Origin of the sequence: Haloarcula marismortui ATCC 43049 (assembly GCF_000011085.1) — an archaeon.
GTDB lineage: Archaea > Halobacteriota > Halobacteria > Halobacteriales > Haloarculaceae > Haloarcula > Haloarcula marismortui.
Genome location: NC_006396.1, coordinates 2,805,407 through 2,861,299, shown reverse-complemented (window position 1 = coordinate 2,861,299; position 55,893 = coordinate 2,805,407). Strand labels below are relative to the sequence as shown.

The following is a 55,893-nucleotide window of genomic DNA, read 5'->3' as shown; positions in this document are numbered from 1 at the left end:
TAGGTAATCTCCTTCATTTTCAGTGCGCCTTCGAGTGCCACGGGCTCTTGGTAGCCACGGCCGATGAAGAAGTAGGCGTTGGCGTCCTGATACAACCCAGCGACTTCCCGGGCGGCAGACTCATCAAGAACCTCCTGAACGTGACCGGGGAGGTCGCGGAGCGCGCTAATTACCTGCCGGGCATCACCGGTCGTCGACGTCCCAAGGGCGAGCAGGTTCAGCGCGGCTAGCTGGGAGGCGAAGGTCTTGGTAGCGGCGACGCCGATTTCCGGCCCAGCGCGGATGTACAGCGCGTGATCGCATTCGCGGGCCGCGGTTGAGCCAACGACGTTGGTCACGGCCAGCGTGCGTGCGCCGCGGCGGCGGGCGGCCCGAAGTGCGGAAAGCGTGTCTGCGGTTTCGCCGCTCTGCGTGACGCCAACGACGAGCGCGTCGCCGATGGGTGGCGTACCTGTGGCGTATTCGCTGGCGAGGAACGCCTGGGCGGGGACGCCCGCTTCACGGAACAGTTGTGCGCCGTGCAGAGCTGCATGGTAGGAGGTCCCGCAGGCGACGAACTGGACGCCGGTCGGGGAAAGGTCGCCGAGGTCGCCGATGTCGACCGTTCCGGCAAGTTCGTCGACCCGGCCCCGCAGACACTGCCGGAGCGCACGCGGTTGCTCGTGGATCTCTTTGAGCATGAAGTGGTCGTAGCCGCTTTTGCCGGTCTCCTCGGGGTCCCACTGGACGGTGTCGATGTCCTTCTCGACGACATTGCCGTCGGTGTCAGTGACGGTCCATCCGGCACCGTTGAGGCGGGCGAACTCGCCGTCAGCGAGGTAGACGACCTTGTCGGTGAAATCCCGGAAGGCGGGCACGTCACTGGCCAGATACGTCGCGTCGTCGTCGATGCCTAACACGAGCGGCGAGTCGTTTCGCGCGGCAAATACCGAGTCACAGCCGGCAACGACAACGGCGACGGCATAGCTTCCCTCAAGTCGGTCGACCGTCTCTCTGACAGCGTCTTCGGGGTCAGCTCCCGCCTCTAGCGCGTCTTCGATGAGATGGGGGACGACCTCAGTATCGGTGTCGGACGTGAAAGTGTGGCCAGCGCTGACGAGTTCGTCCCGCAGGGACTGGTAGTTCTCGATGATGCCGTTGTGGACGACTGCGACATCACCGGTGCAGTCCTGATGCGGGTGAGCGTTCTCGTCGGTCGGCGGACCGTGCGTGCTCCAGCGGGTGTGGCCGATACCGACCGACCCCGAGAGCGTCCGGTCCGACAGTGCCTCGCGCAAGTCGGCAATTTTCCCGGAGTGTTTGCACAGGTCGAGATGGTTGTTCGCAAGCGCGACGCCAGCGGAGTCATACCCACGGTACTCCAGCTTCGAGAGGCCGTGAACGAGCGTGTCGAGCGTTTCGTCGCCGCGGCCGACACAGCCGATGATCCCACACATCAGCGGACCACCTCCGCGCCTTCGCGGACAGTTCCATTGACTGTCACGCCAGTGGCGAGCCGAGCATTAGGACCCACGAGCGACCCGGAGACGAAGCTCACGTCACCGAGTGCGACGGCACGGTCGGCGATGACGGCACCGAGCCGCTGGTCCTCGAACACTTCTGTGCCGACCTGAACATCGGCCGGGCCACCAGGAACGACAGTGTTGACGCCCAGATCCACGTCCTGCCCGGTGACAGTGTCAATAAGAGTCGAACTCGGGTCGACACGCGTGTCCGCGTCGAGGACAGTGTGCTGGATGACGCTGTTGGCCCCGATAGTGGTGTTACGGCCAAGCGCGACGTTCGGACCGATGACAGCGTCGGGTCCGATCTCACAGTCCGGGCCAATGACAACCGGCGACTGGAGGGTCGCCTCGTCGTGGACGCGTGCGGAGTTATCGACCCAGACCTGCTCGTCTCGGGCCGATTCGACGACCCGGCCCCGCGCCAGCACCTCTCGGGCGACGGTCAGCAGGTCCCACGGGTACGTCGCGTCGACCCACATCCCGTCGACCTCGACTGCCTGAACGCGGTCAGATTCAAGGAGGAGTTCGATAGTGTCAGTCAGTGCCAGCTCGCCGGCATGACGGGTCGTTTCGTCGATAGCCTCGAAGATGTCGCCGTCGAAAGCGTACACACCGCCGTTGATGAGCCTGAACTCGTCGTGTTGTGGCTTTTCGACGATATCAACAATATCGCGGTCCTGTACCTCGACAGCACCGTACCGGCTGGTGTCTTGCCGTTCAAGGACGGCGATGCTTGTGTTCCCGGTCTCCGCGTAGGAGGTGTCTACCTCCTCGATAGTGGCTGCGTCGACGAGACGGTCACCGTTCATCACCAGAACCGGGCCGTCAACGACGCTCCGTGCCTGAAGGAGTGCGTGTCCGCTGCCGAGCTGTTTCGTCTGGCTCACGTAGGAAATAGGAACGCCGCGATATGTCGGCCCGAAGTGGTCCTGAACGCGGTCGCGCTTGTAGCCGACGACGACGACCAGTTTTTCGATGCCTGCCTCGACCAGCGCGTCGAAGACGTGTTCGAGAATCGGACGGTTTGCGGCCGGCAACATAGGTTTTGGCCGGTTTCGCGTCAACGGCCGGAGACGAGTCCCTTCACCCGCAGCAAGGACTACAGCCGTATCGATGTGCATACCTGTTGCAGACGGAGGAGGGGCTTCAATATGGCGGCCTTACCGAGATTGGGTGGTTTTTACTCGACACGTATGTCCAGTTTATCACGGCAAAACCAGACGTTTCAAATATCCAAGGAAATTGGTCCTCGTGGCGCTTGCTGGTTCTGGACGACAGACTACTGCTCGCCCATCCGCTCGCCAGCGACCCGACGGCCCTTGGTCGTCAGGTTCACTTCGGTCCGTTCCCGGAGCACGCTTATCACGTCGAGTTCGATCAGTCGGTCGAAAATCTCCTCGGTTTTTTCGACATCGATGCCGACGAAGTTGGGGATGTCGAACGGCGACACACCGGAGTGTAGCGCCATGATGACCCGCTTCTCCGTCGAGCTCAGGTCCAGATCGGCCTGGTTCTGTTCGGCGCTCTCTTCGAGCATTGTCCGGAGGACAGTTGCATGAAACTCCTCGCCTGCGAGATGGGTTTCGACGCTGATATCTTCCTCGCTGTGTTCGACCTGAATGACCGTCCGCTCCTCGCCGCTGACCTGCTTCTCTTCGACAGCAAGGTCGCCGATGTCGGCGCGGTCAATGACGACAGCCTGGCCGTCGGCCATCGCGAGTTTCAGCGCCTCGTCAGTCACTTTGAGTCGGCCTTTCGTCCACTCAGCAGACTGGACGACGCCGCCCTTCAGTGCCGGGTGTTGAACCAGCACGATTGCGCCGTCGAGACTCGCCCGGTAAAAATCGGTCTCGAACGTTCCGTGGTCCGATGCCGACACGAGGATAACGTCTTCGCCGACGTAGAGTGCGACGTAGTCGGAGACCCCGGCACTCTGCTGGTTCACGTCGAACCGGTCAGCGATACGGTCGATATCGGTCAGTGAAATCTGTCGCTTGTCGTCGCCCAGCAGGGCGACCCGCTCGGTGGTGAGGACGATGCGACAGTTTCGCCACTCGGCGTCGGTCAGCCGCTGGCCCTGTGAGACCGCCTGGAGGAACTGCCCCTTCGTATCGGCGATCTTCTTTTCGGTGTCGCTCATACCCCGTACCGACCTCTCGTGCAGTTGTTGTCCGCAGGACTCAATATAAGTTCCGTCGCCAGTGTCGAAAGTGAGAACGGCCGACCGCAGTAGTCGGTCTCACAGCGGAATCGTACACAATTAGATAGGATATTTTTTGGGTGCGGCGATGTACTGTCAACTGATGACACGGGGTGACGAACCGGATCGGGGCCAGTCCCAGACGGGGCGAGAGACAGTCGAACCACCGGACTGGTTCGTCAAACAGGCGAACGTGACGGACTTGGCTGTCTACGACCGCTTCGAACGGGAGTGGCCCGATTGCTGGCGCGAGGCCGCCGAGTTGCTTGACTGGGAGAAGCCGTTTGAGACGGTACTCCGTGGAACGGACGGACCACCGTTCGAATGGTTCCCCGACGGCCGATTAAACGCCGCATACAACTGTCTTGACCGGCACCTCCCCGAGCGCAAGAACCAACTAGCACTGGTCTGGGAGGGACACCTCGGCGAGTCCCGCACCTACACGTACCTCGAACTGTACCGGGAGGTCAACGCCTTTGCAGCAGCGTTGCGCGACCGCGGCGTCGGCCCGGACGACGTGGTGACGCTGTACCTCCCGATGGTGCCCGAGCTCCCGGTCGCGATGCTGGCCTGTGCCCGTCTTGGCGTGCCACACAACGTCGTCTTCGCCGGGTTCTCTGCGGACGCGCTCGCGACGCGAATGGAGCGAGCCGAGTCAGAGTATCTCATTACCTGTGACGGCTACTACCGCCGCGGTAGCGCCGTCGCACAAAAGAACAAGGCCGATAACGCGCGAATCACTGTCGACCACGACGTGTCGGTCGTCGTGCTTGACCGACTGGGCCGTGATGTGCATTTAGGCGACGACTACGTCGACTATCACGACCTGCTGGCGGCCCACGAAGGAGCCGAAGTCGAGCCCGTTTCGCAGGCAGCGGACGACCCGCTTTTTCGCATCTACACCTCGGGCACGACCGGGCAGCCGAAGGCTGTCACCCACACGACCGGGGGGTATCTCGCACACGTCGCCTGGACCGCCCGGTCAGTTCTCGACATCAAGCCCGAAGACACCTACTGGTGTTCGGCCGACATCGGCTGGATTACCGGCCACTCCTACATCGTCTACGGCCCGCTCGCGCTTGGAACGACGACAGTACTGTACAACGGCACAGCGGACCACCCCGAGAAAGACCGCCTGTGGGAGCTCATCGAGAAGTACGCCGTTGACGTGTTCTATACTGCGCCGACGGCAGTCCGGGCGTTCATGAAGTGGGGTGAACAGTACCCCGAGCAACACGACCTCTCCAGCCTGCGCCTGCTGGGCACGGTTGGCGAGCCGATGGACGCTCACGCCTGGGAGTGGTATCGCGAACACATCGGCGGCGGCGAGTGCCCAGTCGTGGACACCTGGTGGCAGACCGAAACCGGTGCGATACTCGTATCGACGCTGCCCGGTGTCGACGAAATGAAACCCGGGGCCGCTGGAACCCCACTGCCGGGAATCGAGGCATCCGTCGTTACCCGCTCGGGCGCAACAGCCGAGCCGAACACGGCCGGGGAACTCGTTGTGACGCGCCCCTGGCCGGGGATGCCCCGCGCGTTACTTGACGGGACGGGCTGGGGCAGCGCCCCGGACAGCGCCGAGGAATGGCGGTACTACCCCGAAGACAGCGTCTCGGTCGACGCTGACGGTTACATCACGTTCCTCGGTCGGATCGACGACGCGATCAACGTCGCCGGCCGGCGGTTTAGCACCAAGGAACTGGAGTCGACGGTCGCCGGCGTCACCGGCGTCGCCGAAGCCGCCGTCGTCGGTGCCGACGACGAGACGACCGGAACGGCGGTGTACGTGTTTGCTTCTCCGGAGGACGGCTACGCCGAGAGTGAACTCCAGACAGCCATCGAGGACGCTATCGTCAACGCCATCGGTGGTATCGCCCGCCCGAAAGAGGTCGTGTTCACGCCCGACCTCCCGAAAACGCGCTCGGGCAAGGTTATGCGCCGCCTGCTGACGTCAGTGGCGAACGACGAGGATCTGGGCGATACCAGCGCGCTGCGAAACCCCGAAATTCTCGGCGAAATCCAGTCGACTACGAGACGGAAGTAAGCTGTTTCGGATTTGTCCATACTTCCGAAATATTTCTGTGGCAGTGGCGTCTTTAGCGGCTGTATTATTGTCAGTATCTCATCCGTAACCACGTTCTAGTCGCAACGCTTATTTCGGTATTATTTGAACTTCCGAAATATATGGACGGCGCAGCGGACCGCATCGGCGAACGAGGGTACGAACAGCTCCGGCGCGCGGCCGGGACACACCGGTCCGACCTCGTGCTCCGGCTCGGTGCGGAGGCCGGACTCCGTCCGGCGGAGATGACGGCCGTGCGGCTGACCGACATCACCGAGTTCGAGGGACACCGGCTGCTTGCCGTTCGGGAGGACGGCGAAGTAGTCCGCGAGACGTACCTCCCGGATTCAGTTGAGCACGATATGCGGAAGTACGCGAACGCGGCCGGGACGGACGACGACGAGCCGCTGTTTTCCGTCTCCCCGCGTCGACTCCAGATGCTCGTCAGCGAGGTAGCCGACCGAGCCGCCGATACGGCACCACACCTGCACGGAGTTTCCACACGCGACCTCCGGTGGCGGTTCGCGGCGAGCCTGCTGGACGACGGCGTCCCGCCGGACGTCGTCTGTGCACTCGGCGGCTGGGACCGACTCGACCGACTCGACCCTCTGCTTGACGAACCGGACCGCGAAACCATCATCACAGCCGTCGACGGGTCGGGCAGGCGGGCGGCGGCAAGCGGGTCCCAGCGACCCGTCAACTGGATTACGGCGGTCAGCGAGGCGCTTGCGGCCGCCGCGACTGGGGAAGCGATTGCAACAACAGTCTGTGACCACCTGACAGAGACAGCCGGCTTCGAATTCGCCTGGCTGGCCGAGCGGACTGGCGACGGACTGACACCGCGCGCGACGACAGAAATCTCGGAGGCGGCTGTCGAGCAGCAGATCGACGCCCATATCGAGTCAGCCTCCACGCCACTTGACGTGGGCGAGGTTCGTGTCGTCGACGATAGTGTTGGGTCGGTCGCTCTGGTCCCGCTCGTCAGGGAAAACGCCGTGTCCGGTGTCGTTGGGGTCGGGACAGGCGAGGGCCTCACTGACGCGGAACGCGCCGTGTTATCCGCGCTTGGCGTGCAGATCGGCCACGCACAGGTCGCCGCCGAACGCAAACGCCTCCTGCTTGCCGACACAGTGACCGAGCTGGAGTTCCACTGTGCGGACGAGCGAACGTTTACCGCCGGAGTATCCGAGGCGTTACACTGTACGGTCGAACTGTCCGGCGTCGTCCCTGTTGCGGGCCAGTCGCTGCTGTACTATCTGATGGTTGAAGATGCATCGGCCGACGCAATACTCTCGTATGCGGACGACGACGACGGCGTGACCGACGCCAGGCTACTCGAAGAGCACAGCGACGGCGTGTTACTGGAAGTTGTCGTCACTGACACGCCAGCACTCCAGTTGGTTGAGAGCGGCGGCCGCATCCGCGCTGTGACGGCTACCGATGGCGTGGCGACTATCGCAGTCGAACTCCCCAGTGAGGCCGAGATCAGACCGACGGTCAACGCCATCACCAATGCCTACAGAGAGACATCGCTAGCGGCGAAGCGAGAGACAGAGCGGCCGGCCGAGACGGACACCGGGTTCCGCGACCGACTGACTGACACGCTCTCAGACCGACAAGAGACGGTCCTGCAGGCGGCCTACCACAGCGGCTACTTCGAGTGGCCTCGCGGCTCAACCGCAGAGGAGCTAGCAGACTCGCTGGACGTCTCGTCGCCGACGTTGCACAATCACCTCAGGAAAGCACAGCAGAAGGTCCTGACCGCGTTTTTCGACGACCGGCCGGCGGAGCCGCGGCAGCCGGCCGACAACTGAAACCCTGTTTCATGTTATCGTAGTTAGACCCCCCGTTTATATGGCCGCTGTGAAATATCGATGATAGACCATGTCAGATGAAGATGTCCAACTCGAAGCACGGCTCGAAGAGCAGGAGGTTTTCGAGCCGCCGGAGTCGTTCGTCGAGCAGGCGAACGTCACGGATGAGGGTATCTACGACGAGTTCGAGGAGAACTGGCCGGAGTGCTGGGAGGGGGCCGCTGACCTTCTCGACTGGGAGGAGGAGTACGATCAGGTACTCGACGACTCGAACCCGCCGTTCTACGAGTGGTTCACAGACGGGACGCTAAACGCCTCAGCGAACTGTCTGGACCGCCACCTCGACGAGCGCGGCGACGAAGCCGCTATCGAGTGGGTCGGCGAGCCAGTCGAGGAAGACAATATCACCTACACGTACGAGGAACTCCATCAGAAGGTCAACGAGTTCGCGGCCGGCCTGCGTGAGATGGGTGTCGGCGAAGATGATGTCGTGACGATGTATATGCCGATGATTCCGCAGCTTCCCATCGCCATGCTGGCCTGTGCCCGCATCGGCGCGCCCCACTCCGTTGTGTTCGCCGGCTTCTCCGCGGACGCGCTCGCGACCCGAATGAACTCCGCCGACTCGGAGTATCTGGTTACCTGCGACGGCTACTACCGCCGCGGCGACCCGCTTGACCACCTCGACAAAGCCAACGAAGGGCTGAGCGGCGTTGACCACGAGGTGGAACGCGCCATCGTCGCCGAACGGCTGATGGACGGCGACGGCTTCGACCACGACTACGCGGACAATCAGGTCGCCTTCGAGGATGTCATCGACGACAACGAAGGCGAGACTGTCGAACCAGTCGACCGCGACGCCGAGGACATGCTGTTCCTCATGTACACCTCCGGGACCACCGGGAAACCAAAAGGCGTCAAACACTCCACCGGCGGCTACCTCGCCTGGGCGGCCTGGACATCGCAGGCGGTGCTCGACATCAAACCCGAGGACACGTACTTCTGCTCTGCCGATATCGGCTGGATTACCGGTCACTCCTACATCGTCTACGGCCCGCTCGCGCTCGGGACGACGACGATGATGTACGAGGGGACGCCGGACTACCCCGACAAGGACCGCCTCTGGGACATCGTCGAGGAGTACGAAGCCGACCAACTGTACACCGCGCCGACAGCTATCCGGGCGTTCATGAAGTGGGGCAAACAGTACCCCGAGCAACACGACCTCTCTAGCCTGCGCCTGCTTGGCACGGTCGGTGAGCCAATCAACCCCCGTGCCTGGAAATGGTACTACAAACATATCGGCAACGAGGAGTGTCCCGTCGTCGACACCTGGTGGCAGACCGAAACCGGCGGCATGATGATAACGACGTTACCCGGCGTCAAGGACATGAAACCGGGGTCGGCCGGGCCGCCGCTACCGGGCAACGACGTACGCATCGTCGACACCGAGGGTGAGGAAGTCGAACCCGGCCGCGCCGGCTACCTGACCGTCGACAAGCCGTGGCCCGGGATGCTCCGGACGCTGTACAAGAACGACGAACGGTTCATCGACGAATACTGGGCCGAGTACTCGGATACCGATAGCGACGACTCTGACGACTGGGTGTACTTCCCCGAGGACGGCGCAAAAATCGACGACGACGGCTACATCACCGTGCTGGGACGGGTCGACGACGTGATCAACGTCTCCGGCCACCGTCTCGGGACGATGGAAATCGAGAGCGCTATCGTCGGCGTGGAAGGCGTTGCCGAAGCCGCTGTCGTCGGTGGCGACCACGATATCAAGGGCGAGGCGGTGTACGCCTACGTCATCACCGAGGACGGCTACGACGAGGACGAGGAACTCCGCAGTGCGATTATCGACGGCGTCGAGGATGCTATCGGCCCGATCGCGCGGCCGGAAGCGGTCATCTTCACGCCCGAACTGCCGAAGACCCGCTCCGGGAAGATCATGCGCCGCCTGCTGGAAGACATCGCCAACGGCGAGGAACTGGGCGATACGAGTACGCTGCGAAACCCTGACGTTGTCAGTGATATCGAGACCAAGGTCCAGGGTGACTGAGCCCTAACAGCGAACAGCACCACGAATTTTCAAGCTTTCATACCCATGTCAAGAGACACGCCTGCGGACCGAGAAGAGTCAACTATCCAACCAGACGGCGGCACAGCAGCCGCCCACGACGACATCGATTACCTCGACAGGGAGGTGAACCTGTTACGGCCGAGTACGCCGTTTATGCGCGACCACCTGAAGATCATCTGGAGCAGTTTCGTGCTCTGGGCGCTGGTCGTGTTCGGCCCGGTGACGCTGACCGCACTTGCGCCGGAGATGATGACCGTGCAGACGCCCCTGTTTGGCTTCCCGCTGCACTACTTCCTCGTCTCGTTCGGTGCGCCGACGGGCGCGCTCATTCTGGCGGTCGTATACACGCGCTACCGGGACCGGCTTGACCAGAAGTACGGCATCGATTCCGTCGAGAGCACGGCTCCAGAGACGGGCGAGGCAGCGGCCACTGACGGGGGTGTCGAGCAGTGACGGTCCCGCTACAGGCAGAAGCGCTCGACATCTCGTTCAAGCTCGTCCCGGCGATTATCGTCTTCCTGATGATGGCGTCGTTCCTCGTCATCGGCTACGTGTTCAAGGTGGCCGACACAGAGGGGATGTGGGTCGCGGGCCGCGGCATCGGCAATATCGAGAACGGGATGGCCATCGGCGCGAACTGGATGTCCGCCGCCTCGTATCTGGGACTCGCCGGGCTGGTCGCGCTCTCTGGCTTCTACGGGCTGGCGTTCATCGTCGGCTGGACGACCGGCTACTTCGTCCTGCTCATCTTCCTGGCAGCACAGATGCGCCGGTTCGGGAAGTACACCGCGCCGGACTTCGTTGGCGACCGGTTCAACTCCCCAACTGCCCGCGCGCTGGCCGCATTCACCACGCTGCTCATCGCGTACGTCTACTCCGTCGGTCAGGCCCGCGGCATGGGACTGGTCGGACAGTACGTCTTCGGGCTCGATATCATCCCGATGATCGTCGTGATGATGACCATCACCGTCGGCTATCTCGCGCTCTCGGGGATGCTGGGCGCAACGAAGAACATGGCCGTCCAGTACACCATCCTCATTGTTGCGTTCCTCGCAGGCGTGTACGTCGTCGGCTTCTCGCAGGGGTACTCGACGGTGCTCCCGCAGATCGAGTACGGCGCACTGATCGCTGACCTCGGCCGCGAGTTCTCTGCGCCGTTCGTGAACCAGCCGTTCTACCTCTGGGTCGCGACGGCGTTCTCACTCATCGTCGGGACCTGTGGCCTCCCGCACGTCCTCGTCCGATTCTACACGGTCAGAAGCGAGCGCGTCGCTCGCTGGTCCTGCGTGTGGGGGCTGTTTTTTATCCTCCTGCTCTACTGGGCGTCGCCCGCAATGGCGGCCTTCGGCGTCGACCTCTTCCAGACGACGACGGGCGCGAGCGCCTACGCCGCAGAAGGCGGCATGTCCGGCGCTGAAGGTGACGTGATCGTCGTGCTCGCCGCACAGTTCGCCAACCTCCCGACGTGGTTCGTCGGCCTCGTGGCGGCCGGTGCGATGGCCGCGGCTATCGCGACGACGGCTGGCCTGTTCATCACGGCCTCCTCCGCGGTCGCACACGACATCTACACCGAGCTGGTTAATCCCGACGCGACCCAGCGACAGCAGGTGCTCATCGGTCGCGGGACGATCATTGGCATGGGCGCGCTGGTAACAGTGACCGCGTTCAACCCACCGGCGCTCATCGGCGAGCTGGTCGCCTACGCGTTCTCGCTGGCCGGCGTCGTCCTGTTCCCGATGTTCTTCCTCGGCCTCTGGTGGGAGAACACGAACCGTCAGGGCGCACTGGCCGGGATGGTGCTCGGCCTGCTCATCTGGATCACCTCGATTATCAACAGCGTCCTCCCGAGCTACATCGGCGCGCTCGGCGCAGCCGCTGGAGAAGGCGGCGCACTCGTCCCGATATACGCCCAGTACGTCCCACCGATCGGCGCTGCGCTGATCGGGACGCCGCTCGTGTTCATCGTCACTATCGCCGTCTCGCTGGCGACGCCCGAGCCACCGCTGGAGACGAAAAAGATGGTTCGACAGTGTCACAGCCCCGAACCGATGGGGCAACAGGAGACCGCCGCAGACGTCGTCGGCGACAGCACCAGTGGCAGTACCCCCGCGGACGATTAAACCCATGTACGACAATATCCTCGTTCCGACCGACGGCAGCGAAACCGCCGAAAACGCGGTCGATCAGGCGGTCGACATCGCCTCGAAATACGGCGCAACGGTCCACGCACTGTACGTCGTCGACGTCGACGCGACCAGCTACTCGCTGGGGACAGAACAGGTCGACCGCATCCGCCAAGGAAACCTGGCGGAGATGACCGATATAAAAGAAGACGCCGATGAGGCCACCGGCTACGTCCGCGACCGTGCCGCCGAACACGGCGTCGAGGTCGAAGAGCACATCACCGCCGGCGAACCGGCCCGCGCTATCCGAAAGTTCGTCGAGGACAACGACATCGACCTCGTCGTGATGGGGTCCCACGGCCGCTCGGGCCTCAAGCGCGTCATCCTTGGCAGCGTCACGGAGAAGGTGCTGCGCCGGACGCGGCTACCAGTACTCGTCGTCGACGTTCACGGCGAGACGGATATCGAGGCGTGACTAATGGGACAGCACCGACTCCGACCGTCATGGACGACACGAGGCCGCCGATGAGCGTCGTCGACACCCTCCGAAACCACGTGCGAGACCACAAACGAGGCATGTTCGTCGACCTCGTGTTCGCTATCGCCTGGGTGACTGCTGTGAGCGTCATCTTCGACCTACTGTCGGCTCCCCAGTGGGCTTACTACCTGACGCTCGCCGCCGGCGTCGTCGCGTACTACGGCTTCTTCTGGTCGCTCGAGCTGGCGATGGAACAGCAGTAGGCCGGACTCCGTTTTCCGCGGCGGCGGCTCCATAGCTGGTTCACGGCGCCCCTGTTAAACATACTCATTCGGTGGCCGAACCACCGCTTTACCCGTGCTATCCAAGCACCCCTCCATTCTCAAGCCAGGCGAATTTCTGCCCTGCCGGTAGTAATAATACCATGTAGGTGCATTGACTTTTTCGATGGCAGCAGACGCCGTGGAGTCAGCAATGATATACGAAAGTTCAACGGGAGAGTACTACAGTGGTCTCGACATCTGGATGCGCTTCGAGTCGGGGTTCTGGGAACCACACGATTGGAGTCAAGGGACGGGTGAGGAATGGGTCCAGACCGAGGCGGGTGAAGTTCTCACCCTGACGCCGGTCCCGGAGTCGGACCTCCCGGACGGGGTGTCGGTGACGGAAGCTGAGGACGTCGAGTACCTGCGTGAGTGAAAACGGCGAGACGGAAGCAGGGCACGAGTCCGGCTGTACTGACTGGGCTACATCGGAACCCGACCACCGCTAGAGGCAAGCCACGGGTCGCAGTGGCGGTACCGCTCCACTGCCCCGGATCAGAATCGGTCCTCGCCCGACTTTTGTTGGCTCGGCGTCAGGGAAAATCGTTCTGTGGCGCGTAGCGCCACACTACTGCTCACGGGTCGCGCTGCTCCCCGTTCGCTATCCGAGGGCCGCTCACTACGTTCGCGCCCCTCGCTACTCACGGCTTCGCCGTTCGTTCAGAGGCGCGTAGCGCCTCTCTATTTCTCACTCATCGCTTCACTCGCCATATTCCGTCCTTGCGCATTCAACGCAACCTCGGTCCGAACCCGGACCTCATCAACCGCACCAACATCGAGCAGTTTCTGATAGATTTCCTCGACCTCGTCGGGCGTTGTTCCGACGAAATCGGACATCTCGAACGGTGAAACACCGGAGTAGAGCGCCATCAACACCTGACTCTCCATCTCCGAGAGTTCGTAATCGTCCTCACGGTCCTCGATAACGCGGGTAAAGAGCGTCTTCAGCGCCCGCGTGTGGTGGTCCATCCCCGAGATGTGGGTTTCGACGCTACGGTCCTGATTGTCAGTGTGTTCGACCTCAATGACCTCCCGCTCCTGACCCATCACGGTACTGGTCCCCGTTTCGATAGTTCCGACGTCCTCAATTTCGAATGACATGCTCTTGCCGCCGGGGAACTGGAGGCGGATGATGTCGTCATCCAGTTGAAACCGTGCCTTGCTCCACTCGGCGTCCTCCTGAACGACGCCGCCGACGACCGCTTGCTGTCGTGCGAGGATAACCTCACCCTGTAGCGTCGCGCGGACGTACTCCGTCTGGAAGTCGTCCAAGTTCGGGGTGTCGACGAGGAGGACGTTGTTGCCCACCTCCAGCGCGGTTGCGCCGCCGGTCCCACCGTCGGGAATCAGATCGTCAGGGTTCGACGGGAGGGTAATACTGGAGTGTGGGATCGGCTGTTTCGAGCCGTTTGTCGCCAGAATGAGTCGCTTGTTGGTGACGATGAGTCGACAGGAGCGCCACTTCGGGTCGGTCACCGTGTCGCCGTCGCGGACGACGTACTGGAAGTCCCCCGACGTGTCGACTAGCTTGCGTTCGTCACCACTCATAGCCGCTGATATTAGAGATTTGACGCCGAAGGGTAAATAAGTTCCATCGTCGCCGACACGGGACTGGTCGGGACCACCGGTCTGTGTCGACACAGAGACCGTTTACATCCGGCAAATCGGGCGAAATGCGGCTGAACTCGGGCCGACTATCTCCCGGCTCCTTTACCCTGGGACGGCTCTCGACCAGTGTATGCGCGACCAACAGCAGTCAGGAACGGCATCTCGACGTGACTATCTGAAAGCCGCCGGCGGCCTCGCAGCAGCGAGTACAGTCGGCCTCGCTGGCTGTTCCGGGAGCGGCAGCGAAACAGGAACACTCGCGACGCAAGTGACTGACCAGCCAGGCGATATCGGTGATTTCGAATCGTGTGTCATCACCATGGCCGGTATCTGGGTAAGGCCAGTCTCGGAGGAAGACACAGCGACTGAGGAATCGACGACAGCGGACACGAGCGATGCCCGCGAGTACCACCAGTTCGACGAAGCCCAGAAGGCCGACCTAGTACAGCTTCAGGACGGCAACACCGCCCTCGTTGACGAGACTGAACTTGAGGTTGACACCTACGAGTACCTCCAGCTCGATGTGACGGGCGTCGACGGGACGCTCGCAGAGGGCGGCGACGCGACGGTTGACACGCCCGGTGACGCGCCGCTGCAGTTCACGCAGGAGTACGAAATCCGTGCGGACACCCGCACCGTGTTCACAGCCGACTTCACGCCGGTCAAACGCGGCCAAACCGGTGAGTACATCCTTCAGCCGGTCGCCAGCGGTACTGAAATCGAGTACAAGGAGTAAGCACTCGGAGTTCACCGGTCCTTACAGCGCGACAAGCAGGCCGCCGACGACGCCCAGGCCGCCAAACACCGTACAGACCGCCCAGAACGGGACCTGCCGTACCAGCCGGACCAGCGCGTCGACGGTGAGATAGCCGACGACGGCGCTCACGATGAGCGCGACGACGGCTGGCAGCGGCTCGATTGCGGGAATGCCGTCGTCAACGAGAACCAGGACGTTGGCAGCGAGCGCGGCCGGAATCGACAGTAGAAACGAGAGTCGAAGTGACGACTCACCCTCGTGGCCCCTGAGCAACAGCGCACTCACCGTCGTCCCAGACCGGGAGACTCCGGGGAGGATGGCCAGCCCCTGCAACACCCCGACTAGAACAGCGTCGAACCCGTCCGGAATCTCACGCTCGCCCAGCGACAGCGCCGCAGCGAACCGCTGGAGGAGACCAGTGATGACGAGTAGGCCGCCGACTAGCGCCAGAAAGAGCCCGCCCTCTAGCTCCGAAACAGCCGCGTCGAGGACCATATACGCGGGGAGGCCGGTGACAGCGGTTGCCGCCGTCGCGATGACAATAAACGAGAGGTCCGCCGTCTCGTCGGCGAACGGGCGACGCGAGAGTTGCCGTATCGAATGGAGGATGGTTCGGACCTCGGTGCGATAGTAGGCCGTGGCCGCAACCGCCGTCCCGGCGTGGAGAAAGAGTGCGAGGCGGGTCGAAGCGGCGGGTGAGACGCCTGTGACCACCGTCGACGCGAGGGCGACACCGCCCTCACTGGAGACTGGAATCCACTCCAGCACCCCCTGCAGCAGACCCAGCAGAATAGCGACGAGAATCGGGTTCATATCCACGGAGCGGACGCCACGGGACAAAGGCCGTTCGGTTCGGCCCGTCGACGTGGCAGTATATATAGCGCCGGTGTCCAAACGGGGGTATGCAACTGGGAAGTGGGGTGGTAGACCTGCTGTCGGGGCTGCCGGCCTGGCAGGGGTTTCTGGTACTCGTCGGCAGCGGGGTCGCGCTCGCGCTGGTCATCCGTGTCCTCGGTGACCGGCTGATCAGACGGGTCACCCCACACATTGAGGGCGACGTCGACGATATTGTGTTCCGTGGAATCCACACCGCCGTGTACGTCACGGTCGGTCTCGGCGGCGCGTACGCCGGCGCACAGATTTACGATATTCGGCCGGCCATCGCCGTCTCGCTTGAGGCCGGGACGCTCTCGTTGGTCGTCATCGTCTGGATGGTGACGCTGCTTCGCATTGGCCGGCAGGCGTCCGCCATCGCGACAGATTCAGCGTACATCGACCGCCAGATGGTCCCCATCCTCCAGAACGTCTGGAGCGCGCTCATCTCGGGCGGCGGGGTTCTGCTCCTGTTGGTTCTGTGGGACATCGACGTGACGCCGCTGCTGGCCTCAGCGGGGATTATGGGCATCATTGTCGGCCTAGCGGCCCGGGACACGCTGGCGAACTTTTTCGGGTCGCTATCGTTGTATCTCGACGGGACGTACGCAGTCGGCGACTTCGTCGTCCTCGAAAGCGGCGAACGCGGCCGCGTCGAGGACATCTCTGTCCGCTCGACGGTCATCCGCACCCGCGACGACATTCTCGTCACAGTTCCGAATTCGAAGCTCAATAGCGCTGCTATCGTCAACGAGTCGACGCCGCGACGCAAGCGCCGGATTCGGGTCCCTGTCGGCGTCGCCTACGGGACGGACATCGACAAAGTCGAGAATATCCTGCTGGAACTAGCCGAAGCCGAGGACCTCGTGCAGGACCGCCCGAACCCGCGGGTCCGGTTCCGAGAGTTCGGCGACTCAGCGCTGAACTTCGAACTGCTGTGCTGGGTCAGCAACCCGGCCCTGACAGCTCGTGCAACCCACGAACTCAACAGCGCGATTTACAAACGGTTCCGGGCCGATAACATCGATATCCCGTTCCCCCAGCGGTCCATCTCCATCTCAACCGAAGAGATTCCGGGCGAGCTATTCGACCAAGCGCAGTCGAAGAGCAAACCCACAGATGACGGCGGCGTGACCGGTGAGTAAGCGAAAGCAAGGTCACAGGGCCCTCCCCGGCCCAGACGACCGAGAGGTCGAAACGCAATTACGGGGGCGACGCGTCGGCTCAGGCAATGAGTATACTTGAGGACGCCCGTGCGGCGCTTGCCACCGGGCCGCTGTGTGATTCCTGTCTCGGCCGGCTTTTCGCCGACCGGAGCTTCGGGCTGGCCAACGCCGAACGGGGCCACGCCCTTCGGGTGACGCTTGCGCTTGCAGACGACGACCCATTTGAGGAGAGCGAGGACTGCTGGGTCTGTGAAGGAGAGTGTGACCGCTTTGACTGGTGGGCCGAGCAGGCCGCAAGCGCCGTCCGCGGCTACGAATTCGACACCTACCAAGTCGGGACGAAAGTGCCGCCGCTACTCGAAGAAAACGACGAACTGCTCCGGGAGGACGTGGGGCTGGACCCCGACGCCGGAGAGGCGCTGAAGACCGAACTCAACCGCGAAGTCGGCAAGCGAATCGGCGACCTGACCGGCGCGGAGGTGGAGTTTGGCCGTCCAGCAGTCCAGCTCACGCTCGACCTCGCGACGGACGAAGTAGAGACACACGTCAACTCGGCGTTCGTCTACGGCCGCTACCGCAAACTCGAACGCGACATTCCCCAGACGAAGTGGCCCTGCAACGACTGCAACGGGACCGGGCTGTGGCAAGGCGAACCCTGTGACGGCTGTGACGGCAGCGGCTACCGCTACGACGAGAGCGTCGAGCAACTGTCCGCGCCTGTCGTCCGTGAGGCAATGGACGGCGAGGAAGCCGTGTTCCACGGCGCCGGCCGCGAGGATGTGGACGCACGCATGCTCGACTCCGGCCGCCCGTTCGTCATCGAGGTGATGGAACCGCGAAAACGTGACGTGGACGCCGACGAACTCGAAGCCGACATCAACGATTTCGCCGACGGGAAGGTCGAAGTGACGGACCTCCACCTGGCGACCCACGAGATGGTCGAGCGCGTCAAGGAACTGGACGCCGCCAAGACCTACCGGATGGACGTGGAGTTCGGCGATGCGGTCGACGCCGAGGCCCTACAGGACGCACTGGCGGAACTGGACGGTGCGACCATCCAGCAGGAGACGCCCCAGCGGGTCACCCACCGACGGGCCGACATCACACGGACGCGAGCAGTGTACGACGCCGAGGGCGAACTGACCGACGACCGTCACGCCGAACTCCGCATCCACGGCGAGGGCGGCCTGTACGTGAAAGAACTCGTCTCCAGCGATGAGGGCCGCACGGAGCCGAGCCTAGCCGGCCTGCTCGACACCGACGCCGTGGTGACGGCGCTCGACGTAATCGACGTGCAGGGCGAGGACGAACCGTTCGCGACAGACGAGTTCCTCAAAGAGTAGCTCGCTGGACTGCCGTCCAACCGGAACCTGTTTTTACACCGGCATCGATGTGCCAGCCATGCGATTTGGCGTTGACGAGGCCGGGAAAGGGCCGGTTCTGGGGTCGATGTTCGCCGCCGCCGTCCGGGCCGACCCTGCGGCCCTGCCCGGCGGGGTCGGCGACTCGAAGGACATCAGGCCGGAGCGACGCGAGCGACTGGCCAAGGAAATCCGCGAATCGGCAGACGCCGTTGGTATTGCTGAAATATCTGTCGAGCGCATCGATGCCGACGAGACGGACATGAACACACTGACTGTCGAAGGGCAGGCAGAGGCTCTATCCGCGGTGGCCCGAGACGGCCTGTCAGGGACGGTCGACGCCGGCGACACCGACGCGGCGCGGTTCGGTCGTCGGGTCGCGGACGCAGTCGACACCGACGTGGCTGTAACCGCGGAACATGGAGCCGACGAGACGGACTCGCTAGTCGGTGCGGCCTCAATTATTGCGAAGGTGGCCCGCGACACCCATGTCGCAGAGCTGGCAGCGGAGTACGGCGACGTGGGGTCAGGCTATCCCAGTGACCCGACAACGCGGACCTTCCTAGCGGACTACGTTGACCGACACGGCGAATTGCCGGCGTGTGCCCGCCGGTCGTGGTCGACGTGTGACGACGTACTGGCAGCGGCATCACAGTCAACGCTCAGTGACTTTTGAGCGTCGTGAACTCGGGAGAAAGCGACCGACGGTGTCAGTCTTCGTCCAGCACGAGACTCCGGAGGATATCACCGTAGGCCGGGCGCGTCACGAGCACGCCGACCAGCACGCCGACGATGGTGATGATGGCGAACCCGGAGAGGTCGCCAAGCGAGAGGACCATCAGCGGACTCATCGCGACGATGGTCGTCGCCGCGGCCGCGCCGATGACCCAGAACGCCTTGCGGAAGCGGCTCTGGAACACGCGGCCCGTTTCAACTTTCCCCTGCTGGAGGATCTCGTCGGCGATAATGATGAGGTCGTCCACCCCCGTCCCGATGACTGCGATAAACCCGGCCAGATGCGAGAGGTTCAGCGGATACTGGACGAAGGCAACGAATCCGAGGAGGATGAACACCTCCGACAGCGCCGTGACGATCATCGGCAGGGCGACCTCTGGACGCCCGTACCGGAGATACACCACCAGGCTCACCGCGATGACGGCGAGAATGCCCGTCAGGAGGGAGCGCTGCTGGAACTCCTGAGCGAGCGCAGACGAAAGCGTCTGACTTTCGGCGCTGTCGAAGTCAAGCGGGGCCGGTAGCCGACCGGCCTTGAGTGCGAGTTCCAGCTCGGTCGCTTCAGACATATTGCTGGTCTGCATGATGAACTGCGGATTGTTGGCGAACTCACCGTTCCGATAGGACTGTCCCAGCCCCGGGTCGACACCACCGATGAACACCGGCTCGCCGTTCAGTGTCGTCACCAGGCAGTCTGCCTGTGAGTTCTGGAGGTTCTCGTGGTCGTAGTCCGAGTCGCGGCAGGTCGACCCGCTCCCGAAGCCGGCCTCGACCATGTCGTTCGCGTAGCGCTCGGCCACGCTTTGTTTGACAGTCACCGGGACGTGCGTTCCCTGCGTTTCGCTTCGCTGTGCTGCCCCGATACCCGCGAAGTCGCCCTGTGAGAGGACTTGCTCACGGACGTAGGAGCCGTTCTCAGTATTGTCGTGGACAGCGTACACGCGGACGACACCACGCTCTTCGAGCAAGCCGATGAGCTCCTCGCGCCCCCTGTCCGGGGCTGTGACGCTGATGAAGCTCCGACCACCCGGCGAGCTGACTTGCTGCACCGAACCCCCTGTCAGCGCCGATTCGCGCAGTTTGTCGTTGATAACCGACACCATGTTCTCTCGGGTGTCCCGGGTCACGCCAGGACGGACCTCGCTCGGTTCGTACCCTTCGGCTTCGAGTGCGGCTTCGACCTCTCCGGTGGAGACGTTGTTCGAGAACACCTCGACGGTCTCAGTCTGGTTCGAAACGCGCACGTCAATCGGGTCGAGACCCAACCGGTCCGCCGTCGCTTGTGCCAAGTCGGCCTCGTCTGCGGGTGCAACATCGACACCTTCAGCGGTAGTGCCAACGATCGGGGCCTGAATACGCGTCCCGCCGCTGAGCTGAATCCCGTACTGGAGGTTCGTCGACTGGTTCGCGGCCCCAGCTCCTTCAGTATCCGAGGTCCCTGGCGGAACGCCGGGGATGAACAGCGCGACGGCGCTGAGTAGCAACAGCGTGACCAGCGCAACGACGCGCCAGTTTTCCTTGAGTGTGCTCATCGTTTGACCCCCTCATACTTGTACCAGCGAAGCAACGTGACGTTAAGCATATAGGTGTTCATCAGGTCAGCAGCCAAGCCCACGACGAGAACGAACCCGATAGAAGCCATCAGTTCGATACCGAATATCGTCGCCGAAATCGCCATCACCGCCATCGCCGCCATCGACGTCAGCGTCATCGTCACACCGGTCCGCATCGCGCGGTACGTCGACTCGTAGAACCCACCGGAGCGCCGGAGGACGTGATTGTTCAACAGAATGTCTGAGTCGACGCTGTAACCGATGAGCATCAGCAACGCGGCGACGGTTCCCAGTGAGAGCTTGATTCCGAGCAGGTTCATTACCGCGAGCGGGATGACAAGGTCCGAAAACGCCGACAGAACGACTGCGATGCTCGGTACGACCGACCGGAACATCGCAAAGACAAGCAAACTCATCCCGAGGAAGGCGACACCGATGCCGACGACCGCTAGCCGCTGGTTCTCCTGACCGAATATCGGCGACGTGGTCCCGCTACCGAGGAACTCCATCTGATCGCTCGAACGCGCGGTTTCCTCGATTGGCTCCAGATTCGACGAATCAAACGTGATGATATACCGGTTCTCACCCTCGACCTGTTGGACGGAAACCACGGGTTCGTCGAACGTATTGTCCCTGAGCTCCGCCTGTGAGAGAGACGACTCGACGGTGAGTTCCGAACCGCCCGTGAAGTCGATGCTCGGAGAGACCGGCGCGCCGGTGACCAGATACCAGCCACCGAGCACCGCAAGCGCCAGACCGAGCACCACCAGCGGAACCGCCACTAGCTGACGGTTCGAATACTGGGTGTAATCGACTTCCGGGACCTCGAACTCGAACATGACGGAACGGTGTGAGACGGGCCGGAATAAGCCTTCCCAATCACTGCCGCTGACATCCGCTGTGCCGTACATCTATGCCAGTCTATCACGTATATCCGGTATGTCCGAGCACGCAAGCAGGGTCGAACTCTCGTATCCAGCAGACCTCAGCGGGTGGGGTCGCGACAAAATAGACGGGTCGCCGTTCCGCGCGTACCTCCGGAAGACACACAACACCGCCACACCGGGCGACGTGTGGACAGAGTTTGTCGGCGTTGGCTGCTGTGGCGACACGCTGGACTTCCCGCTCCAGGTCGAATCCGTCGAGGGCGGGTCCGCGGTGACCGAAGACACCGAGTTCGTGTACACCGAGCGCGAGGCGTGTGGCATCGCCGGTGGCTGGCAGGTCCAGAGCGCCGCGGGCCCGACCGAATAAGAAGTCGAGGCGAGTGAGAGAACGCGTCAGTCCGGCAAGTAGCGCACGCTGACAACGCCCGCTGCGGTCCGAACCTCGACACGGTCGACGCCGAGCCTGGCCGCCCGCGAGAGGGTCGCCTCGTCCTCGACGACATCCGTTGCGGCCTCGGCCGTCTCGTCTTCCGGGACCGTGAGGACGTGTACCTCGCCCTCACCAGCGCGTTCGACCGTCGTTAGCTCGCCGGGGGCCTGCTCAGCCGCGATTTCGGTCGTCTGGGTCGTCGGCGCGAGGTCGACCGTCTCGACGGGAATTGTGCGCCGCTCGGCGACCTCGGTGACGGTGTAGGTGACCTCCATCGGCGGCTCCGGTTCGACTGTTCCCTCCACTACTTCGCCGGCCTCAACGCCGGGATTGTCAGACAGTGTCAGCACCTGTGAGTCTGCGACATTCCGAAGCGTCGCCGACCCGTCGTCGGCGTTCGTGACAAGAAATGTCCCTTCAATCGCTGTCATGGACACACGTTCGTGGCGGGCGTTCTTGCCCGTTTCGACCCGGGAACGGGCTGGAGTGGTATGCCGTAAGAGTGGACAGCCGTGGACTGGCGGTGCTACTTCAACAGCCGGTGAGTCAGGTATATCCCCAGCGTCGCGAGCATCGGCGGGACGACGCCGGCAATCGGCGGCAACGAGTAGAAGAAGCCGACGACAGCGCTCTGTGTCGGCTCTCGAAGCTCCGCCGGAGCGGAGGTCAACAGCGCGAGGTATATCGACCCGATGAACAGAAACGCCGAAAGGGCGAGGGCGCGGTCGTAGGCGACCGAGGATGCGGTCCGTCGATGGCGGCGCGCGACGGAGAGCACTGGAGCCAGCAGCGGCGCGACGAGCAACAGCCCGACGAACAGGAAGAAGCTCCGGGAGAAGGTGAACGTCCCGCCGCGGACACTGCCGGTTTCGGCGAGTTGCGTTATCAGCCCGAACGAGAACACGAGCGTAATCGCCACGGACAGCAACAACGCGACCGGAACGTAGGCTTTGAACAGCAACGAGTCAGTGGCCCGGAACGCGTACGGGAATGCGCCGGGGAGCCCGTTGTACGGTTCGGGCTTGTCGTCGGCGTCGGCTGTGACGGACTGCTCTGCCGTCGCGTCTGTCATACCTGATCCTTAGGCAAGCGCGTGGTTAAGCGCGGTGTTGTCTGGCCAGCGGTGACAACGGAGCCACGTCTGCTGCCATGCCGTCCGGGAGTTGTTTGTACCCGCCCATCGACACCCCCAGTATGCACGTCGATATCGGAGCCGCGCTTGCCAGTGCCGCCGACCCGGGCGTCGAGCGTGCGACGCTTGACGACTTGGACGAGCAGGTGGCCGTAGCCCACGAGCGAATCGAGCAGGGTCGAAACAAGGGCGAGTTCGGCTACGCCTCGCTGAACCTCCTCGAAGCAACCGATGCCGAGACCATCCACGACGCCGTCGCGCCGGTGGCCGACGCCGAATCGGTCATCACCGTCGGCATCGGTGGCTCCGCGCTGGGAGCGAAAACCATCACAGAGGCGCTGGCTGAGGACCCGGGCAGTCACGTCGTGCTGGACAACGTCGACCCGGAGCACGTCCGGCGGACGCTCGATGGCCTCTCACTCGCCGACACGGCCATCAACGTCGTCTCGCGTTCGGGGACGACGGCGGAGACGCTGGCAAACTTCCTCGTCGTCCGCGAGGCCTACGAGGACCGCGGCGTCGACTGGACCGAGCGAATCGTCGTCACGACGGGCGAGTCCGGCCCGCTCCGGGCGCTCGCCGATCAGCACGACCTGCCGACGCTGCCGGTCCCCGAGGGCGTTCCGGGCCGCTTCAGCGCGCTGTCGGCGGTCGGGCTCGTCCCGCCAGCCATCCTCGGTATCGACATCGAGGGGCTGCTTGCCGGCGGTCAGCAGGCGGCTGACGACCTCGCGCCGTCGCTGTATGACTCGCCGGCCTACGCCTACGGCGCGATGGCCTACGCGCTGGAAGAAGCGGGCGCGACGGTCAACGCCGTCATGCCCTACGCCGAGCGCCTGGAGTCCTTCGGCGAGTGGTTCGCACAGCTCTGGGCCGAGAGCCTGGGTAAGGACGGGCGAGGTCAGACGCCGGCGCGAGCGCTGGGCGCGACCGACCAGCACTCCCAGCTCCAGCTGTACCGCGCCGGCCACCGCGACAAGGTCGTCACGTTCGTCCGACCGCGCGAGCGTGCCGACGTGTCGATTCCCGACCCGGACCACGAAGACCTGTCGTATCTCGCCGGAACTGACCTCGGCGGCCTCATTGACGCCGAGTACGAGGCGACGGTGGCGAGCCTGCCGGCGGCTGACCGGCCGGCACTGGAAGTCGAAATCGACCGTCTCGACGCCGAAAGCGTCGGCGAATTGCTGTACGCGATGGAGGCGGCTTGTGTCCTCGTCGGCGAACTCGCGGACGTGGAGACGTTCACCCAGCCGGCCGTCGAGTGGGGCAAAAACGCCACGCGGGCGCTCATCCGCGGCGAAGCGACGGACGAGACGGCGGTCATCGACGAGCGCGAGCGACTGCGTATCGGCGAAACGGAGTCCCTTTAGGCCGGCGCAACGGACTGCCGATAATGGACGATACCGCCGCGAACTGGGGTGTTCTCGCCGCTGGCCTCGGTCTCGTCGTACTCGTCGCCACAGAAACCGGCATCGCTGGCTGGATGACACCGGCGACAACTGTCGGCCCGGTCACCGCCCGACAGGTCGCCGCCGCCGGCTTCGTCGTCGCCGCGCTCGCCTTCTCGCTTGTTCGTCACGGCGCACTCGACCGCAGACAGGCGGGTCTGGGCGCAGCAGGCGCGAGCATCGTCACAACCCTCGCCACGCTCGTCGCCTTCTTCGGGCCGGAGTTCCGTGCTGGCGTTGCGGCGACCGTCGGCATCGCCGTGTATCTCACAGTGCTGGCCGGGGGTCTGACGGTTGCGCTGGGCTGGGCGCTGGCGACCGGCATCCCGAACGACCGGCTGTACACGGTCGCCAGAGCGCTCTCGGTCGCAACGGGAATCGGGCTGGCCGGCTTCCTCGTGGGCACGGTGTTTGCCCAGTTCGTCGTTCTCGGGGTCGCGGCCGCAGGGCTTGTCAGCGCCACAGCGCTGGAAGGCGGGACTGTCACCGGCCCCGCGTATGTCACGCTCACTATCGGCATCGGCGTCGGATTCATCGGTTTCGGGGCGGCCGTCGCCAGCCGGCTAGACCGTACTTGGACCGACCTAGACCTGCAGCGCCCCGGTCTCCGTGACATCGGCTACAGCGTCGGCGGCGTCGTCGTCCTCATGGTCGCGCTGTTTGGCTTCAGTTACCTTATTCAGGCGCTCGGGCTCGAAGCGGCCCGGAGCAGCGTCGAGGAACTGGCCCGCGAGGACCCGTCATTCCTGCTCGTGATGGTCCCACTCGCGTTTCTGACTATCGCGCCGAGCGAGGAGTTTATTTACCGGAACCTCATCCAGAAGTACCTCTACGACGATTTCGGTGAATTTCAGGCGATTATACTCACCAGCGCCGTTTTCGGTGTCGTCCACTTCGGACAGTACGCCGCCGGCACGCCGACACAGACCGTGCTCTCGCTGCTCCTGGTGTTCGTCCTGTCGACGCTGCTGGGCCTCAGCTATCTCAAGACCGAGAACCTGCTCGTGCCCATCTTTATTCACGGGGCGTTCAACGCAATCCAGTTTCTCACATTGTACATCGAGATTACAGGAAATCCGGCGATCTGAGGTGTCTGACCGCTGTCTGACGGGTGTTTATGCGACCTACTGTTGTATGCGATGACATGGCTCGGCGGTTCACTATCGTCTGTGATGACGACCAAGCGCGGAGTATCGAAACGCTTGCGCGGCGCTACGGCATCACAGAGGCGGAAGTGCTGTCGCAGCTAGTCGAGCTCGGGCTCAACGCCCGGGACGAACAGACCGTCTAAGCCGGGTTTTTCCGCGAGAGCGAACTCCCACAGATGGGACAGCGGTCGCGGTTCTCGTCGAACTCGCGGCCACAGCCAGCACACTGGAACAGCCACTCCCGCTGTTCGGAGATCCCCTCACGGGCGATAACTTCGACCGCCACATCGAGTTTCTCCGCGACGTTTTGCATCGCGTAATCGTCCGTGACGAGGCGGCTGTCGAGTTCGAACGCGGCCGCAATCAGCCGGATATCGGTTGCCGAGAGCTCCGCAAGATCACCGGTCTCGCTGGCAGCGCGCTCGATGCGCTCAACAGTGTTGTCCTCGGGAATGTGAAGGTGCATCCCAGAGCCTTCGAGCGCGTCGAAGCGATAGGCGGCCTCGTCCTCCAGTTCTTCTCTGACGAGTGGAATCGTTGCTATCTGCTCGTCGGTGTGATACTCGTTGATAAATGCCGAGGAGTCAAGAACGTACATCTAGCGTTTAACGATCATGTGGTCTTTCACTGCCTTGACCCGCTCAACCGGGACAAGCAGGCGGCCCTGGTCGCTGTACTCGAAGTTTGTGTTACGGAGCGACTCCGCGGGGTCGATAACGAGGTTGTGCAGCGCGCCCGAGGAGAAGTCCATCGTGATGTTGTAGAGACTGCCGATCTCCGCGCCATCAGTCCCCATCACGTCTTTCCCCGACAGGTTTTCTGCGAGTATTGCAGCCATACCTCCTTGTTCCGAACGAGGTTACATAAACGCCACGGGGATATCCGACGAGAGAACGATGGTCGCCGACAGCGACAGTCACGGATAGAAACGCTGGGTAAGCAAGTGTTGAGAGTCCCAGTGGAGTCGTTCTGTGACCGGGATCGCACAGTCACAGTAGGCAGCAGCCCTAAGCGGCAGGCGTCCTACGAGTACGCATGGACCGGAACAGGCGTCAGTTTCTCGGCGCGCTCACGGCCGTCGTTACCGGGACTATCGCGGGCTGCAGTGGTGGCGACAGCGGTGAATCATCCCCAACAGCGACGGCCACCGCTACGCAAGTATCAACCCGTACTGCGACAGCAACGCCGACTGATTCGGTGACGACGTCGACGGAGACCGCAACCCCAACCGAAACACCAACACCGACTGAGACTGCCACTTCGACCGAAACGCCGGCCTCCACTGGAACGTCGGTGGACGCCGAACAGGAGGTCGCCGTCGCGCCGGGAAGCTTCAGTTTCGCCCCGGAAACGTTCGAGGTCCCCGCTGGAAGCACCGTGCTATGGGTCTGGGAGGCCGGCGGCCACAACGTCAAATCGACCGCGACGCCGGAAGGCAGCGACTGGACGGGGACGCCCGGAGACGACGGAAAGACGTACAGTTCCGGCTACGAGTACGCCTACACGTTTGAGGTCCCCGGAGAATACGAGTACCACTGCGTCCCTCACCAGAGCATCGGCATGACAGGGTCGTTCACTGTAACCGAGTGACGCCCGCTTAGCCCCACGTTCGGTTGCGTGCGTTTGATGACGACGAACTTAACTGCCACCGACGACTCGGTTCTGACAACTTCTGGAGCCATCTATGTCTGACACGGACCCCACAACAGCCACCGACGACACCCTGCGGACGCCCATCGTCGCCGTTCTGGGCCACGTCGACCACGGGAAGACGAGCCTGCTCGACAAGATCCGCGGTTCGGCCGTCACCGCCGGCGAATCGGGCGCGATTACACAGCACATCGGCGCGACAGCCGTCCCGCTTGACGTGATTTCCGAGATTGCTGGTGACCTGGTCGACCCGACGGACTTCGACCTGCCCGGCCTGCTGTTCATTGACACGCCGGGCCACCACTCCTTCTCGACGCTCCGTTCCCGCGGTGGCGCGCTCGCCGACATCGCCATCCTCGTCGTCGATGTCAACGACGGCTTCCAGCCCCAGACGCTGGAGGCCATCGACATCCTCAAGCGAACCCAGACGCCGTTTATCGTCGCCGCAAACAAGATTGACACCGTCCCCGGCTGGAACCCTAACGAGGGGCAACCGGTCCAGCAGACGATGGACGCACAGTCCGACCGCGTGCAGTCCGACCTCAACGAGAAGCTGTACGAGATTATCGGCGAACTCTCGGACAACGGCTTCTCCGCGGATATGTACTGGCGCGTCCAGAACTTCCAGGCCAACATCGGCGTCGTGCCGGTCTCGGCCGAAACGAGCGAGGGCATCCCTGACCTGCTGACGGTGATGATGGGGCTGTCCCAGCGCTACATGAAAGAGGAGATGGAAATCGACACCAGCGGTCCCGGTGTTGGGACTGTCCTCGAAGTGAAAGACACCCAGGGGTTCGGGACGACGCTCGACGCCATCATCTACGACGGGACCATCCGCAACGACGATACCATCGTCGTCGGCGGGCTGCAAGGGCCGATCATCACTGACGTGCGTGCGCTGCTTCGGCCACGCCCGCTCGAAGAGATCCGGACCGAACAGGAGTTCGAGCAGGTCGACGAGGTCGCCGCCGCCGACGGTGTCAAAATCGCCGCGCCGGAACTCGGCGATGCGATGGCCGGCGCGCCGATCCGCGTCATCCGCGACCGCGACCGAAGCGAGGTCATCGCCGAGGTGGAGGAGGAACTCGCCGAAATCGAAGTGACGACACAGGAAGAAGGGGTCGTCATCAAGGCCGACACGCTCGGGTCGCTGGAGGCCCTCTCCAGTACGCTCGAAGAGGAAGAAATCCCGGTGATGCGGGCCGAGGTCGGCGCGGTCGCACCGCGGGACGTGCGAGTCGCCGAAACGGCCGGCGAGTCGACCAATCAGGCGATTCTGGCGTTCAGCGTCGACGTGCTCGACGACGCGCGGGACCTCGCCGAACAGGAGGACGTGAAACTGTTCGAAGACGACGTCATCTACCAGCTCGTCGAGTCCTACGACGACCACGTCACCGCCATCGAGGAGGCCCAGCAGGAGCAGATTCTGGAGAACATCACCCGCCCGGCGAAGTTCCGCATTCTGCAGGATCACACCTTCCGCCAGTCCGACCCGGCCGTCGTCGGCGTCGAAATCCTCTCCGGTGAACTCCGTCGGAACGTCAACGTCGTCAGGTGGGAGAACGGCGAGGCGAACCGCGTCGGGACTCTCAAAACGATTCAGGACGAGGGCGAAGACGTCGACTCGGCCCGCGCCGGTGAGCGCATGGCTGTCTCCATTCAGGGGCCGACCGTCGGCCGCCAAGTCGAGGAAGGCGACGACCTCTGGGTCGAAATCCCCGAAAAGCACGCAAAGATTCTCGAACAGGAACTCAAGGAAGACATCTCCGTCGACGAGCGCGAGGCGCTGTCGATGTATCTGGAGAAACACCGGAACCGCGACCCCTTCTGGGGGAAGTGAGTCCCTGCTCAGAAACGACTCTGTATCTATTATTTGGCGGGTTCCGCCTGACGTTTCAGAGTGGTCCGGAGCTATTACTGAGTCGCAATTACGGTTGACAGAGAATTATCAGTTGTGCTGTTTCTTTGTGGATGTGTTACAGTCGTCTGAACTCCAAAAAGATGTATCAAAAGTATTGTTACACGGATGTTCAAGTGAAGTTGACGAGCGACCAACACTACAAACAATACGAGACAGCATACACGAACTGTTTGAGATATAGCGTAGCGTCTCTATTCTGACTCGAATCGATATAGCGGATTATCGTCAAACACTTTGATTATCCCCTCATTTTCGGTTCGGTCAACTTTAATCTCACCATCGATATCTGGTTCATCGGCTTCATTTAATCGAATGTGTGTTGTCAGTTGAAGAGGGTCTCCATTTGACCAAGCTGCGAGATACTGCGTGTCAGCAATCGAACCTCGGATAAATCCAATCGATGAAAACCCTTCTGTACATTCAACATTCCAATAATCATATGAAATTTTATCACTAGAATGCGGTGTGTCTGGACCTTCATACCCTAATGCGTTAGGGCTTCGGTTTCTACTCAAGTCTGGCATATCTAATCCACCCCACCCTGTGAACAAGTGTTTTACACGCCCACTTACATATACCCACGGAAGTACTGGTTCAGCATCAACAAGCCAATAGCCAATACCTGCGAATAGAATAGATGCTGTCACACAGTCTGCACCCTCCGTGTTCTCGACACCTTCTGTTCCATTCTTGAACAGTTCGATAATGCTTTCTTCTGGTGAATTGTGGTATCTACCAAGAGTCCATTTATATGGGAGTGCATCGCCAACAAATGCTTTCAATACTGTTAGCTTGTGGTAGTCAGGGGTTTCAAGCGATGATAGATAGTGTTTGTTTTCGAATGCTTCTTCGATTTTGCGTGCCCAGCGTTTACTTACTGCTCGCCCAACTGCGAACCGTAGCGGATTTGCACCAACAAATTCATTAGGGCTTCTATCTGGAAAAACAGCGGCTTCTAGTAGTTGCACTACCGCATCATCTGATTCTTGAGCAACTGGCTCAGAAATATTGCCTACAGTCACATTACTTCCGTAGTTCGTTTTATGAGGAATTTCTTTTTGACGAGCGCCCCCATCACCAATACTCCATTCTGTATCAGGAACCGCAATTCTCATAGTAGACGGTGAATTGAAGTATACTGCTTCTAAATACTCAATCTCTGACATTCGAACGGTAAAGACGGTCCAATCATAATATGGCCCTTGTACTTCATCGTCATCGTCAACATAAAACGCAGTAGTGAATATTGGTGTACGAACAAGAACTGTGATTTCGATGTTCTTGAGGTCAAACCAATCGTCACCGTCTACATCCGTTTCAGAATACTCTGATTTGTCAAGTTTTGGAACATTAAATGGTGACTCGTCTGGTTCATTATACCAGAGTTCAACTTTTTGTTTTGGAGTGGTATCACTGTCCCATGTTTCTCTTGATGCAAACTTTGGCCCGAGCGAGCGAATTTCTGTTGTTACTCGGGCTTTATTTTCAAACATCATGATTGCTTCGTGAGTTCTGTGGACTTCCTGTGCCTCACCGTCATCAATCGCTATTTCAAAAATCAACTCCTGAGGCGTGTTCAGATACCCGTCAAAATATTCATTTGCGTCTTCAAATCTCGCTTTTGCTCCATAGACTTGAGGAAATGCTTGGTATTCTTCTCTTGCAAGTGGTCGTCGATCGTCGTCATCTGCTACTGGGGCGTTTGAATATATATCGACTCTAAATGTATCTGGGTCATAATCTTTGATTCCGAATAATTTGAACCTGATAGTATCCAAGGATACCTCAACCAGATTGACCTGAATATCTAATTGTTGATCTTCTTCAGGTGGTGGCGTGGAGTCAGTGCCATCTAGTGACTCATCTTGATTGAATGCGTTACAGCCTGCAAGTCCAGTTGCTACACCTGCGGCCCCTGCTGCAAGGATTTCTCGCCGTGAAACACAATACGAATACCTGACCTCATCAGGTTCGGACGAGCCGTCCAAATAGTCAGTCATTAACAATTCAGCGTTCTGAGTAATAAAAACTGTTTGGGAGGTAAATGGTCACCAGCTGTGGGATACGACTTATTTCCATTCAAGAGCGATTGACACCGCTGGAGTGACCATCTGGTGCTGGTGATGGTTCTGTTATACAAATTTGGTAGAATCAGAAGATTAATTCTGGGGCAAATAGGCGGTACTCGGTGCGCTGTTTGCGCGAGTAATAATATTTAATTAGGAGGCGTGTCTCCATACAGACACGAATGCCTGGGTCCCTGTCGATGCCTGACCTCGTGCTTGCCAGCATCGCCCTCTCGATGCTACTGGCGTCGCTCGGTGCCGTGGTTACTTCGCTTAGTTTCGTCACAGCGCTGAGTGCCGGCAGCCTCCCAGCGACCGGCTCCATCGGCTACGCGCTGTTTTATGACCCGCCGGTCACCAGCGGCGGTCACGACTGATAACAACGACTACGCGTCACCATGACTGTGCTGCAGAAAACTGAGAGCAGCGACTGTTACTGCGCTGTCGGCGACGTGTCGTCGCCCATCACTTGCTTGACCTGCAGGGCGGCGGAGGCGGCGATGCCCTGCGCGAGGTCGTCGCGCTCGGCATCGGAGATGCTCGCGCTTTCCGGGTCTTCCGGCGTGTAGTCAGCGCTGACGACCGACCCGACCGGAGGCTGGACTGCGATTGTGGCCCGTGGGCCCGTCGTGCTGTTACTGATTTCCGAGCCGACGACGAACTCGCCGGGCAGGAGTTCGCGGGTCCGGGCGGCGACGCTCGAGAGGTCCCGGCGGAGGTTCTCGCGCTGTTCCGCGGTCAGCGTCACTTCTTCCGTCTCCCCACCAAACGACGTATTACCGTACATGAACGTTCTCTGTCTCTATGGGGGGGAGCACTAAAAACCCAGTGTCGAGCACAGTTCTGACCGGCACCGTCGGCACACGCACTACACGACGGGGTGGCTCTCGCCGTAGGTAGCGAGAACGACGGCACTGGCGTACTCGGCGTCGTCGGACGCCGATTCAACGTAGACGTTCTCCTCGACGAACTCCCAGTCCCGGAGGTCCCGACCAGCGGCCAGCCCCTCACGGATTTCCATCCGGACCGCATCCTCGCTGGTGCCGTCGACCTCGTAGAAGATACCCGGCCCGTCCTCGCTACGGGCCCAGCCGATGCCCGCCGCGCCGCGTTCACCCGGTGCGACGGTCGCCGAGGACTGGACGACCTCTAGCGCTTCGCCGGGCGGCCCCAGATCCGGCGCTGTCTCAGTCACCTCGATAGTCGGTTCGGCAGGAATGACCGACGAGAGCGAGATGAGGTTGTAGTTGTGGACGCCCGCCTCGGCGAGTGCCGCGTCGTACGCGGCCAGCGCGGTCGGGCCGGTCGCAGTCCCCCATACGACCCGAATGGTACTCATAGGCGAGAGTCGACGGTCCGTGGTGTAAGGGGTTTCGCTTCGTTATGCCGGAACGAGTCCGTAGCACATCCCCGGGCGGTCGGGGTCGCCGTCGACAGCGCGTTCTGTGTAGTAGATGCCATCAGCGGTCACCAGCGGCGCACTCGTCACGTGGCCGCGGTTCTCAACGGTCCAGGCCACCGCACCCGAGTCCCGCTCCAGTGCGTACAGCCGCCCGTTGTAGGACCCGACGAGTACGTGGTCCCGGGTGGCGACGACGCTCCCGATAATCCACCCGCCGGTGTCGTAGCGCCACAGTTCTTCGCCGCTGGCGAGATTGATTGCATACACGCGGTCGTCGTGGCTGCCGACGTAGACGGTGCCGTCGTGGACCGCTGGCGCACACATCACGTCGGCGTCGGCTTCGAAGGTCCACCGTTCCGAACCGTCGGTCACGTCGACGGCAGTGACTGTCTCAGCCCACGACGGCACGATGGCGGTCCCATCAGCAACGGCGATGGGGGCTTTCACGTCGCCGCCAGTGTCGTAGCGCCAGACCTGTTCGAGACCCGGAAACGACCACGCGTAGCAGTAGCCGTCGTTCGAGCCAAACAGCAGGCGGCCGTGCTCGCGGTCCAGTGCCACCGTCGAGTGGGGGTGGTCGGTCGGTCGGCTGTCGCGCCACTGCACGTCACCGGTCGCGGCGTTGACAGCGACAACGCTCCCGCTCGGAGCCGCGTGCTCGACAGCGACGTACAGCGACCCGTTGTAGTAGGTCGGACTCGCGCCGATGGCATCGCCCAGGTCCGTCCGCCAGCGCCGCCGGCCGGTTTCGAGGTCCAGTGCCGACAGCGCGCCGTCGTAGGCCCCGATGTAGACGGTATCGTTGGCGATGGCCGGCGTGCCGTGGCTCCCTCGCGTCGCCTGTGTAATTGTTGTTGCCCACTGGACCTCGCCGTCCGGCGCGATGGCCCGCACGCGGCCGGTGTCGTCGGCCAGAATCAAGTCGCCAGTCGGTGCCAGCGCAGGGCTCCCTTTTGCCGCGGTGTGGTCCCCGCGGTTCGCCGGCAGTTCCCAGGCCCGCTCGATGGCGTCCGGAACGGACATATCCTGATGCCCCTGGTTCAACAGCCCCTGCCGGAACTGCGTGGCGGCGTGTTCATCGAGCGCCGTCGATGCAAGCGGATTGAACTGTGACTGACACCCCGCGACCGACCCGACTGTTGTCGCTGCGAGCGTCCCCAGAAATGCCCGCCGTGTCCGTCCGCGCTCTGTCACGGGCACCGATACCGGGCGGGGTGGCTTAAATCGCGCGGCGTTATGTGGGTCACAGGCGACCTGTGGAGTCTCGATGCAGGACCGAATGACGGCAGTCCGATCGAGACGGTTACCAGGTCTGCACGATTCGGTGAATGGTTCGTTCAAATCATGCCCCAATTCAGGTTTGTGAGCGAAATCAATCACGCAAAACAGTAGTTCCAAATTAATAAATAATATTACTATAAGATAGTTGTACCTTCAAATTCTATTTTAGACGCTGAAGAGCCAATAGAAAAGCTCATGCTATAAACTATGATATTTATCTTCATATTTAATAACCCCCATAATTTATAATCCATGGCTGTTTCGTGAGCGATTGTATGCAAGAGAGTTCAAACCGCACTCGTCGAACGTTCATCAAAAGTGCCGGTGTCATCGGGGCAGCGGCGCTTGCTGGCTGCAGTGGCGGCTCCGATTCGAGCACCGAAGACGGCTCCGGTGGCGATAGTTCCGACGGTGAGAGTTCAGACGGTGCCACAACCGGCACTGGGTCGGAGACGATGGCAGACGAAATCGTGTTCTACAACGCCGGGTCGCTGGAGTTCGACCCCGGAACCGAAGCCAACATTGAACGCTTCGAGGAGGAGACCGGTATCTCCGTGGAAGTCAACGAGGTTCCGTGGAGCAACCTCAAGACCAGTCTGACGACGATTTGGCGGAACCAGGACAGCACCGTCGACGCGTTCAACGGCCCGACCTGGTGGCTGGCTGACTTCGTCAGTTCCGACTGGCTCGAGCCGATCGGCCTCGGAAGCGACCACATGAGCAAGTTCCCCGACTCGCTGAACGACCTCGTCCAATTCGACGGCCAGACCTACATGGCTCCCGAATTCGGGAAGTGGGGGAGCTACCTCTACGACCAGCAGTACCTGAACGACCAGGGCTTCGACGCGCCGCCGGACACGTGGGATGAGGTCCTGAGTCAGGGCGAACAGCTATCACAGGGCGACAAATCCGGGTTCGCGTTCACCTGGGCCGGCAAGTCCGTATTCAGTTTCAAGCAGTTCCTCTACCAAGCCGGCGGCCAGCTATTCAACGACGGCTACGAGCCGGTGTTTGTCGAGGAAGGCAAAGAGGTACTGGAGTTCTTCAATGGGCTCCGTGAGCGCGGCATCATGCCTGACGGGATGTCCAGTCTCGGCGAGGGTGGCGTCGGTGACAACTTCATCGCCGGCCAGTACGCGACCGTCGAATCCTGGACGCCGCTTGGAGCCCGCGCAATTGACGAATGGGACGAGAATCGCATCGGCAGCGCCAAGCCACCGAAGGGGCCGGAAAGCCGTGCAACGTTCCAGGACACGAACGGCATCAGCGTCTCTGCGTTCTCCGAGCGGAAGGACGCAGCCAAGGAGTTCGCCCGCTTCATGACGACACGCGAGTCGTCCAAGAACAACATGCTCGTCGAAGGGAACCCGGCTGTCGTTCCGGAGGTGTACGAAGACGACGAGGTCCAAAGCGAGTACCCGTCCTGGCTGCTCGAAGACATGCGGTTCAACCTCGAGAACGCAAAAAGCGAGACGTACATGGCACAGCCACAGGTCGATGACTATCTGAACGAGCAGCTCACGCCGGCGCTGCTCGGTAACAAAGACCCCGAAAAAGCACTCAACGACGCCTACAGCAACATTGAGCGCCTCTACCAGGACATCGGTCTGCTCTGATTGACGCGATTCAGGTTTTATATATCATGTCCATTGAAAAGAGCCCACTGCGTCGCAAACTCGACAAGCTGTTCGTCCCTTTGACGGTTGGGCCGACACTGCTGTGGATCGCCGCAATAATCGTCTATCCGACCGCGAAGCTGTTTCTCAGCAGCTTCCAGTTCCGTAACCCGGTAACGAACGAGATGGAGTTCGTCGGCCTGCGGAACTTCCGGCGGTTGATCTTCGCACGCGAAGGGGGCGAGGCCGTCCTCGGCGTGTTCAGTCCCAGTTTCGTTTCGATTACGACGAACACAGTCATTTACGTCGGTTTCAGCGTCTCCATCTCGTTCCTGCTCGGCCTTGGCATCGCGCTGTTGCTCGATAAGGATCTGAAAGGGCGGGGTTGGTTCCGAACAGCGGTCATCGTTCCGTGGATTCTTCCCTACGTAATGAGCGGGCTGATGTGGCGCTGGATGTTCCAGTCAGACTTCGGCGCGATAAACGGGGCGCTTCAGCGGCTCGGCGTCATCTCGGGGAACATCCCGTTCCTTTCGGATGGCGCACTCGCCATGATGGCGCTTATCATCGCCGACGTCTGGGTGTTCACCCCCTTCATCATCATCATCCTGCTCGCAGGCCTGCAGAACGTCCCAGAGCAGCTGTACGACGCCGCCGAAGTCGATGGCGCGAGTCGGTGGTCCCGGTTCTGGAACGTCACGTATCCGTTCCTGAAACCATCGATACTGGTCGCGCTGACTATCCGTATCATCTTCGACATCCGGGCGCTGGATCTGGTCTGGGTGATGACACAGGGCGGCCCTGGGAAGGCGACTGAGGTATGGGCCTCCTGGCTGTACCGGACCGCACAGGTATTCAACGAACCCGGGACCGGCGCTGCACTTGGGGTCGTCCTACTGGCCGTGACCTTCGCCATCGTGGCCAGTCTGTACAAGATATTCGGCGAATCACCCTACGAAGCATGAGCACGAAGAAATCACCACTCAACCGACTACGTCGGTCGCTGGGACTGGAGACACAGAACGAGTGGCCGTCCGTTGCCCGCGAGCGACTGCTGGCTTACGGACTGCTCGCCGTATACGTCCTGATCATCTGGTTCCCGATCTACTACATCTTCATTACGAGCATCAAGCCATCAAGCGAAGTGCTGTCGCTGCCGATCACCTTCCTCCCACAGAGCCCGACGGCACAGAACTACGTGGATATCTTCACGAACCGACCGTTCGACAACTATACAATCAACAGCATGATCGTCGCGACGACGACGACGCTCATCTGTATCACTCTGGGAACGGTCACCGGCTACAGTTTCTCCCGATATGACTTCCTGGGGAACAAGTCGCTGCTGCTGTCGATCGTCGGCGCGCGGATGATTCCACCCATCGCGCTGATCGTCCCGTTCTTCCAGATCATGTCGAACCCGCCGCTCATCGGCGGACTCACCGGGAGCCTGTACGACACGCGGCTCGCGCTCATCCTCACGTACACGTTCTTCAACCTCCCGTTTGCCGTCTGGATAATGAAGAACTACTTCGACGGTATTCCCGAATCATTGGACGAGCAGGCCCGAATCGACGGTTGTTCCCGTTGGGAAGCGTTTGTCAAAATAATCCTGCCGATGGCGAAGCCGGGCATCGCGGCCACTGCTATCCTCGCGTTCATTTTCTCGTGGAACGAGTTTGTCTTCGCGCTCGTTCTCACATCCTCGGAACAGGCCCAGACGCTTCCGATCGCGGTCTCACTGTTCGTAGCTGACGACTTCGTGGACTGGGCGCATCTGGCAGCCGGCGGGATGATTGCCGCGTTACCCGGCATCCTGTTCGGCCTGTTCTTCCAGCAGTACATCGTGAGCGGACTCACACAAGGAGCAGTCAAGGAGTAACTAACTATGGCACACGTAGAACTCACCGACCTCGTAAAGGAATTCGACGACGTTACGGCAGTTGATGGCATCTCGCTGGACATCCCCGACGAAAGTTTCACTGTCCTCGTCGGCCCGTCAGGGTGTGGGAAGACCACGACTCTGCGCCTCATCGCGGGGCTCGAACGGGCGACCGACGGTGAAATCAGAATCGGCGAGAATGTCGTCAACGACGCTCGCGCATACGAGCGGGACATCGCGATGGTGTTCCAGAACTACGCGCTGTATCCGCACAAGACGGTGCGGGACAACATGCGGTTCGGGCTGGAGCAACACGACACGGACGAAGAGATCATCACCGAACGAGTCCGAGAGACAGCGGAGCTGCTACAGATCGAAGAGTTACTGGAACGGCGGCCGTCGGAGCTATCCGGCGGTCAGCAACAGCGGGTCGCGCTGGGCCGCGCAATCGTCCGTGACCCGGCAGTGTTCCTGATGGACGAGCCACTGTCGAACTTAGACGCGAAGCTCCGCGTCCAGATGCGCGCCGAACTGAACAAACTTCACGAGGAACTCTCGACGACGACTGTCTACGTCACCCACGATCAGGTGGAGGCGATGACCCTGGCCGACCAGATCGCAGTCATGGACAACGGGCAGATACAGCAGGTCGGCGAACCGACGCACGTGTACTCGAACCCGCGGAACATGTTCGTCGCCGGATTCCTCGGCTCACCGAGCATGAACTTCCTCGAAGGCACGCTCGAAGAGTCGTCTGCCGGCAAGTTCGAACTGGACCTCGGCGGCGCTATCCACAACGTTCCCGACGAGTTCACCGATGCGCTCAGCTCGTATCTCGGAGACCGCGTGACGCTGGGCATCCGCCCGGAGAACATCGCGCTTAATCAGGACGGCGTCCCGGCGAACGTCCACCCGGCAACAGTGGAGGTCGTCGAACCGCAGGGCGAGAAGACCGTACTCGAACTCGAACTCGAAACCGGCCAGAGCATCAAGGCCGCGGTTGACCCCGACACGACGGTCGAGATGGGGGATGCGGTGAACCTCCGGTTCGACAGGGACTCGCTCCAGTATTTCGATCCCGCCACGGGCGAATCGCTCACGTACGACGCGAAGATCGAACAGCAGGCGACGATCTGACGATGGCTATGGAACTCGCCGATAGGATGGCACCCGCCGATATGCTCGTGTTCGGGACTGCGTTCGGGCTGGCAGGCCTCGCAGTCTTCAATTACGCGACCGGTGTCTACGGCGGCGCAATCGTCAGCAGTGTCGGGACAGTCGTCACGACGCTGTTTGGTGTTTTCACCGATTAGTACCGGGAGAGAGTTTTTCATGAACGTCTACATACTGAATGATATACCCCTAAACGCCATCGAGCAATCTCGCAAATCACTAGACTGTGTCGCCGGCCCTGAGAGCAGGGCCGATTCTATTGAAAGAGATGATACGAACTAACACATACATCAGTCGGAGGCCACCCTCACCTGCAGAGTCCGGGCCCGCTGTACTAGAACATGATTCCTGATGAACGACGGAAAGAAATCGTTCGACAAGTAAACAGATCGGATCGGGTCACCGTCGAAGAACTCACCGAAGAGTTCGGTGTCTCCGAGGCGACGATCCGACGAGACCTCTCGTCACTCGCAGAAGACGGGCTTATCGAACGGTTTCACGGCGGTGCCCTTCCGGCGTCGGAGAAAGACGGGTCCAGTACGGCCGATAGTATCGACAACCCAAGTGGCAAGCGGGCTATCGCTAAGCGCGCCGTCGATGAACTGAGCGACGGCGACGCCGTCTTCTTCGACACGGGGCCGACAGCGCGCGAAATAGCGAAAGCCATCCCGGAGCAGTTGTCGCTGCTTGCCGCGACGAACTCACCGGAGAGCGCGTTCGAACTCCGCGAGACTTGTGGCGAGGTCAAGGTCGTCGGCGACTCACTGCGCCAGACCTCGGACGCGCTCGTCGGTCCCAGCGCCGAGTCATACCTTCGGAAAACGAACTTCGACATCGTGTTTCTCGAAACCGATGCGGTCCAGATCGATGGCGGTCTCTCCGTCTCGAACGAAGACGAAGCGCGCATCAAGACACTGCTCTGTGAAGGCGGCCGACACGTCATTCTGGTGGCCGACGGGAGCAAACTGGACAGTCAGAGCTTCCGCGAGTTCGCGACTGTCGAGGATATTGACATGTTCATAACGGACGTGTCGCTGAGCGACGAGATGCGGGCAGTGTTCGAGCAGGCGAACGTCGCGGTGATCGACAATTTGCTGGCCGTTCCGTGATCCTGTCCCTGTCTAAAATCTGCTTTCCTCCAGCGTCAGGCGAACGCGACCGGAACGCTGCTGGCGTCGTCGTCGGCTTCGATTTTCTCTAAGGCGTCGTGGAGGTCGGCCTGCTGGACCGTTGTTCGGCCGTCGCGGATGGCGAACATCCCAGCCTCGGTCGCCAGTGAGGCCAGTTCCGCGCCGGAGAGGCCGTCAGTTTCGGTGGCAAACGCGCCCAAGTCCACGTCGTCGTCGAGGTTCATCTCCTGCGTGTGGATTTCGAGGATGCGCTCGCGGCCTTCGACATCGGGGTTCGGAACTTCGATGAGGCGGTCGAAGCGGCCAGGGCGGAGGATAGCCCGGTCGAGCATATCGAAGCGGTTCGTCGCGGCGATGATACGGATTTCCCCGCGCTCGTCGAAGCCGTCCATCTCCGAGAGCAGTTGCATCATCGTCCGCTGGACCTCGGCGTCGCCGGAGGTCTTCGACTCCGTTCGCTTGGCTGCGATGGCGTCGATCTCGTCGATGAAGATGATAGCCGGTTCGCGCTCGGCGGCAAGCTCGAACAGGTCTCGGACCAGTCGCGCGCCCTCACCAATGAACTTCCGGACCAGTTCGGAGCCGGCCATCTTGATGAACGTCGCGTCGGTCTCGTTGGCGACGGCCTTCGCCAGCATCGTTTTCCCGGTGCCGGGCGGGCCGTGTAGCAGGACACCGCTTGGCGGTTCGATACCGACCTCACGGAACTGTTCGGCGTTGACGAGCGGTTCCTCGACGGCCTCTCGGACCTCACGGATCTGTTCTTCGAGGCCGCCGATGTCCGAGTAGGAAACGTCCGGCGAGCCATCGACCTGCATCGCCTGTGCGCGGGCGTCGGTTTCGGGATCGAGGATCTGTTTGACGCCGAAAGAGTCGTTGATGGCGACGCGGTCACCGGCCTCAAGGCCGTCACGGATGGACGGCGAGACTTCCGTCAGCACTTCCTGATTGTTGCCGTGCTGTTTGACGACGACGCCGTCGTCGGTCAGCTCCTCGGCTGTCGCGATGTACAGCGACGAGGTTTTGAGCGTCTCGTTTTCCCGTTCGAGCTGGTCGACCTCGTCCGTGAGGTCGTGTTGCCGGTCACGGGCAGCGTCGAGCTGCTCAGTCAGCTGTTCGTTGACCTGTACTATCTCTTTGAAATGTTCCCGGAGTGCCTCCAGACGCTCGTCAGGCGTCATATCGGGATCAAGTTCCAACCGTGGTCGTTCCGGAAGCGAGGGACTGCGCGACATTTGGATGGTCGGTACTATACGGTTGAGACACAAAGTGCCTTCGGGTCACAGGGGGTGAAACAGTTATCCGTGTCGAGACGGGGCTGTACCGTTCAGTTAGACCGGTGGCTCGACTAGCCGGGCAGGCACCGAATAGCTACTGACCGCCCTACAGCAGCTCGGCGAACTCATCGAGGTAGTCGCTGTACGTCGAGAGCGCGGACTCGACCGGGTCCGGACTGGCCATGTCGACGCCGGCGTCGCGCAGCAGTTCCAGCGGGTACTGCCGCGACCCGCTCCGGAGGAAGTCGATATACCGCTGGGCAGCGGGCTCGCCGTCATCGAGGATGCCGTCGACAAGCGCGACGGCCGCCGAGATGCCGGTCGCGTACTGGTAGACGTAGAACGCCCGGTAGAAGTGCGGGATGCGCATCCACTCGCGGGCGATGCGGTCGTCGAGCACCGCCGGCTCGTAGTAGTCGCCTTTCAGGTCCCGATAGAGGTCGTCCAGGCGGTCGGGGGTCAGCGGCTCGCCGGCCTCGGACATCTCGTGGGTGCGGTGCTCGAACTCGGCGAACATCGTCTGGCGGTACAGCGTCGACCGGAACCGCTCGAGGTACTCGTTGAGGATATGTCGGCGCAGGCGTTCGTCCTCGACGGTATCCAGCAGGTGGTGGGTCAGCAACGTCTCGTTGACGGTGCTCGCGACCTCGGCGACGAATATCTCGTAGCCGGAGTAGACGTAGGGCTGTTCCTCGCTGGTGTACTCCGAGTGCATCGAGTGGCCGAGTTCGTGGGCCAGCGTGTACATCGACTCCACGTCGTCCTGGTAGTTCATCAGGATGAACGGCTGGGAGTCGTAGGTCCCGCCGGAGTACGCGCCGGACTGCTTGTGCTCGGTCTCATAGACGTCGACCCACCGCGAGTCTAGCCCGTCGGCGAGCCGAGACTGGTAGTCATCGCCCAGTGGTGCGACAGCTTCGGTGACGTACTCACAGGCCTGTTCGTACTCGATTTCCGGCGATTCCTCCTGAACGAGTGGGGTGTAAAGGTCCCACATTCGGAGTTCGTCGGCCCCGATTGACTGGCGTTTGAGGTCGGCGTGGCGGTGGAGCGTATCGAGGTTGTCGTGGACGGTGTCGACGAGCGTGTCGTACACCTCAACAGGGACGTTCGGGCCGTCCAATGCTGCCTCGCGGGCGGTGTCATAGTCGCGGGCGTTGGCCATCTTCACATCCGTCTTGACGGCGTTCTTGTAGGCCGTGCCGACGGCGTTGCGGACGGTCTCCCACTCGTCGTAGAACGCCTCGTAGACGCGCTGGCGGAAGTCGCGGTCAGGGTGTTTCTGGAGCGTCGTGAAGTTGTTGAGCGTGATCGGCTGCTGGTCGCCATCGGGGTCCTCGACGGTCGGGAACGTCATATCGGCGTTGGCCAGCATATTGTACACCTCGCCGGGCGCGCCGGTGACCTCGCCGAGTTCGGCGAGGAGGTTCTCGACCTCGGCCGAGCGGGTGTGGTCTTTCATCCGGAGCACGTCGTCGAAGTAGTGCTCGTAGGGCTCCAGCGCCGGTTCCTCGTCGACCATCGCCTCGATGTCGTCGTAGTCCAGATCCTGCAGTTCGGGGTCGAGGAACGAGGCCGCCGAACTGGCCTCCGACGAGAGTGACTGTGAGCGGGCGGTCAGTGCCTGATACGTGTCGTCGGTCGTGTCCTCGTCCCGTCGCATTCGGGCGTAGGCGGCGACGTTCGAGACGGTCCGCATCAGGTCCTCGTAGGTCTCCAGTGTCTCTAGCAGAGTCGCAGCGTCCTCGGTGGCCCGTCCCTCGTAGGCGGACAGGTCCTCGATCAGTTCCTCCGCCTCCTCGTAGGCGGCCTCCCAGTCTTCGTCGGTGGCGTAGAGGGAGTCGAGGTCCCACTTGTACGCCTCATCGATGTCGCTCCGTGCGGGTACCGAACTCATAGCCCGCTCTTGGGACGGGGCCGAAGTAAGCCTTCGTTTCGGGAGCTACAGCCCGTCGGTGATGTGGTCGGCGACCCGTGCAGTTGTTCTGGCGGTCGCTCGCCGGCGGGCGAAGACCGTTCGGGCGTCAACCGCGGCGTCTTCGTCCCGAGTGAAGCTCACGTTCGGGTAGCGGACGTCGGTCAGCACCAGCGGTTCGGGCGGGGCCGGTGGAACCCCGTCGGGGCCGCTAACGGGTTCCGGCGAGAGGATGCGGTCGACCTTCGAGAGCGGGGCCGAGCCGTCCGCGACGGCCGCCGCGAGCGAGACGAGTCGGCGAACCAGCTGGCGGCAGAACCCGCCGGCCGTAAGCTGGACGACGAGGAACTGACCGTCCCGGGTCCAGTCGATGGCGACGGTCCGCTCAGTACCGGTCTCGTCCGTGGTAAGATTGTGGAAGTCGTGTGTCCCGGCGAGCGCGTCGACAGCGTCGGCCCACCGCCCGTCGTCGACCGGTTCGTGTTCGGGTCGGTCCGCATCCGCCGGCGCGTACAGGTAGTAGGTGTAGGTGCGCTCGGCGGCGTCGTGGGTTGCGTGGAAGTCCTCGGGAACATCGGCGCTGGCCCACACGCGAACGTCGTTTGGGAGTTCGCCGTTGAACGCCGCCGGTGAGAGCCACGCTGGCGCGTCGAAGGCGACGGTCTGTGTCCGCGCAGAGACGCCGGCATCAGTCCGGCCGGCGGCCGCGTACCGGTCAGGCAGCCCCTCGCCACGCTCACAGACACCGAGGCGGACGAGCGCTGAACGCAGTCGGCCCTCGACGGTGTCGACGTCGGGCTGGCGCTGGAACCCGTGATACGGTTGGCCGTCGTAGGCCACGCGATAGGCGCGCATACCGATTTGTCGACTGCGAACCACTTGTCTCACCCGAATCTCAGTCGCTGGGAAGGATAGACGAACTTAGGCGTCCTGAGGACAAAGACGGGGGTATGTCCAACGCCGCCGCGGCGGATCACGACTTCCCTCGCCCGCCCGAAACGTTCACCGACCACGACGGGCGGACGGTGACAATCGAGGCCTATGACGGCGACATCGACCCACTGGTGGAGATGTATGCTGACTTCGGGACCGACTCCCGGTCACAGGGCGTCCCACCCCGGACCGAAGCGGACATCCGCGACTGGCTCCCGAATCTTGTCGAGGACGGCCTGAACGTCGTTGTCTGGCACGAGGATCAAGCCGTCGGCCACTCCGTCCTCGTCCCATACCAGGACACGTCGGAGCTGGCAATTTTCGTCCACCCGGACTACCAGCACGCCGGCATCGGTTCACAGCTCATCCGCGTCCTGCTTGGCTACGGGCAGGAGAATGGACTCGACCGCGTCTGGCTTTCGGTCTCGAACACGAACCACGTCGCCCGGGCACTGTACGAGTCAGTCGGCTTCGAGACCATCGCCAAAGAGCGCGTCGAAATGGAGATGCAGCGGGCGCTCTGAGCGGACGGCTCCACACAGCGATAAATAGCGGCTACACAAAAACTGTGTATGGACCTCGCCTCACACCCGGAGACACTGATTTGTGCGGAGTGTGGCTCGACAATCGAGGACGCGGGCTACTTGCCGGCGACAGAGCGGGACGAAACGTACCACCCGCTGGTCGACGCGGCGGTCTGTGACGCCTGTGGCTTCAACGACCTCGGAATGACCGGCTGTGCGCCCGAACTCGACGACGTGGTCGATCCGGGCCCGGACGATGCGCTTCTGTACGTTCGCCTGACCGACAGTGATCTCGAGGTCGTTAGCTCGAAGGAGTGAGGCCGCAAGTGCCTCGGCTGCACACGCACCCGCGGTACGGTCAGAGGGCGATGACTCGCCAGTTCACTCGGTTTCGAGGCTGACTTCCCTGTCGGCCTCACCGGTCGTGTTCTCTGCCTCGCTGGTCGCTGAGAGCGATTCGGTCTCCAGCAGGCGGTCCAGCCGCCGCTCGAACTCGCTGTCTGTCAGTTCACCGCGGGCGTAGCGCTCTCGGAGGTGATCGACCGGGTCCACCGTCGGTTCCGTTGCGTTGGGTGCATCGGTTTCATCCTGGGCTGTCTCGTCTTCCGGGGACTCGATCATCGGTAGTTTCGAACCCAGAAGGGCGACGAGCGGGGCCAGAATGAACCAGCCGAGGATGATCGACACCGGTGCAATCGACCCGCCAAGGCCGGCCGCACCTGCGAGCATAGCAAGGCCCGTCGACAGTATCGCGATGGTCGCGACGAGCTTCCACCTCGGGAGAGCGATGGAGGGGAGTGTCATGTCGACCACTCAACACGCTGGTCGCAAAAAGCTGCTGTCGTGGGCCGGCCGCTCAGCCGTGTTACTCCGCGAAGTCCTCGAACGTCGGCCGGTCGTAGTCGCCGGGGAACGCCGAGAGCGGGACGCTGACCTGCTCGCCGTCGTCCATCTCCTTGAGCGTCACTTCGTCGTTTTCCAGGTCCTGCTCGCCGACGATGACGACCGTCTCGGCGTTGATGCCGTCTGCGTACCCCATCTGCGCGCCAAAGGAGCGGTCGGCAACGTCGCTCTCGACGACGTGGCCCCGCTCGCGCAGGTCGCGAGCGATGCGGGCCGCGGTCGGACGCGTGTCGCCGACCTGCAGGACGTAGTAGTCCGTCGACAGTTCCTCGGCGGGCCAGACGCCGGCGCGCTGACAGAGGAGTTGGAGCGTGGCGTGGCCGGGCGCGAACCCGACGGCCGGCGTCGGCTGGCCGCCGAAGCCTTCGATGAGGTCGTCGTAGCGGCCGCCGCCGAACACCGAGCGGGACACCTCGCCCGTCGAGTCGAAGCACTCGAAGACGACGCCGGTGTAGTAGTCCAGCCCGCGCGCGGTCGTCAGCGAGACGGTGAGGTGCTCGCGGACGCCGAAGTCCTCGGCTGCGTCGAGCACTGCCTGAAGATTGTCGGTCGCCGTACGGACATCCTCGGACCCGGTGAGGTCCCCGAGCGTTTCGATTTCCTCGGCGTCGATCTGCAGCATCTCGTCGAACGTGTCGGCCTGTCCATAGCTGAGTCCCGCTTCGGCGAGCGCGTCAAGGTACTCGTCGTGGTCGACCTTCGCCCGCTTGTCGACCGCGCGAATGGCCTCGGGCACGTCCACGTCCGCCTCGAACGACTCGAGTACGCCCGAGAGGATATCTCGGTGCGAGACGCGGATTTCGAAGTCCTCGCCCGTCAGCCCGAGGTCAGTGAGCATATCCACGGCAACGGCCAGAATCTCGGCGTCGGCCGTCGGCTCCGCCGACCCGAAGATGTCGACGTTGGTCTGGTAGAACTCCCGGAACCGCCCTTGCTGGGGCTCCTCGTAGCGCCAGAACGGCCGCGTCGATACCCACTTGATCGGCTTCGAGAGTTCCTGTTGCTTGGCGACAAACATCCGCGCAACGGTCGGCGTTAGCTCCGGCGTGAGTGCGACCTTCCGCCCGCCCTTGTCCTCGAAGCTGTACAGTTCCTCGACGATCTCCTCGCCGCTCTTGTCGACGTACATCTCGGTCGGCTCCAGCGCTGGGGTGCCGATCTCTCGGAAGCCATAGCGCTGTGCGACGTCTTCAAGCGTATCCATGGCCCACCGCCGGGCCTGCATCTCCTTGGGGTAGAAATCGCGAAAGCCCTTGACGGAGTCGTACATACCGGCGTCTACAGCAAGGGCGCGCTTGAACCTGTTCGTTCACGCTGACCAGACCCACGAACCATGGGCCGGTACCGCCCGGTAGAGAGTGGCTAAACTGTCTGTCACGACTGTCTCTGCCAATGGACTGTGAGGACGGGCGGGCATGGCTAGCAGACGCTGGCGGTAAGCGAGCTAGAGGCTGACTATGCGGTGAATGGCCCGTATTAGAGAACGGACAACAAAGAGACGCTCCACCGAGTGTGGCTGTATGGGATGGGCAGTGAATCGGTGGGGACATCGCGGGGTGAGACAGTGACACAACGATTCGAGACGGGGATTCGAGCGCTAGACCGGAAGCTCAACGGCGGCATTCCGACTGGAAGCCTCGTCACACTGCTTGCCGAACCGGCGAGCCAGGCGGAGCTGTTCCTCTCCGAGTTCGTCGCCCGGCAGGAAACGGTGTATCTCTCCGGCGAGCAGGCACCCACGACGGTCACGTCGGCGCTGCGGTCACAGCGAGGGTCTTACGACGATCTCGCAGTCAGCCAACTGGACCGGGAGGCCCCGGTCAGCGATGCGCTCGCCCACGTCGAGGGACTCACCGAAGGGTCGCTCCTCGTCGTCGACCCGGTCGAACCGCTCGAACGCGCGGACACGGGAGAGTTTCGGGCCTTCCTCGAAACGCTGCAGGCCAGACTCACACAGACAGACAGCGCCGCGGTCCTGTACGCGCTCAAACACGACAGTACGCCGTCGCAACGACACCGAACGGAGTACACGAGCGACGTCGTGCTCGACCTCGAAACGAAGCGACGCGACGACGCCATCGAAAACAGGCTCTTTATCCCGAAGTTCCGCGGGGGCCGCGCGCTCACTGAACCGATATGCCTCGACCTCACTGACCGCATCAGCGTGGACACCACCCGGGATATTGCTTAGTTTGACGGGCACACCGCAGACTCGAACCGCCAGCGGCTATCGCAGGCCCTGGACGCGGGACTGCGTGTGCTCGGGGAACACGTCAGCCACGGCACCCTCGCCGTAGCGCTTCCGCAGGAGTGCGCGGAGTTCGACCTCGTAGTCGGCCTTCGGAATCTCGGCGCTAGGGCCGCTCTCGACGACGAGGCGGTCGGCGGCCATCGCGTCGATAGCACCGCGACCGATGCCCGCAAGCGGCGCGAGGTAGTCCACGTCGAAACGGTCCTCGATGCTCTGGGCGAGCGGGCGGTCCACCGTCGGCACCCGGTCGTCGCGGCGGGTGCCGTCAGCCACGGCGTCGAGTGTACCGAGACCGTCGGCATCGGCGACCCAGTCGGCGCGGGCGACGGTTTCGACGGCGTGCTCGTGGACCCGCTGGATGCCATTTCGCGGGTAGCCGTCATCGAACATCTGCTTGACGGCGTCGTGGGCCACGTCCGGGTCCAGATCGACCGTCACGTGATCGAAGCCGACGGCTGTTGCGCTCTCCTGTGCAGGGTCGGTGTCACGGACGCCGAAAGAGCCGCTGACGAGCGTCACGTCATAAAAGGGGTCAAGCAAAAGCGCCGCCAGCGTCGAGTCTTTTCCGCCGCTGTACAACAGAGCACAGTGCATCTACCGGCGCTTGATATCGAAGCTCTTGGAGTCGGGCGTCAGCTCCGAGAGGAGTTCTTTCATCTGGTCCTCGTCGATCTGGCCCTGCACGCGACCGCTACGTGCCAGCGCGACGACTTGCTGTTCGATCTGTTCGCCAACCTGCGGTTTCGACATCTTGACCGTGTTGAGCCGCTTGCGTGCGCCGTCAGTAAGGTTCTGTTTGAGGACGGCCTGTTTCTGGGCCTCAGCCTGTTGTTGCGCGGCCTCCTGGCCCTCGCCCTCGCCGCCCTGCTGTTCCTTGAGCTGCTCCATCTTCTTTTTTCGGAGCTCTTCAAGTTCTTCCTCGCTGGGGTCGCCACTCATAGTTGTATCAACGTACTGGAGTCGGTCGGAAAACGATTTCGGAGCAGAGGCTACGGAACGAGAAAAACAGCGAGAAAGGCGTCAGTTACGCGTAGCGTTCGAGTTCCGGACGGTCGAGTTCCGTCAGGAGGTCGCCTGCGGTGTCATCAAGGAGGCTGCGACCGTCACCCGTGACACGGCGGCCGTCGTTTTCGCTGGTCTCGACGTAGCCGGCGTCTTCGAGCTGCTGGAGCGCCGTCCGGATGATGTTGCCCGAGCCCTTGGTCTTCTGGTGGGGGCGGACGCGGTAGCGGGTCGTCCCCTGCTTCGATGTACCGTACTCGGAGCGGAGGGCGTTAACGCCGACAGGACCGTCGACGGCGACCTTTCGGAGGAGGCTGGCGGCCCGTCGCGTCCAGAAGTCCTCCTGCTCAGGTGGGAGTTCGCGGTCGACACCGGTCTTGGTGAACTCGGCCCAGTCCGGCGCTTCGATGTCGTCTTCGTCTGCGAGCGTCTCCGTGAGTGCCTCGATGAGTTCCTCGGGGGGAACGTCGTAGAGTGTAGCCATTGCAGATTTCTTTCCGTCGCCGTCATTTAAACGCGTCGTTCGCAGTCGGCGGGCGTGAACCGTTCACTCGCCCACAGGGCAGCAATGCTCCCACTCCCATCAGGAGTCGCGAGGGTCACTCCCCTGGCGACGCGGCCCGGTCGACACCGAGTGCAGCGGCGACACCGCCGCCGATAACAGTCGGCAGCAGGTAGCTCCCAACGCGGTGGATCAGCACCGCAGAGGTGGCGAGGGCGGCCGAAACCGGGGCTGTCGAGACCAGCAGCGTCACGAGCACCGTCTCAATAGCCCCGGACCCGCCGGGAAGCGGTACGACGCTGGCGATGCTCCCGACAGGGACGACAAGCAGGACGACCTCGACCGGGACTGGTGCCCCAACGGCGTACAGCGACGTCCACAGCGACGCCGACAGGCAGACCCAGCCAAACGCTGAGAGCCCAAAGGTCTGGAGGACCGTCCGCCGGTCGGTCGCGATGCGCTCGATGGCGGAAAAGAACCCCTCGATTCGTGCCTCGATGTTTTCTGCGGACGGCGGTGACCATCGGGGCACGACGTTCGACAGCGCGGTCAGAGCCGGTGAGACACCGCGAATGACCAGCGCCTGAACCCGGTCTCGGTGTCGCCAGCCAAGGACAGCAGCAGTGGGGATGCCGACCGCGAGCACCGCGACAGCACCGGCGGCAAACGCCAGGTTCCGGGTCAACTGGACCGCACCGGCTGCGACGAAGGTGAAGCCGACGATGGCGTACCCGACTGACGGCAGGAAATGGACCGTGTCGACGGTGGCGATGGCCGCCAGCCCGGTCTCGTACTCGGTGTCGGCGGCCGTCGAAATGAGCAACGCACTCACTGGCTCGCCACCGGCTTGCCCGAAGGGCGTGACGTTGTTCGAGAACACGGCGGCGACGAACACGAGGACGGCGGTGTGTGGCGCCACTGGCGCGCCAAGCGCCTGAAGAACCGTCCACAGCGCTAGCCCCCACGAGACGAGCCACAGTATGGCGATGCCTGCGACGGCGAGAAGCGCCTCTGGGTCCGCCGTCGCAAGCGCATCCAGCGTCTCGCCGATGCCGACAAGCCACACCAGCCCCGAGAGGACGGCGAGCGCTGCCGCGAACCCGACGACCGTCGCCACCCGGTTCCCATCCATGTGGATGGGATTGGCAGTCTCCGATTTCAACCCACCGACCCTGTCTCGCCGGCGGATATCCACGGGGGTTTTGCCCCGGGAACCCGACGACGGGGTATGGACGAGCGGGCCGCACTCGCTGACCTCGCCGACCGACTTCCCGACGCAGGCGACGACTGCGCCGTCGTGGACGGGCAAGTCATCACGACCGATATGCTCCACGAGCGGACGGACTTCCCGGCGGGGACGAGCCGCTACACGGCGGGCTGGCGGGCCGTCGCCGCCTCGCTGTCGGACGTTGCGGCGATGGGGGCCGAGGCAACGGCGGCGGTGGCCGCGTACGGCGCGCCGTCGTTCGACGCGGACGAACTCGCGGCGTTCGTCGACGGCGCACAGGACGTGTGTCACGCGGTCGGCGCGGAGTACGTCGGCGGCGACCTGGATAGCCACGACGAGTTCACCGTCGCGTCGACGGCCATCGGCTCCGCAGCTGAGCCGGTTCGTCGCTCGGGCGCTTCGCCCGGCGACGCGGTCTGTGTCACCGGAACGCTCGGCCGGTCAGCCGCCGCCCTCAAACTGTTCGACCGTGGCGACACCGACCGGGCGAACGAGCTATTCCAGTTCGAGCCTCGCGTCCGTGCGGGCGTCGCGCTCCGACCGCACGCGACAGCGATGATGGATTCGAGCGACGGGCTGGCCCGCTCGCTGCACCAGCTGGCCGAGGCCAGCGGCTGTGGCTTCGCTATCGAAGCGCCACTGCCGATAGACCCGCAGGTCGACACGTTCGCAGAGACGGAGCAGGAGCGCAGAGATCTGGGTGTGTTCTTCGGTGAGGACTTCGAGCTGGTGTGTACGCTGCCTGAATCCGACGTGCTCGGAGCCAGAGAGGCCACGCCGTGCCCGCTCCACCGGATCGGAACGGTCACCGAGGACGGCGTGACGCTCAATGGCGAGCCGCTTCCGGACCAAGGGTACTCACACTGAGAACAGCCACAGCGACACCGCCTGACAGTTAGACCGCGCTGATCTCGAACGGAACCGGCGTGAAACAGGCGATTCCCAGCAGGAATGTAAACAGGCCAAGCAGCGCTCGCCGTCGGTCCAGCGCCGTATCCACGGTCGGGCGGGCCGGACCGGCGTACGCGAGCCCGGTGGCGAACAGACCCCAGAACACCCACAGGCCCCAGACGCCGAAGCCGACCGGCGGGGGGTCGCGGGTAAAGTACAGGTAGCCGGCGAGTGCGAACAACGCGCCAGGCACCGCGGCGGCGATGGTTTCCTGACGACGTCCGACGATGGACCGCACGATGTGACCGCCGTCAAGTTGCCCCACCGGAAGCAGATTCAGGAACGTGAAGAACATCCCGGCCCAGCCGGCGAACACGATGGGGTGGACTGACTCGCCGGGACCGACCTCGGTTCCGAGCCCCAGCGCGTTGACTAGGGCTTCCAGCGCTTGGAACAGAAGCGGATAGTTGAACGTGATGATGACGCCGGTGTCGCTGTTTGCCACGCGTTCCGGGACGGTAATCGGGTCTATCGAGAGGCCGATGACCGTGACGATTGTTGTCGCAACGAGGCCGGCAAGCGGGCCGGCCACGCCGATATCGAACAGCGCCGTCCGGTCGGGGATGCGTCCACGGATGTTGATGACCGCTCCCATCGTGCCGAGATACGACGGGAACGGGATGAAATACGGGAGCGTCACGTCGACGCCGTGGTAGCGGGCCGCGGCGTAGTGACCCAGTTCGTGGATACCGAGCACACCGAGCATCGCGACCATGAACGGCCAAGCTTCGAACACGCGAAGTGGGTTCTTAGCGACCGGGATATAGTACCAGGCGCTCGCCCCGACATAGAGGGTCGACGCGATAGTCGCGAGCAACAGCCCGATGTTGAGCCACGGAACGCCGCCGGTGTCCGTACCGACAGGCTCCGCCACCAGTGCGTACTGGCCCGGCCGCGTGTTCACCGCGCCACCGGGAGCAATCGAGTCATTGGCGCCCGGGTCGTCGACAACGGTAGTCTCACCGTTGCTCGTCACAGTAGTCCCAGTAGCCGATTCGGGACCAAGTTCTTCGAGCCGAACGTCGTAGCCCCGCTGTCGGAACACCGGCCTGAGTTGCTCAGCGACGGCATCCGGTGGCACTAGTGGGTTGCCGAGATACTGGACAGTTCCGTCCGTCCGCCGCACTGACGAGACGGAGAACACGCCGGCCAATCGGTCAGGCGACGGCGGGTCCGCGGCGGAGCCACTCATCAACTGCTCGTAAACGATGCGGGCACAAATACTCCGCGAACGATCGCACAGCTAGCAGGTACTCCGTGCAAAAACTGTACTCGGGGACCAGTCGCCTACGCCGGCTCAATACGCCAGGTGGTCGCGCTCGTGTACGACCACTTTTCGACATTAATCTCGGACGCGCTGTCCTTGAGCTTGACCATCAGGGCACCGATCTCTTTGGGGGAGAGACCGACTTCATCAGCGATGAACTTGCTCTTGAAATACATCTCGCCGTCACTGGCCTTCTCTGCGAGGAACGACTTCAGTCGCTCTTCTTTGGAGGGCTCTTCCTCGCCGGAGGGCGTTGCGGTAGCGCTCATCTTTGTCACCTCACTTTCTCGTAACCCCGCCGAGAGTATATAAAGGAAGGAACCTTCAGGTCACTTCGGTCACTTTCAGGACAAATCGAGCTAAAACGCATTTTTTATAACCATTTCAGATTTCTTTAGACGTTTTACAAAGCCTTCTTAGTCAGTGGATTGGCACTAGTTCCGTGGTGCTTTGAACGGTCTGTGAAAGAGAGATATCACCCTCTGGGAAGGGCGATAAACGGCATATTTCGCCGGTAGAGTGTCAGACCGTCAGACGTGCGTCAGCACGTCGGGCACACGTCATACAGACATTCCCACCGGTACGCGACCGACAGCAGTCACTGTGGGCACCAGAAAGGGCGGACTAGAGAGACAGCAGTCAGTGGCCTTGACAACCCTTAAGAGTGCATCGCGGTTACGGCGGGCTAATGAAAGTCGTCGTCTCCATTGGCGGAAGCGTACTGGCCCCGGACCTCGACGCGGACCGGGTCGCCGACTACGCCGACGCCATTCAGTCACTCGATGCACAGGGACATACACTCGGGACCGTTGTCGGCGGTGGCCCGACAGCACGTGATTACATCGGCAGCGCTCGGGATCTGGGCGCGAACGAGATCGAACTCGACCAGCTCGGCATCGCCGTCACGCGGCTGAACGGCCGGCTGCTCATCGCCGCCCTGGACGACCGCGCGGCACCGACGCCAGCCGAGAGCTACGACGAAGGTCGAGAAGCCATCCGACGCGGCGATATCCCCGTTCTCGGTGGCATCGTCGCCGCACAGACCACCGACGCCGTGGCGGCCGCCTTCGCGGAGTACGTCGGCGCTGACCTGCTCGTGTACGCAACATCGGTTCCCGGCGTCTACAACGCCGACCCGAACGAGGACGACGACGCGACGCGGTTCGACGAACTCGGCGCGGACGAACTCGTCGACGTGATCGCCGACATCGAGATGGACGCCGGCAGCAGCGCACCGGTCGACCTGCTAGCCGCGAAAATCATCCAGCGGTCCGGCATCCGGACGATGGTGCTCGACGGCACTGATCCCGAACGTGTCGTGCGCGCAGTCGAAGACGGCGAGTTCGACGGGTCCGAAATCCTTCCGGAGGCATAGATGGCGGAAGACCCCTACGAGGTCGGCCGCGGCGTTTCCCGGGCGTTCTGGGCCGACTCCGTCGCCGACGCCATCGAGGCACGAGACCCCGACGAACCAATCGTCATCAAGGGCGGCGTCTCGCCATCCGGCGTCCCCCACATCGGCCACTTCAACGAGATTATGCGGGGCTACTACGTCGCCGAGGCCCTGCGGGACCGCGGTCACGAGGTCCGACAGGTGTTCACTGCCGACGACAAAGACCGGCTCCGGGCGGTCCCCCGCCAGCTCGCCGACCTCGACTGGAACGTCGTCGGCCTCGGGGAAGTCGACGCCGGCGCACTCGGGCGGAACCTCGGGAAGCCGTACACGGATATTCCGGACCCATTCGGCTGCTGTGATTCCTACGGCGCCCACTTCACGGCGCTCCTGCAGAAAAGCGCCGAGCTGGTCGGCGTCGACGTGGAGTTCGTCTCGAACACCGAGCTGTACGCCGACGGCGAGTTCGAAGCAGTCACGCGCCGGGTGCTCGAACGCGCCGACCGGGCCCGTGACGTGCTCGCGGAGTATCAGAACAAGGTCGACGACGACTACGTCCCGTTCCTGCCCCAGTGTGCCGAGTGTGGGAAGATTACTGAGGGCGTCACCGCGGTCGACCTCGACGCCGGCGAAGTCGAATACGTCTGTGAAGACGTCGAGGCCGGCGACCAGACCATTGATGGCTGTGGCCACGAAGGCACGGCGACGCTCCGGGACGGAAAGCTCCCGTGGCGGTTCGAGTGGCCCGCTCAGTGGGAGATCCTGGGCGTCGACTTCGAGCCCTTCGGCAAGGACCACGCCGAGGGCTCCTGGCCATCAGGTGAGGATGTCGCTGAGAACGTGCTGGACATCCAGCCGCCGGTCCCGATGGTGTACGAGTGGTTCACCCTCGACGGCGAACCGCTCTCCTCTTCCTCCGGCAACGTCATCACCGTCGACGAAGTGCTGGACATCCTCGAACCGGAGGTATTCAAGTACTTCTTTGTGAAGGACCCGCGGAAACAGCGGGACTTCTCCGTCGAGAATATCGACCAGCTCGTCGACGAGTTCGACCGGTTCGAACGGCGATATTTCGAAGAAATCGAGGCCAGCGAGGACGACGCCGAACTTGCGGAGCGAGCCTATCCGATGGTCGTGGACGACCCACGCGAACAGCGGATACGGATTCCCTACACATTTGCGGCCGTGCTCGGGATGACCGACGACCCGGCGCTCCGGGAGCAGATCGCCCGGAAAGAAGGCCATATCCCGGACGATGCGCCGGAGTGGGCCGTCGAGCAGGCGCTTGCCCGCGTCGAGCGAGCCCAAGAGTGGGCCAGCCTGACGAACAACGAATTCAACTACGAACTCAAGCGCGCCGAGATACCCGAGGTCTCATTCGACGACGCAACGGCGGCCGCACTGGATGAACTGGCCGATTTCATCGCCGAAGGCCACGACGGCGAGGCAATCCAGTCGGAAATCTACGAGACGGCAAAGCGAAACGACATCGACATCAGCGAGTTCTTCTCGGCCGGCTACCGGCTGCTGTTCGACGACACCGAAGGCCCACAGCTCGGGACGTTCATCGCGAAACTTGACCGGGAGTTCGTCGTGGAGCGTTTCCGTCGCAACGAGTAATCCGGGTAGGAGGGGCCTACCCGTCCGTAACACCCTGTTGAAGGGTGTCTTCAGGGTGACTGTTCCTGCGTGTCGACCCGCTCGAACATCGGTCCGAGCTGCTCGTCGTAGCAGTCCTGACAGACGTACGCGTCGATGACGCCCGTCTCGCTGTGCGTGTGAATCATCGCGTGGACGGTAGCGTCAAAAGGGACCGTCTCGCCACAGATACCGCAGGTTTCTGGCATTGTCCGGCACCTCATTGTACTACGTTTCCACACTACATAGAACGGGTGGTTCGTCCACCCCTCAGTTCGAACGGGGCGTCACCA

The 55,893-nt window shown here is 62.4% G+C and carries 59 protein-coding genes (2 of these 59 only partly in view); 31 read left to right on the top strand and 28 right to left on the bottom strand.

The window, feature by feature from the left end:
- The 3 genes from glmS to RR_RS18350 all read right to left on the bottom strand — a co-directional run.
- Nucleotides 1–1,436: the 5' portion of a glutamine--fructose-6-phosphate transaminase (isomerizing) gene (gene glmS / locus RR_RS18360; protein WP_011224685.1), read on the bottom strand. It extends 355 nt beyond the left edge of the window; 1,436 of the gene's 1,791 nt are visible here — the first part of the coding sequence; the start codon lies at nt 1,434–1,436; the stop codon falls past the left edge of the window.
- Entirely contained in the window at nt 1,436–2,626 is a 1,191-nt protein-coding gene (gene glmU, locus RR_RS18355) for a bifunctional sugar-1-phosphate nucleotidylyltransferase/acetyltransferase (RefSeq protein WP_011224684.1), read from the bottom strand. Before glmU ends, glmS begins: the two co-directional genes overlap by 1 nt.
- Nucleotides 2,627–2,784: 158 nt before the next feature.
- On the bottom strand, nt 2,785–3,645 hold the full coding sequence (locus RR_RS18350) for a CheF family chemotaxis protein (RefSeq protein ID WP_004964393.1): 861 nt from the start codon (nt 3,643–3,645) through the stop codon (nt 2,785–2,787).
- A gap of 163 nt (nt 3,646–3,808) precedes the next feature.
- Between RR_RS18350 and acs (RR_RS18345) the strand changes: the two genes are divergently transcribed.
- From acs (RR_RS18345) to RR_RS18310, 8 genes are all read left to right on the top strand, one after another.
- Complete coding sequence (acs, locus tag RR_RS18345; RefSeq protein ID WP_049939091.1) at nt 3,809–5,752, top strand: acetate--CoA ligase; 1,944 nt, start codon at nt 3,809–3,811, stop codon at nt 5,750–5,752.
- A 140-nt stretch (nt 5,753–5,892) separates the two neighbouring features.
- Nucleotides 5,893–7,584: a bacterio-opsin activator domain-containing protein gene (locus tag RR_RS18340; RefSeq protein ID WP_007189180.1), complete on the top strand. Its 1,692-nt coding sequence runs from the start codon at nt 5,893–5,895 to the stop codon at nt 7,582–7,584.
- A 70-nt stretch (nt 7,585–7,654) separates the two neighbouring features.
- Nucleotides 7,655–9,649, top strand: coding sequence for an acetate--CoA ligase (gene acs / locus RR_RS18335; RefSeq protein WP_011224682.1), 1,995 nt, complete (start codon nt 7,655–7,657; stop codon nt 9,647–9,649).
- Between the two features lie 45 nt (nt 9,650–9,694).
- Nucleotides 9,695–10,123: a DUF4212 domain-containing protein gene (locus RR_RS18330; RefSeq protein WP_004964404.1), complete on the top strand. Its 429-nt coding sequence runs from the start codon at nt 9,695–9,697 to the stop codon at nt 10,121–10,123.
- Nucleotides 10,120–11,790, top strand: a complete 1,671-nt coding sequence (locus RR_RS18325; RefSeq protein WP_049939090.1) for a sodium:solute symporter family transporter — start codon at nt 10,120–10,122, stop codon at nt 11,788–11,790. Before RR_RS18330 ends, RR_RS18325 begins: the two co-directional genes overlap by 4 nt.
- Nucleotides 11,791–11,794: 4 nt before the next feature.
- Nucleotides 11,795–12,268: a universal stress protein gene (locus RR_RS18320; protein WP_004964408.1), complete on the top strand. Its 474-nt coding sequence runs from the start codon at nt 11,795–11,797 to the stop codon at nt 12,266–12,268.
- A gap of 50 nt (nt 12,269–12,318) precedes the next feature.
- Nucleotides 12,319–12,534 (top strand): hypothetical protein, encoded by a 216-nt coding sequence (locus RR_RS18315; protein WP_007189183.1) that lies wholly within the window; start codon nt 12,319–12,321, stop codon nt 12,532–12,534.
- Between the two features lie 211 nt (nt 12,535–12,745).
- The gene (locus RR_RS18310; RefSeq protein ID WP_232508539.1) at nt 12,746–12,970 is read left to right on the top strand and encodes a hypothetical protein; all 225 of its coding nucleotides are present in this window, start codon (nt 12,746–12,748) and stop codon (nt 12,968–12,970) included.
- Nucleotides 12,971–13,275: 305 nt separating this feature from the next.
- Here the strand turns inward: RR_RS18310 and RR_RS18305 are convergent, their stop codons facing one another.
- Nucleotides 13,276–14,142 (bottom strand): CheF family chemotaxis protein, encoded by an 867-nt coding sequence (locus RR_RS18305; protein WP_007189184.1) that lies wholly within the window; start codon nt 14,140–14,142, stop codon nt 13,276–13,278.
- Nucleotides 14,143–14,332: 190 nt separating this feature from the next.
- Between RR_RS18305 and RR_RS18300 the strand changes: the two genes are divergently transcribed.
- Entirely contained in the window at nt 14,333–14,938 is a 606-nt protein-coding gene (locus tag RR_RS18300; protein WP_011224679.1) for a DUF4382 domain-containing protein, read from the top strand.
- Between the two features lie 21 nt (nt 14,939–14,959).
- On the opposite strand, the gene RR_RS18295 is transcribed toward RR_RS18300, so the two are convergent.
- Nucleotides 14,960–15,772 carry an undecaprenyl-diphosphate phosphatase gene (locus RR_RS18295; RefSeq protein WP_007189186.1) on the bottom strand — a complete coding sequence of 271 codons (813 nt, stop codon included), beginning with the start codon at nt 15,770–15,772 and terminating at the stop codon, nt 14,960–14,962.
- A gap of 89 nt (nt 15,773–15,861) precedes the next feature.
- On the opposite strand from RR_RS18295, the gene RR_RS18290 reads away from it, so the two are divergent.
- From RR_RS18290 to rnhB, 3 genes are all read left to right on the top strand, one after another.
- The gene (locus RR_RS18290) at nt 15,862–16,977 is read left to right on the top strand and encodes a mechanosensitive ion channel family protein (RefSeq protein WP_011224678.1); all 1,116 of its coding nucleotides are present in this window, start codon (nt 15,862–15,864) and stop codon (nt 16,975–16,977) included.
- Between the two features lie 86 nt (nt 16,978–17,063).
- Nucleotides 17,064–18,341 carry a tRNA pseudouridine(54/55) synthase Pus10 gene (locus RR_RS18285; RefSeq protein ID WP_011224677.1) on the top strand — a complete coding sequence of 426 codons (1,278 nt, stop codon included), beginning with the start codon at nt 17,064–17,066 and terminating at the stop codon, nt 18,339–18,341.
- Nucleotides 18,342–18,399: 58 nt separating this feature from the next.
- Nucleotides 18,400–19,035: a ribonuclease HII gene (gene rnhB, locus RR_RS18280; RefSeq protein WP_011224676.1), complete on the top strand. Its 636-nt coding sequence runs from the start codon at nt 18,400–18,402 to the stop codon at nt 19,033–19,035.
- Between the two features lie 34 nt (nt 19,036–19,069).
- Here rnhB and RR_RS18275 read toward each other — a convergent pair whose 3' ends face one another.
- Both RR_RS18275 and secF read right to left on the bottom strand, forming a co-directional pair.
- Nucleotides 19,070–20,626, bottom strand: a complete 1,557-nt coding sequence (locus RR_RS18275) for a preprotein translocase subunit SecD (protein ID WP_011224675.1) — start codon at nt 20,624–20,626, stop codon at nt 19,070–19,072.
- Nucleotides 20,623–21,486: a protein translocase subunit SecF gene (secF, locus tag RR_RS18270; RefSeq protein ID WP_004964432.1), complete on the bottom strand. Its 864-nt coding sequence runs from the start codon at nt 21,484–21,486 to the stop codon at nt 20,623–20,625. Before secF ends, RR_RS18275 begins: the two co-directional genes overlap by 4 nt.
- Nucleotides 21,487–21,586: 100 nt before the next feature.
- Between secF and RR_RS18265 the strand changes: the two genes are divergently transcribed.
- A complete protein-coding gene (locus RR_RS18265) occupies nt 21,587–21,901 on the top strand; it encodes a hypothetical protein (RefSeq protein WP_007189191.1) in 315 nt (104 codons plus the stop codon).
- A gap of 26 nt (nt 21,902–21,927) precedes the next feature.
- Here the strand turns inward: RR_RS18265 and RR_RS18260 are convergent, their stop codons facing one another.
- Together RR_RS18260 and RR_RS18255 are read right to left on the bottom strand one after the other, a co-directional pair.
- Complete coding sequence (locus tag RR_RS18260; RefSeq protein WP_011224673.1) at nt 21,928–22,395, bottom strand: DUF5812 family protein; 468 nt, start codon at nt 22,393–22,395, stop codon at nt 21,928–21,930.
- Nucleotides 22,396–22,490: 95 nt separating this feature from the next.
- Entirely contained in the window at nt 22,491–23,036 is a 546-nt protein-coding gene (locus tag RR_RS18255) for a hypothetical protein (RefSeq protein WP_007189193.1), read from the bottom strand.
- Between the two features lie 122 nt (nt 23,037–23,158).
- On the opposite strand from RR_RS18255, the gene RR_RS18250 reads away from it, so the two are divergent.
- Genes RR_RS18250 through RR_RS18240 form a run of 3 tightly spaced genes read left to right on the top strand, consistent with a single transcriptional unit; the run spans nt 23,159 to nt 25,838 of the window.
- The gene (locus tag RR_RS18250) at nt 23,159–24,469 is read left to right on the top strand and encodes a glucose-6-phosphate isomerase (RefSeq protein WP_049939089.1); all 1,311 of its coding nucleotides are present in this window, start codon (nt 23,159–23,161) and stop codon (nt 24,467–24,469) included.
- Nucleotides 24,470–24,492: 23 nt separating this feature from the next.
- The gene (locus RR_RS18245) at nt 24,493–25,635 is read left to right on the top strand and encodes a CPBP family intramembrane glutamic endopeptidase (protein WP_011224671.1); all 1,143 of its coding nucleotides are present in this window, start codon (nt 24,493–24,495) and stop codon (nt 25,633–25,635) included.
- Nucleotides 25,636–25,691: 56 nt separating this feature from the next.
- Nucleotides 25,692–25,838: a hypothetical protein gene (locus RR_RS18240; RefSeq protein ID WP_004964450.1), complete on the top strand. Its 147-nt coding sequence runs from the start codon at nt 25,692–25,694 to the stop codon at nt 25,836–25,838.
- On the opposite strand, the gene RR_RS18235 is transcribed toward RR_RS18240, so the two are convergent.
- Nucleotides 25,835–26,293, bottom strand: coding sequence for an NOB1 family endonuclease (locus RR_RS18235; RefSeq protein WP_011224669.1), 459 nt, complete (start codon nt 26,291–26,293; stop codon nt 25,835–25,837). The genes RR_RS18240 and RR_RS18235 overlap by 4 nt on opposite strands.
- Nucleotides 26,294–26,533 (bottom strand): PRC-barrel domain-containing protein, encoded by a 240-nt coding sequence (locus tag RR_RS18230; RefSeq protein WP_004518435.1) that lies wholly within the window; start codon nt 26,531–26,533, stop codon nt 26,294–26,296.
- 197 nt (nt 26,534–26,730) lie between these two features.
- On the opposite strand from RR_RS18230, the gene RR_RS18225 reads away from it, so the two are divergent.
- Nucleotides 26,731–27,285 (top strand): plastocyanin/azurin family copper-binding protein, encoded by a 555-nt coding sequence (locus RR_RS18225; RefSeq protein WP_011224668.1) that lies wholly within the window; start codon nt 26,731–26,733, stop codon nt 27,283–27,285.
- 94 nt (nt 27,286–27,379) lie between these two features.
- The gene (gene infB / locus RR_RS18220) at nt 27,380–29,185 is read left to right on the top strand and encodes a translation initiation factor IF-2 (protein WP_007189198.1); all 1,806 of its coding nucleotides are present in this window, start codon (nt 27,380–27,382) and stop codon (nt 29,183–29,185) included.
- A 272-nt stretch (nt 29,186–29,457) separates the two neighbouring features.
- Here the strand turns inward: infB and RR_RS22115 are convergent, their stop codons facing one another.
- Nucleotides 29,458–31,266: a hypothetical protein gene (locus RR_RS22115; RefSeq protein ID WP_011224667.1), complete on the bottom strand. Its 1,809-nt coding sequence runs from the start codon at nt 31,264–31,266 to the stop codon at nt 29,458–29,460.
- A gap of 248 nt (nt 31,267–31,514) precedes the next feature.
- Between RR_RS22115 and RR_RS18215 the strand changes: the two genes are divergently transcribed.
- Entirely contained in the window at nt 31,515–31,709 is a 195-nt protein-coding gene (locus tag RR_RS18215) for a hypothetical protein (protein WP_007189199.1), read from the top strand.
- 56 nt (nt 31,710–31,765) lie between these two features.
- Here the strand turns inward: RR_RS18215 and RR_RS18210 are convergent, their stop codons facing one another.
- From RR_RS18210 to RR_RS18200, 3 genes are all read right to left on the bottom strand, one after another.
- On the bottom strand, nt 31,766–32,119 hold the full coding sequence (locus RR_RS18210; RefSeq protein WP_004593952.1) for a DUF5811 family protein: 354 nt from the start codon (nt 32,117–32,119) through the stop codon (nt 31,766–31,768).
- Between the two features lie 81 nt (nt 32,120–32,200).
- Nucleotides 32,201–32,671 (bottom strand): pyruvoyl-dependent arginine decarboxylase, encoded by a 471-nt coding sequence (locus RR_RS18205; RefSeq protein ID WP_011224666.1) that lies wholly within the window; start codon nt 32,669–32,671, stop codon nt 32,201–32,203.
- A 42-nt stretch (nt 32,672–32,713) separates the two neighbouring features.
- Nucleotides 32,714–33,928, bottom strand: coding sequence for a PQQ-binding-like beta-propeller repeat protein (locus RR_RS18200; RefSeq protein ID WP_049939088.1), 1,215 nt, complete (start codon nt 33,926–33,928; stop codon nt 32,714–32,716).
- A 362-nt stretch (nt 33,929–34,290) separates the two neighbouring features.
- Here RR_RS18200 and RR_RS18195 point away from each other — a divergent pair, with 362 nt between their 5' ends.
- The 6 genes from RR_RS18195 (at nt 34,291) to glpR (ending at nt 39,795) form a co-directional block, all read left to right on the top strand.
- Nucleotides 34,291–35,631, top strand: a complete 1,341-nt coding sequence (locus RR_RS18195) for a sugar ABC transporter substrate-binding protein (RefSeq protein WP_011224664.1) — start codon at nt 34,291–34,293, stop codon at nt 35,629–35,631.
- A 26-nt stretch (nt 35,632–35,657) separates the two neighbouring features.
- Nucleotides 35,658–36,596, top strand: coding sequence for a carbohydrate ABC transporter permease (locus RR_RS18190; RefSeq protein ID WP_011224663.1), 939 nt, complete (start codon nt 35,658–35,660; stop codon nt 36,594–36,596).
- Nucleotides 36,593–37,513, top strand: a complete 921-nt coding sequence (locus tag RR_RS18185) for a carbohydrate ABC transporter permease (RefSeq protein WP_004964475.1) — start codon at nt 36,593–36,595, stop codon at nt 37,511–37,513. The genes RR_RS18190 and RR_RS18185 overlap by 4 nt, the downstream gene beginning before the upstream one ends.
- 6 nt (nt 37,514–37,519) lie before the next feature.
- Complete coding sequence (locus RR_RS18180) at nt 37,520–38,650, top strand: ABC transporter ATP-binding protein (RefSeq protein ID WP_004964477.1); 1,131 nt, start codon at nt 37,520–37,522, stop codon at nt 38,648–38,650.
- Nucleotides 38,651–38,658: 8 nt separating this feature from the next.
- The gene (locus RR_RS22585) at nt 38,659–38,826 is read left to right on the top strand and encodes a hypothetical protein (protein ID WP_164734732.1); all 168 of its coding nucleotides are present in this window, start codon (nt 38,659–38,661) and stop codon (nt 38,824–38,826) included.
- A gap of 201 nt (nt 38,827–39,027) precedes the next feature.
- Entirely contained in the window at nt 39,028–39,795 is a 768-nt protein-coding gene (gene glpR / locus RR_RS18175) for an HTH-type transcriptional regulator GlpR (RefSeq protein WP_004964479.1), read from the top strand.
- A gap of 35 nt (nt 39,796–39,830) precedes the next feature.
- On the opposite strand, the gene RR_RS18170 is transcribed toward glpR, so the two are convergent.
- The 3 genes from RR_RS18170 to truA form a co-directional block, all read right to left on the bottom strand.
- Nucleotides 39,831–41,051 (bottom strand): proteasome-activating nucleotidase Pan2, encoded by a 1,221-nt coding sequence (locus RR_RS18170; RefSeq protein WP_004964481.1) that lies wholly within the window; start codon nt 41,049–41,051, stop codon nt 39,831–39,833.
- 148 nt (nt 41,052–41,199) lie between these two features.
- Complete coding sequence (pepF, locus tag RR_RS18165) at nt 41,200–42,990, bottom strand: oligoendopeptidase F (protein WP_011224662.1); 1,791 nt, start codon at nt 42,988–42,990, stop codon at nt 41,200–41,202.
- 45 nt (nt 42,991–43,035) lie between these two features.
- Nucleotides 43,036–43,863, bottom strand: a complete 828-nt coding sequence (gene truA / locus RR_RS18160) for a tRNA pseudouridine(38-40) synthase TruA (RefSeq protein WP_011224661.1) — start codon at nt 43,861–43,863, stop codon at nt 43,036–43,038.
- Between the two features lie 95 nt (nt 43,864–43,958).
- Between truA and RR_RS18155 the strand changes: the two genes are divergently transcribed.
- Nucleotides 43,959–44,465 (top strand): GNAT family N-acetyltransferase, encoded by a 507-nt coding sequence (locus RR_RS18155; RefSeq protein WP_007189203.1) that lies wholly within the window; start codon nt 43,959–43,961, stop codon nt 44,463–44,465.
- Nucleotides 44,466–44,513: 48 nt separating this feature from the next.
- Nucleotides 44,514–44,783, top strand: coding sequence for a hypothetical protein (locus tag RR_RS18150; RefSeq protein ID WP_007189204.1), 270 nt, complete (start codon nt 44,514–44,516; stop codon nt 44,781–44,783).
- Nucleotides 44,784–44,846: 63 nt separating this feature from the next.
- On the opposite strand, the gene RR_RS18145 is transcribed toward RR_RS18150, so the two are convergent.
- Together RR_RS18145 and hisS are read right to left on the bottom strand one after the other, a co-directional pair.
- Nucleotides 44,847–45,269: an SHOCT domain-containing protein gene (locus tag RR_RS18145; protein WP_007189205.1), complete on the bottom strand. Its 423-nt coding sequence runs from the start codon at nt 45,267–45,269 to the stop codon at nt 44,847–44,849.
- A gap of 61 nt (nt 45,270–45,330) precedes the next feature.
- A complete protein-coding gene (gene hisS, locus RR_RS18140) occupies nt 45,331–46,638 on the bottom strand; it encodes a histidine--tRNA ligase (RefSeq protein WP_011224659.1) in 1,308 nt (435 codons plus the stop codon).
- Between the two features lie 255 nt (nt 46,639–46,893).
- Between hisS and RR_RS18135 the strand changes: the two genes are divergently transcribed.
- Nucleotides 46,894–47,559 (top strand): RAD55 family ATPase, encoded by a 666-nt coding sequence (locus tag RR_RS18135; RefSeq protein WP_011224658.1) that lies wholly within the window; start codon nt 46,894–46,896, stop codon nt 47,557–47,559.
- A gap of 36 nt (nt 47,560–47,595) precedes the next feature.
- On the opposite strand, the gene RR_RS18130 is transcribed toward RR_RS18135, so the two are convergent.
- The 4 genes from RR_RS18130 to RR_RS18115 form a co-directional block, all read right to left on the bottom strand.
- Nucleotides 47,596–48,213, bottom strand: a complete 618-nt coding sequence (locus RR_RS18130) for an alpha hydrolase (protein ID WP_011224657.1) — start codon at nt 48,211–48,213, stop codon at nt 47,596–47,598.
- Nucleotides 48,214–48,558 (bottom strand): DNA-binding protein, encoded by a 345-nt coding sequence (locus RR_RS18125; protein ID WP_004518409.1) that lies wholly within the window; start codon nt 48,556–48,558, stop codon nt 48,214–48,216.
- A gap of 85 nt (nt 48,559–48,643) precedes the next feature.
- Nucleotides 48,644–49,105: a 30S ribosomal protein S19e gene (locus tag RR_RS18120; protein WP_004964492.1), complete on the bottom strand. Its 462-nt coding sequence runs from the start codon at nt 49,103–49,105 to the stop codon at nt 48,644–48,646.
- 115 nt (nt 49,106–49,220) lie between these two features.
- Nucleotides 49,221–50,255, bottom strand: a complete 1,035-nt coding sequence (locus RR_RS18115) for a lysylphosphatidylglycerol synthase transmembrane domain-containing protein (RefSeq protein WP_011224656.1) — start codon at nt 50,253–50,255, stop codon at nt 49,221–49,223.
- A 96-nt stretch (nt 50,256–50,351) separates the two neighbouring features.
- Here RR_RS18115 and thiL point away from each other — a divergent pair, with 96 nt between their 5' ends.
- The gene (gene thiL / locus RR_RS18110; protein ID WP_011224655.1) at nt 50,352–51,218 is read left to right on the top strand and encodes a thiamine-phosphate kinase; all 867 of its coding nucleotides are present in this window, start codon (nt 50,352–50,354) and stop codon (nt 51,216–51,218) included.
- A 28-nt stretch (nt 51,219–51,246) separates the two neighbouring features.
- Here thiL and RR_RS18105 read toward each other — a convergent pair whose 3' ends face one another.
- Nucleotides 51,247–52,494, bottom strand: coding sequence for a site-2 protease family protein (locus RR_RS18105; protein ID WP_011224654.1), 1,248 nt, complete (start codon nt 52,492–52,494; stop codon nt 51,247–51,249).
- 95 nt (nt 52,495–52,589) lie between these two features.
- The gene (locus RR_RS18100) at nt 52,590–52,838 is read right to left on the bottom strand and encodes a DUF7123 family protein (RefSeq protein ID WP_004518404.1); all 249 of its coding nucleotides are present in this window, start codon (nt 52,836–52,838) and stop codon (nt 52,590–52,592) included.
- Nucleotides 52,839–53,257: 419 nt separating this feature from the next.
- Between RR_RS18100 and pyrH the strand changes: the two genes are divergently transcribed.
- Together pyrH and lysS are read left to right on the top strand one after the other, a co-directional pair.
- The gene (gene pyrH / locus RR_RS18095; protein ID WP_011224653.1) at nt 53,258–53,944 is read left to right on the top strand and encodes a UMP kinase; all 687 of its coding nucleotides are present in this window, start codon (nt 53,258–53,260) and stop codon (nt 53,942–53,944) included.
- Nucleotides 53,945–55,582: a lysine--tRNA ligase gene (gene lysS, locus RR_RS18090; protein ID WP_011224652.1), complete on the top strand. Its 1,638-nt coding sequence runs from the start codon at nt 53,945–53,947 to the stop codon at nt 55,580–55,582.
- 50 nt (nt 55,583–55,632) lie between these two features.
- Here the strand turns inward: lysS and RR_RS22580 are convergent, their stop codons facing one another.
- Nucleotides 55,633–55,809, bottom strand: coding sequence for a hypothetical protein (locus RR_RS22580; RefSeq protein WP_007189212.1), 177 nt, complete (start codon nt 55,807–55,809; stop codon nt 55,633–55,635).
- A gap of 61 nt (nt 55,810–55,870) precedes the next feature.
- On the bottom strand, nt 55,871–55,893 hold the end of the coding sequence (locus RR_RS18085; RefSeq protein ID WP_011224650.1) for a universal stress protein. It continues 874 nt past the right edge of the window; only the last 23 of its 897 coding nucleotides appear in the window; its start codon lies beyond the right edge, outside the window; its stop codon occupies nt 55,871–55,873.

Coding starts and splice junctions, on each gene's coding strand:
- glmU (WP_011224684.1), bottom strand. CDS start 2,626: ATGCACATCGATACGGCTGTAGTCCTTGCTGCGGGTGAAGGGACTCGT.
- RR_RS18350 (WP_004964393.1), bottom strand. CDS start 3,645: ATGAGCGACACCGAAAAGAAGATCGCCGATACGAAGGGGCAGTTCCTC.
- acs (WP_049939091.1), top strand. CDS start 3,809: ATGACACGGGGTGACGAACCGGATCGGGGCCAGTCCCAGACGGGGCGA.
- RR_RS18340 (WP_007189180.1), top strand. CDS start 5,893: ATGGACGGCGCAGCGGACCGCATCGGCGAACGAGGGTACGAACAGCTC.
- acs (WP_011224682.1), top strand. CDS start 7,655: ATGTCAGATGAAGATGTCCAACTCGAAGCACGGCTCGAAGAGCAGGAG.
- RR_RS18330 (WP_004964404.1), top strand. CDS start 9,695: ATGTCAAGAGACACGCCTGCGGACCGAGAAGAGTCAACTATCCAACCA.
- RR_RS18320 (WP_004964408.1), top strand. CDS start 11,795: ATGTACGACAATATCCTCGTTCCGACCGACGGCAGCGAAACCGCCGAA.
- RR_RS18315 (WP_007189183.1), top strand. CDS start 12,319: ATGAGCGTCGTCGACACCCTCCGAAACCACGTGCGAGACCACAAACGA.
- RR_RS18310 (WP_232508539.1), top strand. CDS start 12,746: ATGATATACGAAAGTTCAACGGGAGAGTACTACAGTGGTCTCGACATC.
- RR_RS18305 (WP_007189184.1), bottom strand. CDS start 14,142: ATGAGTGGTGACGAACGCAAGCTAGTCGACACGTCGGGGGACTTCCAG.
- RR_RS18300 (WP_011224679.1), top strand. CDS start 14,333: ATGCGCGACCAACAGCAGTCAGGAACGGCATCTCGACGTGACTATCTG.
- RR_RS18295 (WP_007189186.1), bottom strand. CDS start 15,772: ATGAACCCGATTCTCGTCGCTATTCTGCTGGGTCTGCTGCAGGGGGTG.
- RR_RS18290 (WP_011224678.1), top strand. CDS start 15,862: ATGCAACTGGGAAGTGGGGTGGTAGACCTGCTGTCGGGGCTGCCGGCC.
- RR_RS18285 (WP_011224677.1), top strand. CDS start 17,064: ATGAGTATACTTGAGGACGCCCGTGCGGCGCTTGCCACCGGGCCGCTG.
- rnhB (WP_011224676.1), top strand. CDS start 18,400: ATGCGATTTGGCGTTGACGAGGCCGGGAAAGGGCCGGTTCTGGGGTCG.
- RR_RS18275 (WP_011224675.1), bottom strand. CDS start 20,626: ATGAGCACACTCAAGGAAAACTGGCGCGTCGTTGCGCTGGTCACGCTG.
- secF (WP_004964432.1), bottom strand. CDS start 21,486: ATGTTCGAGTTCGAGGTCCCGGAAGTCGATTACACCCAGTATTCGAAC.
- RR_RS18265 (WP_007189191.1), top strand. CDS start 21,587: ATGTCCGAGCACGCAAGCAGGGTCGAACTCTCGTATCCAGCAGACCTC.
- RR_RS18260 (WP_011224673.1), bottom strand. CDS start 22,395: ATGACAGCGATTGAAGGGACATTTCTTGTCACGAACGCCGACGACGGG.
- RR_RS18255 (WP_007189193.1), bottom strand. CDS start 23,036: ATGACAGACGCGACGGCAGAGCAGTCCGTCACAGCCGACGCCGACGAC.
- RR_RS18250 (WP_049939089.1), top strand. CDS start 23,159: ATGCACGTCGATATCGGAGCCGCGCTTGCCAGTGCCGCCGACCCGGGC.
- RR_RS18245 (WP_011224671.1), top strand. CDS start 24,493: ATGGACGATACCGCCGCGAACTGGGGTGTTCTCGCCGCTGGCCTCGGT.
- RR_RS18240 (WP_004964450.1), top strand. CDS start 25,692: ATGGCTCGGCGGTTCACTATCGTCTGTGATGACGACCAAGCGCGGAGT.
- RR_RS18235 (WP_011224669.1), bottom strand. CDS start 26,293: ATGTACGTTCTTGACTCCTCGGCATTTATCAACGAGTATCACACCGAC.
- RR_RS18230 (WP_004518435.1), bottom strand. CDS start 26,533: ATGGCTGCAATACTCGCAGAAAACCTGTCGGGGAAAGACGTGATGGGG.
- RR_RS18225 (WP_011224668.1), top strand. CDS start 26,731: ATGGACCGGAACAGGCGTCAGTTTCTCGGCGCGCTCACGGCCGTCGTT.
- infB (WP_007189198.1), top strand. CDS start 27,380: ATGTCTGACACGGACCCCACAACAGCCACCGACGACACCCTGCGGACG.
- RR_RS22115 (WP_011224667.1), bottom strand. CDS start 31,266: ATGACTGACTATTTGGACGGCTCGTCCGAACCTGATGAGGTCAGGTAT.
- RR_RS18215 (WP_007189199.1), top strand. CDS start 31,515: ATGCCTGGGTCCCTGTCGATGCCTGACCTCGTGCTTGCCAGCATCGCC.
- RR_RS18210 (WP_004593952.1), bottom strand. CDS start 32,119: ATGTACGGTAATACGTCGTTTGGTGGGGAGACGGAAGAAGTGACGCTG.
- RR_RS18205 (WP_011224666.1), bottom strand. CDS start 32,671: ATGAGTACCATTCGGGTCGTATGGGGGACTGCGACCGGCCCGACCGCG.
- RR_RS18195 (WP_011224664.1), top strand. CDS start 34,291: ATGCAAGAGAGTTCAAACCGCACTCGTCGAACGTTCATCAAAAGTGCC.
- RR_RS18190 (WP_011224663.1), top strand. CDS start 35,658: ATGTCCATTGAAAAGAGCCCACTGCGTCGCAAACTCGACAAGCTGTTC.
- RR_RS18185 (WP_004964475.1), top strand. CDS start 36,593: ATGAGCACGAAGAAATCACCACTCAACCGACTACGTCGGTCGCTGGGA.
- RR_RS18180 (WP_004964477.1), top strand. CDS start 37,520: ATGGCACACGTAGAACTCACCGACCTCGTAAAGGAATTCGACGACGTT.
- RR_RS22585 (WP_164734732.1), top strand. CDS start 38,659: ATGGAACTCGCCGATAGGATGGCACCCGCCGATATGCTCGTGTTCGGG.
- glpR (WP_004964479.1), top strand. CDS start 39,028: ATGATTCCTGATGAACGACGGAAAGAAATCGTTCGACAAGTAAACAGA.
- RR_RS18170 (WP_004964481.1), bottom strand. CDS start 41,051: ATGTCGCGCAGTCCCTCGCTTCCGGAACGACCACGGTTGGAACTTGAT.
- pepF (WP_011224662.1), bottom strand. CDS start 42,990: ATGAGTTCGGTACCCGCACGGAGCGACATCGATGAGGCGTACAAGTGG.
- truA (WP_011224661.1), bottom strand. CDS start 43,863: ATGCGCGCCTATCGCGTGGCCTACGACGGCCAACCGTATCACGGGTTC.
- RR_RS18155 (WP_007189203.1), top strand. CDS start 43,959: ATGTCCAACGCCGCCGCGGCGGATCACGACTTCCCTCGCCCGCCCGAA.
- RR_RS18150 (WP_007189204.1), top strand. CDS start 44,514: ATGGACCTCGCCTCACACCCGGAGACACTGATTTGTGCGGAGTGTGGC.
- RR_RS18145 (WP_007189205.1), bottom strand. CDS start 45,269: ATGACACTCCCCTCCATCGCTCTCCCGAGGTGGAAGCTCGTCGCGACC.
- hisS (WP_011224659.1), bottom strand. CDS start 46,638: ATGTACGACTCCGTCAAGGGCTTTCGCGATTTCTACCCCAAGGAGATG.
- RR_RS18135 (WP_011224658.1), top strand. CDS start 46,894: ATGGGCAGTGAATCGGTGGGGACATCGCGGGGTGAGACAGTGACACAA.
- RR_RS18130 (WP_011224657.1), bottom strand. CDS start 48,213: ATGCACTGTGCTCTGTTGTACAGCGGCGGAAAAGACTCGACGCTGGCG.
- RR_RS18125 (WP_004518409.1), bottom strand. CDS start 48,558: ATGAGTGGCGACCCCAGCGAGGAAGAACTTGAAGAGCTCCGAAAAAAG.
- RR_RS18120 (WP_004964492.1), bottom strand. CDS start 49,105: ATGGCTACACTCTACGACGTTCCCCCCGAGGAACTCATCGAGGCACTC.
- RR_RS18115 (WP_011224656.1), bottom strand. CDS start 50,255: ATGGATGGGAACCGGGTGGCGACGGTCGTCGGGTTCGCGGCAGCGCTC.
- thiL (WP_011224655.1), top strand. CDS start 50,352: ATGGACGAGCGGGCCGCACTCGCTGACCTCGCCGACCGACTTCCCGAC.
- RR_RS18105 (WP_011224654.1), bottom strand. CDS start 52,494: ATGAGTGGCTCCGCCGCGGACCCGCCGTCGCCTGACCGATTGGCCGGC.
- RR_RS18100 (WP_004518404.1), bottom strand. CDS start 52,838: ATGAGCGCTACCGCAACGCCCTCCGGCGAGGAAGAGCCCTCCAAAGAA.
- pyrH (WP_011224653.1), top strand. CDS start 53,258: ATGAAAGTCGTCGTCTCCATTGGCGGAAGCGTACTGGCCCCGGACCTC.
- lysS (WP_011224652.1), top strand. CDS start 53,945: ATGGCGGAAGACCCCTACGAGGTCGGCCGCGGCGTTTCCCGGGCGTTC.
- RR_RS22580 (WP_007189212.1), bottom strand. CDS start 55,809: ATGCCAGAAACCTGCGGTATCTGTGGCGAGACGGTCCCTTTTGACGCT.